Below are 55,685 nucleotides of genomic sequence, written 5' to 3' on the forward strand. Positions count from 1 at the left end.
GGCGGGTCGGTCACGTACCAGCCTGTAAGCGTTACGACCGCCACGCCCCGCGCCATATGCCCGAGCCGGACCGAACGCAGCCACCCTGCCCCCACCATGATGGCGGCAAACGCAGCGCTCAGGCCCAGCCGCAACGCATCAGGCACGATGGTGGAATAGTACAGCGCCGCCGTGCCCAGCACTGTTGCCACGCCCAGAACAGACCGCAGGCCAATCACGCGCCATCGGCGCAGCCCAGGCAGGCTCATGGCTTTGCTGCAATGCGCGTGCCCCGGGGGCTGGGCGCATACCGGGCAAGCTGTTCAAGCAGGATGCGCTGCACCTCGGCTATGGTGAAGGGGTTTGACTGCGTGGAATGTTCCGAATGGCGCACGATCAGTTCTGATTCCACGTCAGGGATATGCGCGCTGGCATAGGAGACCACGCCATCATCGGCATGGGCCAGGTCCCGCCCTGCCCCGCATACGGGAATGATGGAGTGCACATGCACATCGGGCATGATGGGGATTGTGGGCAGCGTGCGCATGAAGGCGCTGTGCGGCGACATAGCGTACACGCTGCCCAGCCGCGGAATGCGGTTATCGACATGCGTGCTGTCACCCGCTCCGGTCACGATTTCACGCGCCGTTTCTGTAACCCGCAGCGGCAGGCTGGCCATGCCGCCCACCAGCTGGGCGATCGACTTGCCTGCAAGGTAGCTGCCATGCTGCGGGGTGGAGATGAACACCACCCGGTCGATCTCGGGCATGGGGGTGGGAAACATGGTCTGCCGGATCAGCGCCATGGTGTCGGCATTGAGATGGAAGGTGGAAAGTGGCCGCCCTGCCGTGCCATCCCACAGCCTGTTACTGGGGTTGATGACCAGCATCCGCGCCAGAAGGCCGCCCTGGCTGTGGCCAATCAGCGTGATGTGCCCCAGCGCCGGGTCGGCCTGCACGCCGCCCAGGCTGTTCACGGCCTCGGTAATGGCATGGCGTAGCTGCCACGCCGAATACGGGATGGGATTGGCCGTGGCATAGGAGAAGAACCAGAAATCGAAATGATCGCGGATGCGCTTGTCCTCCAGCAGGTCATTGACCATGCTGGCCCAGCGGTAAGGGCTGGAGGCCGTGCCGTGTATGAACACCACCGGCATGCTGCCATGGTGGTGCGGGTTCATGGCGATCAGGCGCGGGCGGGTGCCGTCATAGGTCGTGCCGTCAAAGAACCCCCGATATTCCTTGGTGCCCAACGCGGTATCCACCAGGCTCAGGGCGCGGGCGGTGGTCTGGTCATAGGCGGCGGGCACATGGGCGTGCGCGATGGGGGTGTCGGGGCTTTCATCCATTATGCGCAGCACCAGCCGCCCGCTGGGGTGGTCACCAAGCACCTGCGTGCGCGGGTTGTCCATTTCCAGCACCATGCTTGCGGGCAGGCGCAGCTTTTCCGATATGACGAAGCTGCCATCAGGCGTGCCTTCAGGCTCTGGCTGGTTCTGGGGCACGGCGCGGTTGCGTGTTGCATCATCCTGCGCAGGGGCCGCGATGTCGGCTACGGCGGAAGGCGCGCGATCGCCCGCGTGCTGCAGCGTCTGGCCGCTGCTGGCCGGGCGGGCGGGTGCGGCAGGCGTGGCGCGGGCCAGCACGGTCAGGGCCTCGCCAAGGCCGGGGGTATGATAGACGTTATTGATACCCCCCACACCAAGGGTTGCGGTGGGGCGGATATTTTCCAGCACGCGGCCATGCCAGCGCAACTGGGCGGGGTCGGCGCTCAGCGCCAGCGTGCCAAATGGCAGGGCGCGGCTCTGGCTGGCAATATTGACCGGGGCGGGAAAGGCTGCGGTGAGGCCCAGATTGTACAGATCGCAGGCCTGTCGAAAACGCGCATCATACGGGCTGGGACCATTCACCTGCCCCGGCTGCAGATAGGCATAGGCATAGAGGCTGGCAGCCAGAAAATCCTGTGCATGGTGGTGGCGCAGGCCCTGCCTGTAGCTCAGTTCCGCCAGGGCAAACAGCACATCGGCCTCATCATCGCGGCCCGCCGCCTGCGTGCGCAGGGTGGCAATGGCGCGGTCGGGCCTATTGCGCCATAGCGGCAGCAGGCCATGGCGACGCAGCACGATCAACGTGGTATTGCTTGCCTCACGCCCCGCCAGCGCCGTGCGCGTGGCGGCGCGGTAGCTATGCACCAGCGAGACCTGCCGCACGCTTACCGGCCCCGCGCAGCCTGCAAGGAGGGCTGCGGCCAGCAGGCTGGCGCAACGCAGGCGGCGTTTGATGCGGGTGGGGGCAGCAGGCTGCATGCCGGGGGCAATCGGTTTCATCCCCTCAGGTTAAGCACCCCTGTGGCTTGCAGGGAACAGGCAATCGTCCTGCATGGCGTTGGTTTCGCCCCGGCGCAGGCAGCGGGTCATAAGGAAGGCTGGGTATCGGGGGCAATGGCGCCCTCACCCGTTCATCAGCGCCAGCCCTTCCGCCACGGATACGAACTCACCGCCCATATCCACCTTGTCGGCACCAAAGCGGCGGGTGAACAGCGCGCGCACGGCGGGCACGAATGATGTGCCGCCAGTCAGGAACACGCGGTCAATGCTGCCTGCGGGCAGGCTGGCGCGTTCCAGTGCGGCTTCCACCGCCTCATCAAACCGCGCAAGGTCGGGCGCGATCCAGCCTTCGAATTCCGCGCGGGTTATGGTGCGGTGAATGCGCACATCGCCATATTCATAATCCAGCGTAGCACTCTGCGCGCTCGACAGTTCCCGCTTGGCCTGCCCTATGGCGCGATACAGCGCCTGGCCCTGCTGGGCCTCGATGATGTCGATCAGCGCCTGTATCTTTTCTGGCGCGGCGGCGGTGCGGGCCACGTCGCCCATGTCGCGCAGTGTCTGGGGCGTGCGCATCAGCGCCAGCCGGTGCCACCGCCCCAGCGCTGCATACCATTCGGCTGGCACCGGCAGCGGCTGGCCACCCATCACGCGATAGGTGGTGTTGCGGCCAAGTTCGGGCGCGATCACGTTATCGATAATGCGGTAGTCAAGCTGGTCGCCTGCAATGCCCACGCCCGCATAGCCCAGCGGGGCAGCACCCTGCCCGCTTGACGGGTCGAAACGCAGGATGGAAAAATCGCTCGTGCCGCCGCCAAAATCACCGACCAGAACGGTGGCGGGAGTCGTGAGGCGCTGGGCAAAGTGCCAGCCTGCCGCTTCAGGCTCGAGAGCCACGTCAACATGATGGAAGCCCGCCTGCGCAAACCCTGCCCGCAGGCGGTCCTCGCCAAACGCATCATCGGCGCGGGCACCGGCAAAATGCACCGGCCGCCCCACGGTGGCGCTGACCTGGGCGGGGTCGATATCGAGCATGCGCATCAGGCACGACAGAAAGCGCGCCACCAGTGATTCCAGCGTCATCACCTGGCCCAGCAGCCGCGTCTGCCGAAAGGACGACTGCGCCAGATACGACTTCATGGACATGATGAGGCGGCTTTCCGCCGGGTCTTCAAGGTAGGCATCGACCGCCGCCGCCCCTATGGCTTCGTGCAGGGAGGCGCTGCGGGACTGCATCTCGTCATGCCACAGACACAGCAGGGTGCGGCATGTCTCGGTAGGCGGATGATGGGGGAAAGTGAAGCGCGCGGGCTGTGGCCGGCCCTTGGCGTCCAGCACCACCACAACGGTATTGGTCGTGCCGAAATCTATGCCAAGCCGCACGCCATGGGGGGGCTTTATGGAAGACATGCGGCCTCCCATACGCGCCGATGCTGGCCGTGTCCATCGGGGTCATTCACATTTTGCGTGGGGTGGCGTAGGGGGTGGTATCATGACCTTGCCGTTCACCTGCGCCAATGCCCGCTATCGCACCGATACCCGACACGGCCACCCCCATGGCCCGGGGCAGGCCCATGGCAGCGTGCTGGAAGCACCATTGGTCACACAGGCCGATACGGGCGATACGCTGTGGCTGGAATATGTCATCGGGCCAGAAGGCGCGCGGTTCTGGCTCATGTGGTATGATGCCCGTGGCCTGCCGCGCCTGACCAACAGCGCGATCATGGACCATGCCAACCTGGCCATCATGCTGCGTGCGTTGGGCTACGGCGCGGCACTTGCTGCGGTGCAGGCATCCCTGCTCCCGGCCCCTCACGCACCCTGATCCGGCTACCCGGTTTTGCCGATGGGCGGCTGGCCTGTTATCAGAATCCCTGCACCCCTTTTTGCCGCATGTGGCACGAGACGATATGATGAACCCATTCCCCACTCCGGCCCGCCGTGGCCTGATGCAACTTGCAGCCCTTGGCGCCATCGTTCTGCTTGGTGCCTGTACTGCCCGTCATGGCCCGGCACGGGCGGCGCGGATCGGCATGCCCAACCCGGCTTCCGCCTATTGCCAGCATCTTGGCGGCAGGCTTGAACTGCGCACGTCCCCACAGGGCACGAGTGGCTGGTGCCACCTGCCTGATGGTAGCGTGATGGAGGAATGGGCCCTGTTCCGCCGCGACCATTCCGCCGGGCGGCCGTGAAGTCAAGCCGCACGCCCCGGCTCGCCCTGCTGGGCCTGCTCGGGCTTGCGGGGTGCGGCGATGCCCTGATGGCGCGCAGCCTGCCCCCAGAACAGGACTGCAGGCAGCGCGGCGGAACATGGCGCGTAATGCCCGATGGCCATACCGGGCTATGCACCCTGCCACCGGGCGCAAGCGTGGCAGGTGCCCGCATCATGCCGCGCCACCCACGCCCTGAAAAGCGTCTGTAATATTTGTAATACGTTGTTTTTTAACATTCTTCAGACCCCCACCGTCCGGCATGTCGCGCCACATCATCAAGGCGCTCCGTAACCGTCGGGGGCAGGCCGCATGCAACTGTGCCGCACGTTACCCGTTCTGGGTCAGGCAGGCTGTTTCACAAAGTCCCCTGCCGGTCGGTCATTGTCCACAATGGCCCTGAGCCGTCCTTTACCCGGCATGGTGTTTTCTGAAACAGCCTCCTGACGCAACAAGGAGGAACCCGTGCCCGTAGCCGAGACCACCACCCCGCACCGCTTCACGCCCATTGGGGTCATGGCCCGTTCATGCGCCCTTGTGGTGGGGATGGCGCTTATCCTGCCCCTCATGGCCTGTAGCGGTCGCATTGGGGAGGACGCCTGCATTTCCTGCTCGGCGGAAAAAGCGGACAAAACGGACACGCCCCCGCCCCCACATGACCCCGCAGCCCCTTCCGGCAATGCCGTGGGCGAAGGTGTGGGTGGGCCCACCGGCTCGCCCCAGCAGGCGGGACAGGATCAAAGCCCTGGCGCCGCCAGCGCGCCGGGCATGTAAAGCGTGGCAGGGGCCGCACGATCATTCACAGCAACGTGTTTTTCATGCCTGCCAGGCGGGGTGAACCCCCCAAAGCCAGGCGCGTTCGACCCTTGCCACCCTATTGAACAGAACCAAGGAGGATACAGGATGCGGTTTACCGTTATCCCCACCCTCCCCATCGCATTAGGGTTGGGGATCGGGCTGGCAGCAGATGCATATGCCGATGACCCGGCAACACCGCAGCAGGTCGCGGCCTGCAAGGCCGACGCCCTGCGGCTGTGCCCGCTGGACATACCGGATACAAGACAGGTTGCAGCCTGCATGCAACGCAAAGTCACCCGTCTGTCGCCTGCATGCCGGGACACCGTGCAGGGTAAATAATACCGTCCCGTGACCGGGGCACGTCAGGGCGCGGCCAGGGCATGTCCCGCTACCGCTTCTCGGAGGCTCACATGACGATTTCGCGTAATGTAACCGACATGACCACCCGCATCGGTGATTTCCTGACAGGGGCGCAGGGCGACCGCTCCGGCGCATTGTCGGTTCTCAACGACATTCTTGGTCCCCTGCCCGCGCCAGACGAACCCAGCATGCTCGAACACCGCGCGGAGGAAGCGGGCATGCTGCCGCTGATCCGCACATGGCAGGAGCACGACAAGGCCCCGCATGCCGATGAAAGCACGATCCATGCCCTGTTCCGCCCGACGGAACTCGAGCATTTTTCCACCCAGACGGGACTTTCCGAACAGGCTGCGATGAAGATCCTGCGCGAGATGCTCCCTTCGGCCATCCGTCACCGCGCACTCAATGCCCGCGCGGGCTGGCAGCCGGAAACCACGGCCGACCCCAACCTGCACTGACACACAACAACCAGGGTTAGGGTTACTTTTTTTCAGCCTGCCACACCGGGGCGCTTTCCGCCCGGTGGGGCAGGCTTTTTTTGTAGGCAGGTCGCTTCTTTATTCCTTACTCACGTCCTGACTGCATGGTGGCTGACGGACGAACCGGCTGCCCGATTTCGCGCAAGGGGTAGCCCGCCTTGACCCGCTGCTCGATATCTTCAAGCGAGCAGCCCCGCGTTTCAGGCACAAGGAAGTAACTGATCAGGAAGAAAACCGCATTGAAACCGGCCAGAAGCCAGAAGATGCCGTAATCCCCGATAAGACTCATAATGGACAGGAAAACATTGCTGATCAGCCAGTTGGTTATCCAGTTGGCGAAGGTGGAACATGCGATGGCCAGCCCGCGCCCCTGCAGGGGCTGGATCTCGGTGCACATGGTCCACGGCACTGGCCCCTCGCCCAGGGCATAGCCCAGCGTGAACAGCACCAGCAGCGCGATGATGGCAATACTGCCCATGCTGCCCCCCACATGCGCAAACAGCACAAACCCGAATGCACACAGGCTGAAAGAGGCCATGAGCGTGCTGATCAGCAGCAGCGGGCGACGGCCCCAGCGGTCAATCAGCATGATGGCCGCACCAGTCGCCACCATGTTGGCAAGGCCGAGCAGTGTCGTGCACCACACCGCCGACTGCACCGAAAAACCAAGATGTTCAAGCAGATGCGGGGCATAATACAGCAGGATATTGATGCCCGCGAGTTGCTGGAAGATCTGAAGCGCCATGCCCAGGGCCAGTGTCTTGCGAAACCCGGCGGAGGTTTTGAGGAGTGCAAGGCCGTTTCCCCTGGTTTTCCTCAGGTTCTGCTCGATCCGGTCGAGTTCATTATTGGCGCGCTCCCGCGATCCACGCACTTTTTGCAACACGCCACGCGCCTCGCGCCTGCGCCCCCGCATGGCCAGCCAGCGCGGTGAATAAGGCACCTGTGTCGTGGCCAGAATGAAAATTACCGTCGGCACGGCCAGAATGCCCAGCATCCACCGCCAGTGCCCGCCATAGGAGAGCAGGCTGTCTGACAGCAGGGCAAGGAGCATCCCGGCCGTGATGACAAGCTGGTAGAGCGAAATCATCGTGCCGCGCTGGCTCTTTTCCGTAATTTCGGCAATGTAGAGCGGCGCTGAAAAAGATGCGAAACCCACCCCGATGCCAAGGCAGACGCGGCCTGCAATCATGATGGGAATGGACGGGGCAAGCGAACACAGCGCAGTGCCAAGCAGGAACAGCAGCCCGGCATAGAACATCGCCCCCCGCCGCCCCCGATAATGCGAAACCGGGATGGCCAGAAGCGACCCCCCTGCCGCGCCAAGCATGAGCGAGGAGACAATCCATTCCTGTGCGCGCTCATTGGCCCCAAGGTCGAGCCCCATGAACTTGAGCGCCCCGGCAATCACCCCGGTGTCGAGGCCAAACATAAGCCCGGCAAGCCCGGCCGCCCCGGCAAAGAGAAAAGCGTTCCGACGTCCTTGCTGCACGCTGTCCCGATAGGACAGGTCATCATGCTTCAGAGTATCGTCATTCACGATGAAAAGCCTTTTTATCGTTATAGTTACAATATAAAACGCCCCTCCTGAAAAATAGTTCTATGAAATGTGGTCACCCATCCATGATCAGTAAGGCGCGGGACGATATGTGATGAACCGACTTCAATATAGTATTATAAAAATGCCAGAAAACAATAATTCCTGCAGGCTTATACGCCCCCTCGGTTTCATCACGGCACGATAGTGGTTTTTTATTGCCATCTGACTGAATATGGCAATTACCGTTCAGCCCGCTATCCTCTTTTCAGGAATTAACTTGTTTAAAGGCGATGCTGATTGTACGATTCGGGCAGAAATTTTAAAAATGTAATGATTTTACTAGAAATAATTTATTGTGGTGATTGCATTATTTATGAAAAAGTATTATATACTGTCGCCGTTGGTTTTTTCATCTTTTCTTACGGGCTGCTCCCATTACTGGACACCAGACCCCATGCGCCCGACCCATCTGGCGACAGTGGTGGATTCAGACGCCACGCTGTGCCTCTCTGTCAAACATTCGCGGCATGCATCAAAACTGGTCAGGCATACCCTGAAGCAGGTCATAACAGATAGCCCTCCTTACAGGCAGGCGCATCACCTGCCGCCCGTGATCCCGCATCCTGCGCACAATGAAGGCAGGGTGGAAAAGGATGCATTCTGTCCCCTTTCCCCCGTTTTCAGGCATGAAAAATGGAAGATCGTCTATATTCTAAAAAAAGTTGCCCATGAACCCAGACCAGGCTGGGTCAGCTATAGCTACAAGGAAAACGTGGACATAAGCGCCGCGATATTTGATAAATATGGTTACAATCAGGAACCCGCTCGACCGCATAAAAAATCCATGCCGGCACCGCCTGTAATCAAACGCCCCACCCCAATTGATTTATGGATCCAGAGGCATCTGTCTTACCCCCAAGCCGCAAGCAGTGCAGGGATTGAAGGCTATACAACCGTAAGAGTGTGGATCATGCCACAGGGTAAAGTCAGGTCGGTGCGTTTTATAAAATCTTCGGGCAATATTCTTCTTGATAACGCAACCATGAATATGTTTACAGGAGAGAGGTTGCCAGTTAATCGACATGGTAAGATGGTTAATCATATTGATTTTACAGTTCATTACGCTGCATCAAGCCAAAATAAATATTTTTGAATTATTTTTAGGACATTTTTTCAATATGGCCACAACATTAGAAAAGAAAATATATCATAATTCATCTATACTTTTATTATTATATTTTCTGGCAGGATGCTCCCATTACCGGACGCCAGACCCCATGCGCCCTGCCCATCTGGCTACGGTTCTAAGATCTGACAGCCTCTGCCGCTCCATCGAACATTCCCGGCATGCATCTGAACTGCTGGCTGCTTCCATTAATAAGGGCATTACCAAGAGCCCCACTTACATGCACGACCATAATCTGCCGCCCGGCACTTATAACAGACCATCCGTTACAGCCAATGTTCAGAAAGAAAAACGCTGTAAGTTGGTCGTTACGTTCAAGAACGAAGATATCAAAGTTCAGTACAGCCTGCAGAAGGTTGCGCACACAAACGAAAATGGTTCGCTGACTTACAGCTATCCTGAAACAATTCTGTTCCATGATGATTTCATGAAGAAATATGGCTATGACCATGCCGTGATGGAGCCAGACCAGCAGGCTGGGGCACCTGACCGACCAACATCTGAAAATGGCGACAGGATCAGTCTGTGGATCCGTCAGCACATGGTCTATCCGCCTGAGGCGCGTCAGGCCGGGATTGAGGGTTATACAGCCGTAAAATTCTGGTTGTCGCGGCAAGGCGACATCCGGTCTCTGCGGTTTATAAAATCTTCGGGCAACATTTTGCTCGATAACGCCACCATGAACATGTTTATGGGAAAAAAGATTCCGGTTGACCCGCGACAGAAAATACCATCGCCTTTAAATATAAAAATAAACTATTACCTTGCTCCATCACATTAATCCTGCCCCCTTGCGCATGAAACCGGGCCGGACCATCGGGCGTTTAAATGTTCTCCCTGACCACAGGTGACCCATGCAGCCTGATCGCCCCCTTGTTGCGGCCATTCCCGTGCGGAACGAGGCCGAGCGCATCGGTCCCTGCCTGCTCGCCCTCGGTCGCCAGCATGCAGCACGCCTGACCCATGTGGTGGTGCTGCTCAACAACTGCACCGATGCGACATTACACACCGTACAGGCCATAAGCGGCAGGCTCCCTTTTGCCCTTCACGTGGTTGAACGCACCTATCCGCCCCTGATTGCCCATGCCGGCACTGCACGGCGCGCAGCCATGACGCATGCGGCTGAACTCGCGGGGCCAGAAGGCATCATGCTCACCACCGATGCCGATGCCGTGGTGGCGCCGGACTGGCTGGACCAGACGCTCGCCGCTTTTGCCAAGGGAGCCGATGCCGTATGTGGGCGCGCGTTGATCGACCCGGTGGAGGCCGCGTGCCTGCCCGCCTGCCTGCATGATGATGACCGGGCGGAAACTGCCTATGCCACCATGCTCGACCGTATCCATGACCTAGCCGACCCTGATTTGCATGATCCGTGGCCACGGCATGTCGAGCATTCGGGAGCCAGTATTGCGGTGCGGGCTGGCCCGTACCACCGCGCAGGCGGCATTCCCGCCGTGCCACTTGGCGAGGACCGGAGGTTTCTGGCCGCCCTGCGCCGCGTGGATGCCGCCATCCGCCACGCGCCTGATGTGTGGGTGAGTGTATCAGGCCGGGTCGCGGGGCGCGCGCGCGGCGGCATGGCCGATACCATGGCCCGCCGCCTGATCCGGCAGGATGAAATGCTCGATGAAAACCTGGAGCCCGCCATGGCCTGCCTGCACCGCGCCCAGGCCCGCGCGGCCTTGCGCCCGCTATGGGGCCACCCCATGCGCCATGGCCCCTGGCGGGCGCGGGGCGAAAAACTCGCGCGTCAGTTGATGCTGCCCGCCACCGCCCTGATCGAGGTCTGCGCGGAACCGTTTTTTGGACTGGCATGGGACAGGCTGGTGGCTGCAAGCCCCCTTCTGCGCCGCCATCCTGTCCGGCGCGCGGGCCTTGTAGTCGAGCACCAGCACGCTGCCCGGATTGTGCGACGCCTGTTGCACGCGCAGGCACCGGTTCAGCCTGCGCTTGGTGAGTAAGACGGGGTTCTTTGCTGCTGTTTATAAAAAATTTCCGTTTTATTGAGTGTTTTGTTGTGCAACAGCGCCCAGCATGTCCAGCCGGTAATGGGGGTGGTGCTGGGTATGTGTGACCTGCATCCCGGCGGCAAGGCACGTGGCTATAAAACAGCGGGCGGCCTCGTTGCCATTGCATGGCGTGTCGGTCGGGCCGGTCCAGTTGACCAGTAAGATGGGGGCTTGTGGCTGCCGCACGCGCAGGCAATGGGTGGCAAGCCGCGTAATATCGGCACGCGAGAGAAAATACAGCAGTTCCGAAATAATGATGAGGTCACACGACGCCGCTGGCAGGCCAGGAAAACCATCAGGCAACTGTCCCCGGCAAAACGTCACTCCATCCAGCCCCGCACACCGGCGTCGTGCCTGCGCAAGGGCGGCTTCGGCCACATCTACGGCCAGCAGGTGGTCGCATTGCCGTGCCAGAAGGGCGGTCATGGCCCCAATGGAACACCCGAGTTCCAGCGCATGATGGAACCGCTGCCCCGCCAGCAGCGCAAGGGTGTGGCGGTATTTGTCGCGCTCATACGGGCGGCTTCCCACCCCCCACGGGTCGGAACTGGCTGCATGAATGCGCTCGAACACGGCGCGTGGCCAGCTTGCCCCGCTCATGGTGCAAGAAAAACCTCAAAATCCGTTATCAGCGCCGCCAGCAGGCTGGCAGGCAGGCTGAAGCCGGTGGGATCATCGGTAATCAGGCCGCCATACTGGCTTTCATGCGCGCTGACGGCACGCGCCTTGAGGGCGCGGTAAGGCGCGATGTCAAGCCGCAGCCCCACGGGTGGCGCATGGTCAAGCTCTGTCTCCGCCGCCAACAGCCAGCCCCAGACCGGATAGGCCAGCAGCCTCAGGGCATGATGGTGGTGCAGGGCAAGACCCATTTTCCATACGGCTTCATGATCGCAATGCGGATCAAGCCGTGAGGGCGCGAAAACCGTGGCGCAGCCATGCTGCATAGCCAGACTGGCCAGATCGCGCACGAGATGATCAAAAACCGGCCCCTCATGCGCAGTCGCTGCATCCGGCTGGTTCAGGAACACCACGCGCTCCGCCTCCAGCCCCAGACAGGCCAGCGCGCGCAGGGCCTCCTGCCGCCGCTGTTCCCGCAGGCGCGGGGCAGGCCACTGGCGCGAACGGGGGTGCGAGGCCGCGCCATCGGTTACGATCACGACAATTGGCGGCCGCCCGGCCTGGCAACACGCGGCAATCAGGCCACCACAGCCCAGGCTTTCATCATCAGCATGCGGGGCCAGGATCAGGGCCGTGCCGGGCGCAATAATGGGCAGGGGGGCCAATGGCAGGCTGCGCCACGCTGCGTGCAGGCTGGCCGCCTTCATGGAAAAGCCTCCGTGGGCGGCAGGTCGCGGTGCGTGAACCATGCAGCCGCCTCGCATAATGCTTCATCCGGGGCGGGCTGGCGCAGATAGGTGGCCAGATCGCGGGTCAGCCGTTCTGCCACGTTTGTCTTGATGAAGGCCGAAAGCCCCAGCCCGCGCTGGAGCAGTTCAATCACCTCCAGCCCTGCCCGCTCCACCGCAATCCGCGCCAGATTGACGGTGGCGGTGATATCACCCGCCTCGTAACGGTCCTGCACCGTAGCCACCAGGGCGGCCCTGCGGGTCCAGTCCAGGGCGGTCTGGGCCGCGATGAGTGCCCGACCGATGCGCGCCTGCTGGGCCGGAGCCTGCGCCCGCCCGCGCGCGGCAAGCTGTTCGCGCAGCACGGTGGTGAGCCGCTCGATCCCGCCAAGGGCCACGGCGATAGTCCGCCATGCCCCGGCTGAAAATTCCGGCTGGCGCAGATAGTCACCCGCCTGCCCGATCAGGCTGTCTGGCGCAACCGACAGGCCCGCGAAATCGCACTGCCCCGTGCCTGCCCCCCGCATGCCGCTCAGTCCGCCGATGGAGGGATGGATGACGCAGTCCTGCCCCACAGCAACGAGCAGCATGACCGTCGTGCCCGCCTGCGTGCGGGCCGTAACCAGCGCCCGCGTTACATGCCCCGCGCCTGAGGCAAAGGCCTTCTGCCCGCGCAGGATCAGGCCCTGAGCGGTCTGTTCCAGCTGCAGGGGATGCGCGCCATCGGTCACCCATACGCCAAGCAGCGCGCCCTCGCGCACATCGGCGGCGATGGCGGCACATTGGGCCGGAGAGCCATAACGGCTGACAAGGCGCAGGGCGTTGACATGCCCTTCCACCACACGGCCAAGCGCCAGGCTGCCCTGCCCCACCAGCCGTAACAGACGCAGCAGGCCCGTGGCGGCCTCGGGCGCTGCATCGGGCCAGCAGCCGCCAAACGCCAGTGGCAACGCTGCGGAAAAGACGCCCAGCGCCCGCAGGCGCATCAGGCCATGGGTGGGGAAAACCGCCTGCGCGTCGTTCGCGCTGGCCTCCGCCTCAAGTTCGGCACGACAGGCTGCCAGGGCTTCAAAGGGAAAACTCATGCAGGCAGGCTCCGTATTCCCGGAAAACAGGAAAACGCCGCAACCGGGTCAACCCGCCAGCACCCCTTCCCTGCCTGCACAAACAGCACCGGAGCGCAATTGGTTCCCCTCAGATCATGCGCTACGACCCGGAGCCGATCGACTTCCCGGCCCTGTCCGCCTTGCCTCACTCATGATCTGGCTGCCGATCGGTCCTAGCGCCGGCCCACAATATCGGCCACCTTCACGGCATAGCGATCGGTCATGCCCGATACGAAATCGGTCAGTGCATGCAGGGCGTCATAGGCATTGGTGACATGGGCGACCGGCAGCCGCAGGGCGCGCACCACCTGTGCATGATAGGCGCTCAGCCGGGTGCTGTCCCATTCCACGGCCCGGAGTTCATTGAGTAATGGCAGGAGGCCATCAAGAATGCGGTAGACGACATTGCGCCCGTAAACCTCAAGTTCCGTCTTGCGCGCCGCGTTGAAGATCTCGGTCCGCGCTACCTGCCTTATGGCCTGAAATTCGTCGCCAAGCCGTGAGGCCTCGACAAGCGAACGCGGGAAGTCTCCTGCCATGATGGCCGCGTAATTGTCACGAAACGCCTCCACGCACGCACCAATCGCGCCGCTTATGGCCTTGGCGCGATAGATGGAGACGACATCGGCACGGCTGCGTTCGGGGTAATCCCTGCGCGAGTGGGCCGTGAGTGCGCCAAGCAGATCGGTTGCCACCTCGAAGCTGATATCTTCCGCAAGGTAGGCATCTTCGAGGTCCATGATATTGTAGCAGATATCATCCGCCGCCTCCATCAGGAAGGCCAGCGGGTGCCGCCGCCACCATGAGCCGACAACCTGCCCACTGCCGTCGCGCACATCGGTGCGCCGCAGCCCGAGTTCGGCTGCGACATGGGCGAACGTGGGCACATCATTCTCGAAAAACCCATATTTCTTGAGGCCGATATAAGGCGCACCCTCAACCACGCCCTCAGCCCCCGCAAGCAGCCGGACAGGCGCTGAAACCGGGTATTTGGTAAAAGCCCCGAGCGAACCCAGCGCAAGCCGCATGCCGCCCTGGTTCCTGTACATTTCGGTACGGGTGAGAATGCGAAAACCCTGCGCATTCCCCTCAAAGGCATTGAACTCGACCCGCTGCGCGGGCGTGATCTCGTCCATGATATCGTGGTCGGTGGCAAATTTTTCCTTGAACCACGATCCGATGGCCTCTTCCCCGGAATGACCGAAAGGCGGGTTGCCGATATCGTGCGCCATGCATGCCGTCTGCACCAGGCCCGCCACCACCTTGACCTGGTCGGCGGTCAGTTCCTTGAGGTCATCGGCCAGCCATGACCCCACTTCGGTGCCCAGCGAATGCCCCACCGTTGCGGCCTCAAGGCTGTGAATCAGGCGGTGATGCACATGGTCATTATCATAAAGCGGGTGAACCTGGGTCTTGTTCGCCAGCCTGCGGAAGGGCGGCGAGAACAGAATCCGGTCCATGTCCTGCATATAGGCGGGGCGGTGCTCTTCCTGCCTGTAATCGGGGTCGTTCAGGCGTTCGGTGTTAAGAAGCGTGTTCCAGTGCATGCCCGCTCAGTCCCTGATGGCAATATGTGCGCCATCATCCGTGCTGCTTCTGCCCCGGTCAAGCCGCGGGCGCTCGCCATTAATCCTCGCCGCCCGACCCGCACAGGAATTCGATTGCCCACATAGCCAGCCGCATCACCGCCCATGTTAAAAAACACAGCAGGATGCCGTTACGGATTACTATGGAAATCTGATAAATCATATTCCATTGGGTCACGCGTCATTGTTCCTTCCAGCCAGGAATTCTGGCTTTATGATATGCGTTTGCACCTTCACGCCTTGATTTACCAGCATTTCCTACCTGATATTCCCTTGATCTGCATGGTCAGGGGCAAATAAATACCAGAGTACCGTGTTGTCATCCGTCATCTGCTGCCCTGCCTTTCCGCCTCACCCGCATTGATTGGTGTTCATGCAAGGCTCCGCGGGTGGAAGCCTTGCCCTTCAGGCCTTCGTTCAGCTTACAGGCTGCGTTTGCAAAAGTATATGTTTCGTTATCGAAACACATAAGCATTGCACGAAGCGGATGCGCTTTTCCAACAGTGCCTTAGCCGATGCTCGGGCTACATTTTTTTCATACGACACTGCGTCATAATAACACTGGATTTGCTGGCATGTGTTAGCCGACACATCCGTAATGAAGAAAGATCAGGCAGAAGGGGTTTCGGCTCCTGCCGTTTCTGTTTTCGCGTGCGCTGGTGGTTTTCCTTGCCACCCGTTCGTGGCAGGCTGGGCAGCATGAAACCAAACCTGCTGATCAGTGGCTGTCTTGCAGGCCTGCCGGTGCGCTATGATGGCTCGGCCCGCCCCCTTCTGGAGCACAGCCTGGCACGATGGAAGGCGGAAGGACGCGTGATGGTCTGCTGCCCCGAAACGCAGGCTGGCCTCATGACCCCCCGCCCTCCGGCTGAAATTGCGCAGGGACGCGATGGCGCGGCCGTGCTTGACGGGCTGGGTCATGTTCATGAAGCGACAGGGCAGGATGTATCGGCCCCGTTCGTGGCGGGTGCTCATCTTGCACTAGCCATGGTCCGGCAGCATCACTGCACACTGGCGCTGCTTATGGATGGCAGCCCCTCCTGTGGCAGCAGCTTTATTTATGATGGCACGTTTAGCGGCACGCGCCATGCCGGAATGGGGGTAACCGCAGCACTCCTGCGCCGCTACGGGGTGAGCGTGTATGCACCGGCGCAGTTTGCGCTTGTCGCAGCCAGAATGGATTGAGCCTTGCCGCACGGATGCAACGTATCATGATGCAGCCGGTAGCCACCGTAGCGCAATCGCGCCCGCCCGGCCCGCAGCGTGATGGCATGCATGCTACCATGCGTCTGGTCCTGCGCTTTTTCATGCTTCTTGTCTGTGTCGCATCACTGGCCGCCTGCGCCGACGATAATCCGCGCCTGGATAACAATGCGCGCGCGGCATCGGATCATGGCAATGGCGGCCCTCAGGGCGAATGGGGCAGTCTGGGCGGCGGCTGGAGCGGGCCAGGCAATATGGGCTGGTAGAGACCGGTTTTTATTTATGCGATATAAATAATATATAATCCATCTGACCGGCAGTAACGATACGGCCACGACCATCGGGATCAGTCAGGCCTCGCACCATGACTTCTTTGCAAAATGCATGACACAGGCAGGCGCATGGCAATAAAGACCCATGTAATAGAACCTGCCTGTTCACGCCTCAGGTAACGCGCTACCACACACCACCGTTACAGGCATAAAGGCAGATATGATGGATGAAGCTTTCTGGCAGGCGAAGTGGGAACGCGGCGAGATCGGCTTTCATGAATCCCGCCCCAATGCCCTGCTCACCCGCTACCTGCCCACCCTGCGCCTGCCTGCGGGGGCGCGGGTTTTCGTGCCCCTGTGCGGCATGAGCCTCGATATTCACTGGCTGCTGGCACAGGGCTACGCGGTGGTGGGCTGCGAACTCAGCCGCATTGCCGTAACACGCCTATTTGCAGCGCTCGGCCTTGTGCCGCATGTCACGCCCCTCGGCGCGCTTGATCGTTTCGAGGCGGGAAAACTCTGCGTTTTTGTTGGCAATATCCTCGACCTTACCCCCACGCAGCTTGGAGCGGTGGATGGCGTCTATGATCGCGCGGCGCTGATTGCCCTGCCCGCTCCCCTGCGGGTGGCCTATGCCAGCCACCTCGTTGCGCTGACCCATGCTGCGCCGCAACTGCTCATCTGCCTGGAATATGACCCGTCATGCCGGGCAGGCCCGCCCTTTCCGGTGGATGAAACGATGGTGCGCGCGTATTACGCCCCGACATTCACGATTACCCGCGTGGCACGACACGCCGTGCCCGGTGGCCTGAAGGGTGTCTGCCCGGCATGGGAAAGCGTATGGACCCTGACGCCCCCGCCGCACGCCACCGTGCCCTGAGGCCGCAAGCGCGTGCCCCATCCATCGTCATTTGCCCGACGGGTTGCCCGTTGCAATCCACAACACGAGTGCTGGAATAAAGAAATACAGCGCCGTGGCCGCCAGCATCCAGGGCATGATGAAAGACATGTCGGTATGCAGCACGTAGTGGCAGATCAGATTGGCAAGCCCCAGCATGACCACAACGCACAGGCAGGCGCACAGATTCATCACCGGTGTGCGCTCCGCGTTGATCTGCCGGATGTGTTCTATAATCGATCGCATGATTCCGCCTGTATCCGTATGGGTGCCGGGGCCGTATCCAGTCGGGCCAGATGGCGGCCCGAAACCTTCAGGGTGTATGCCACCCCTGCCCGGCCTCGTGTTGCCCCTTCTATAAAGCCCGCGGAACAGGAAGTCACTTCCATGAACGGGCGCGTGACACAGGCCATTTCGCGGGCTGCGTGCCTTCCGCCGCCGGTTTTTTTGCTGTAGCGTGCGGGGATGTTGACACGCGCTTCGCTTACGGCCACGGATCTCGCTCGCGTTCTTGAGCAGAGCACGGATTGCGTCAAACTGCTTGACTGCAATGGCAACCTGATCTGGATGAACGCCAACGGCCTGTGCGCCATGGAGATTGACTCCTTTACGCAGGTCGCGGGCGCGCGGTGGGCCGGGTTATGGCCCGATACGCTTCAGGTCGATATAGAAAGCGCCTTCCAGTCCGCCCGCGCGGGTGAAACCGCCCGTTTTCGCGGGGCGTGCCCCACGGCCAAAAACGACCCGCGCTGGTGGGAAGTCAGCATAACGCAGGTATGCGATGATGGCGGCAGGCCCATCGGCTTTCTGAGCATATCGCGCGATGTGACCCAGGCCGAGAACGATCGCGAAGCCCTGCGGGTCATGATTGGCGAGATGCGTCACCGCCTGCGCAACAGCTACACCATCGTGTGCAGCCTTCTGCGCCGCTTTGCCGCTCATAGCCCCCAGCTTGGTGAATTCGTGGCGGATATGGAACCGCGCATCATGGCGCTGGCCCGCGCGCAGTCGCTGTTTGATGATGACACGACGGCAGCCGACCTGCGCGAACTGATCGAGGTGCTGGTCACCCCCTTCTGCGGCGCGGCGGAGGCGTGTTTTACGCTTGATATTCCCCCTGGCCTTACCCTTGACCGGCGCACGGCCGATGCCGTGGCGCTGGTGATCGGGGAATTATGCGTCAATTCAGCCAAGTATGGCGCGGTCAGCCAGGGCGGTCGCATTGGCCTGTGCTGGCAGGGCGAACCGGGTGCATTACGGCTGGAATGGGTGGAACATGCATCCCAGCCCGCCTCGGCCCTGTCTGGCGGGCGCGGACAGGGCCTGCGCCTGATCAGCCGCATCGTCAAGGCCTGCATGGGCACGTTCGACATGCAGTGGCGTGCAGACGGGGTCACTGCCACCATGTTCCTGCCCCTGCCGTCATAAGGACGTTTTCAGGCAGCCTTCAAGCGCCGGAAACGAAGCGTTTCCAATTTTGGCGTATCGGCAGGCCTATTGAGCCGTATTGTTAAGGCGTCTGCCGGGCAGACCCGGTAGCGTAGCACGCAATATAGCGGAAGGTCATGAATATGCCCAAGGTTCTCGTCCTGTATTACTCATCCTACGGTCATGTGGAAACGATGGCCCATGCCGTGGCCGAAGGCGTGCGCGAGGCCGGGCTGGAGGCCGTGGTCAAGCGCGTGCCGGAACTCGTGCCTGAGGATGTCGCCAAAAACCATCATTTCAAAACCGAGCAGGCCGCCCCGCTCGCCACCACGGCGGAACTGCCAGAATATGATGCGATCATCGTGGGCGCACCCACCCGCTTTGGCCGCCTGCCTTCGCAGATGGCCAATTTCTGGGACCAGACCGGCGGCCTGTGGCTCAAGGGCGCGCTCGTTGGCAAGGTGGGTGCGGTGTTCACCTCTACTGCAACACAGCATGGCGGGCAGGAAACCACGCTGTTCTCGCTTATGACGAACCTGCTGCACCATGGCATGGTCATTACCGGCCTGCCCTACAGCTTTCAGGGCCAGTTGCGGGTGGATGAAGTGACCGGCGGCGCGCCTTATGGTGCGACCACCATCGCGGCAGGCGACGGCTCGCGCCAGCCCAGCCCCACCGAGCTTGATGGCGCGCATTATCTTGGCCAGCACGTGGCCGGGCTTGCACGCAAGCTTACCGCCTGACCCGCCCTCCCCCGGCCCGTTTGCCGGGGGAGTCCCCGCTGCCTAAGCGCAGTCCCCATCCTGTGCCCAGGGCGGGTGGCCAAACGCGCCTACCAGATAATCAATAAACGCATTGACCCGTATGGGCCGCAGCCCGCTTGCGGGCGTGATGAGGTACAGGCCCACCGGCGGGACTTCCCATCCGGGCAGCATGCGCACGAAGCGACCCGCCTTCAGCCCCTCCCACACCATGAATTCGGGGAACAGCCCGAACCCCAGCCCCGCCTCGAGCGCGGGCAGGAAGCCCGCCGCGTTATCCGCCCGCAGCCGCGCCGTTTGCGAGAGCACGAATTCCCGCCCATCGCCTTCATGGTGCAGGCGGATCATGCCGGGGGCGGCGGTATTGGTATAGACAAAGCTCTTGTGCCCCGCGAGCGCGCGCGGATGCTCTGGCGCGCCAATCTGCGCCAGATAGGCGGGCGTGCACACCAGCGCCAGCCGCACGCTGCACAGCCGCCGGGCACGCAGCGATGAATCGGCCAGCGCCGCGATCCGTAACGCCAGATCGTAGCCGCCCGCCACCAGATCAACCAGCGCATCGCTATAATCGATGGTGAGGTCGATTTCGGGGTAGCGCCGCAGGAATTCGGGCAGCACCGGGGCAAGGTGCTGTGTGCCAAATGTCATGGGGGCGGCCATGCGGATCAGCCCCGAAGGCGCGCGCGTGCCGCCACGGGCCTGTGTCTCGGCGGCTTCGGCTTCGGCCACGATCGTGTTGGCATGGCCAAGCAGCAGCCGCCCGGTCTCGGTCAGCGACATCTGGCGCGAATTGCGGTTGAACAGCGCCACGCCCAGCGACTGCTCAAGCCGGCTGATGGCCTTTGATACGGTGGGCTTGGAGAGCTGTATCTCCTCCGCCGCGCGGGCAAACGAGCCACGTTCCGCCACTTTGGCAAAAATGGCCCAGGCCTCGAAATCCGGCAGTCTCACCGGCAAACTCGGGAAAGGGTGCGTGCCATATGTTTCCCTAACTGATCTGCGTGCCCCTGTCTTTACCCCGCCTGATCACACGCAGAAGATGCAAAATTTGGAAATGAAACATTTCATTCATTTCCATATAAACACCAGCCCCGGTTCGATACCATGGGGGCAACAGAAAGGAAGAAACCCGATGATCGAAGTCCGACCCTTTGGCCTGCTGGGCCACGCCGACCATGGCTGGCTCGATGCAAGGCATCACTTCTCGTTTGCGGGGTACCATGACCCCGCCCGCATGCACTGGGGTGCGCTGCGGGTATGGAATGACGACATGATCGCGCCGGGCACCGGCTTTGGCACCCATCCGCACCGGGATATGGAAATCATCACCTTCGTGCGTGAAGGGGCCATCACCCATACCGACAGCCTGGGCAATACCGGCCGCACCGAGGCGGGCGACGTGCAGGTGATGTCGGCTGGTACCGGCATCCGCCACAGCGAATACAACCGCGATGCGGTGGCCACGCGCCTGTTCCAGATCTGGATCATGCCCGACCGTGCGGGCCATGCGCCCTCATGGGGCACGCGGGCCTTCCCGCGCAATGAGCGTGCCGGGCAGTTCGTGGTGCTGGCTTCGGGGCGGGCTGGTGATGACGACGCCCTGCCCATCAATGCCGATGCCCGCGTGCTTGGCGCGACCCTGGCCAGGGGGCAGACAGCCACCTACAGGCTGGGTGCACAGCGGCTGGGCTACCTGGTGCCCGCGCGTGGCGCGGTGGAAATAGACGGCGTGCGCGTGGGCGAGCGCGATGGCGCGGCGCTGTCCGACATCGAGACCGTGCACGTGCGCGCGCTGGAGGATGCCGAGATCATTCTGGTCGATACCATCGCCTGAACCGCCGGGAGCGTGTATCATGCAGGCCGGGGCACAACACCGTGCCCCGGCCTTGATCCACGCCATGACCGGGACCGATTGATCCGTGACCTTTTCCGCCTACCACGCCACATGGTCGCCTGAGGGCGCACCTGCCGCCGCTCCGCCTTATGGCGAAACCTATCCGGTGCAGCTGCCTGATGGCTCCACCCTGACCCTGCCACTGCGCGCCCTGCCCGGCGGCGAGCAGGCCATTGCCCTGCTCATGGCCAACCAGACCGGCTTTGCCGTCGAGCGCGAACTTGTTCGCCTGTTGACTGAAATGGTCGGCCCGTTGGCGCCTGAGGCGGTTGTTGGCGTGCCCACCATGGGGCTGGCCTATGCCCGGCCCGTGGCGGAAAAGCTGGGCATGGGTGACTACGTGGCGCTGGGGCACTCACGCAAATTCTGGTATGATGACAGCCTTGCCATCCCGCTTACGTCATCCACCAGCCCTGACCAGACCAAGCATCTTTACCTTGACCCCGCCCTGATGGAACGCGTGCGGGGCAGGCGCGTGGTGGTGATTGACGATGTGCTCAACACCGGGCGCACCGCTGTTGCCGCCGTGCGCCTGCTCGAGCGCGCGGGGGCATGCGTCGTGGCCATTGCAGCCGTGCTGACCGAAGGCTGGGCCTGGCGCGCGGCGCTGGAGGCGGCCACCCCTGGCGCCGTGCCGCCGGTGCACGCGCTGGGCCATATTCCGCTCTTTGGCGGGCAGGCAGGCAACTGGCGCCCCCTGCCCGGCACCTGAAACTGCCCATTGTCTTGCCGGGGTCTTTGCGGCATGACGGCACTATCAAATTCACTTTTGCCCGCAGCAGGTCGCCTTATGCCAGAACATACCCCCATCGGTCTTGAAAACCCCGCCGCTCCCGTCAGCGCGGTGACGCATTCAGGTAATTTCCACCTTGATGAGACGCTGGGCTATGTGATCCTGCATTACGCGCTCGCACCCGATGGCGACCTGCGCGGGCGTGTGATGGGCACCGGACCGGACGGGCGGCTGACCTTCACGCGCACCCGCTCGCCCGAGCGCATTGCCGCAGCCGACATTGTCTTTGACGTGGGCGGCAGATACGACCCCGTCACGGGCCGCTACGACCACCACATGAAGGAAAAGCCCCTGCGCGAGGACGGCACGCCCTATAGCGCGGCCGGGCTGTTGTGGAAGGATTACGGCATGGCCGCGATCCGCAGCATCCTCAAAAACCCCGCGCCGGAACCCGAGGTCGCCGCCATCTGGCAGTCCCTTGACCGCTCGCTCGTACTGCCCATCGATCTTGATGATAATGGCATGACCAAGATGGGCAAGCTGTCGCTGGCCGATATCGTCTCCGCCTGCCGCCCCACATGGGATACGGTTGAACTGTATGGCCCCGATGCCGCAAAAACCCGCGAGACCGAAGGCTTTGCCAATGCGGCGGTGGCGGTTGCCGGGCATCTCGTCAACATGATCGACCGCGTGCGCGCCAGCCTCAAGGCGGAAAGCCGCGTGCTTGCCGCCTATGCGCAGGCGGAGGACAAGCGCATCCTGCTCATGGAAACCGGCATGCCGACCGAGAAGGTCATTTTCGACCACGACCTGCCGGTGGTCTATGTCGTCTCCCCCGCCGCCCCCGATCGCTGGAACGTCAAGGCCATTCCGCCCGTGCGCGGTGATTTTGGCCAGCGCGTCTCCCTGCCCGAGGCCTGGCGTGGCCTTGATGGCGCAACGCTGGCCAGCGTATCCGGCGTTGCCGATGCGGTCTTTGCCCACCCGGCCCGCTTCATCTGCGGGGCAGCCAGCCGCGCGGGTGCGTTGAAAATGGCGCAGCTCGCCCTCGAGATCGACGCCGCACAGGCGAAGGGCTGAACGACACGCGCCCCTGAACCACGGGGCGCGGTCCTTACGGCTTCACGCGCTGCCCTGCTGAAAAAACGGGCACCTGAAAATGTCGTGCTGATCTGGGCAATGGTTCACGCGCAGGTGCGCATGAACCATTTGCCTGATGATGCCATAAACGTGATGGGGCAGGCTCTCTATCCGGCCATTCCCCCTCTTTCCAGCACGCCTGGCGCATCCCACGTCACCTCCATCGGGCGGGACATGTCCCCCCGCAAGGGAGGTTGCCATGAATATGGGAACACGCTACCGCACAAACCCCGGTGTCATGGATATGGTCGGCCTGGGCATGGTCCTGCTGACACTGGCGTTATGGCTATCCTTAATCTTCATATGAACCCGCAGCCCGACAGATACATCTGATCGGCCGCATGCCCCGCATACAGGAGGCGTCAATGAAGTTTCATCTCCGTCGTGCCTTTCATACCGGCACGGATAACGCCGGTTATACCAGCCGGTGGGACATCATGGGTCCAGCCCTGCTGGCCATCGCCTTTGCGCTTTCAACCGCGATGATCTTCTTCCTTTAGGCGGAAGGATCGTGACACCGGGCCTGCCGGGACAGGAATGGCCACGCAGGCCCGGGTCCATGCCCCCCAAACCATCTTCCTGCGCGCATCACGATGGCGTGGATGAAGCGTTTTCACGCCACAAGCTCATTGCGCGGTTACCTGCAAGGGCAGACAGCGCGGTGTAATCAGATATTCCCTCATGCCTGCCCAAACCTTCAGCCTCCTGCCACGTTGCCAATCGGCAGTCACAGGAGATCCTCATGAGCCGGACCCTACAGATCCTCGCGATCCTTTCCCTTACCCTGTCCATGACCAGTTGCGCCGATGGCCGACACCACCACCGCCACCATCGGGACTGGCAGGACGGACATTATGATGATGGTTATGGCCCCCATGGCGCGCGCATGCGCGGCGGCCCCGGCGGGCGCTGGTAACACCGCACCTTCCAAGGCAGGCAGATGGCAGGCAACATCCCGCGCGGTGCGTGCGTTAGGTGGAGGCAGGGCATGACCCTGCCCTTCCTCCACCATGACGGAGCGCCTGCATGACCACCACCATTCCCCCCCAGAGCCAGCCCCACCAGCCCGGCGTCGAACGGCTGATGGACCCACAGGCCGAGCACATCCGCGAGAGCTATCGCGGCAGCGGCAAGCTGAAGGGGCGCCGCGCCCTGGTCAGCGGCGGTGACAGTGGCATCGGGCGGGCCGCCGTGCTGCATTTTGCCCGCGAGGGTGCCGATGTCGCCATTCTCTACCTTGAAGAAGATGAAGATGCGCACGAGACGGTCCGGCTGGCCAAAGCCGAGGGCGTGAAGGCGCTTGCCATACGCGGCAACGTGGCCAACAGCGCCATATGTGATGATGCGGTCAAACAGACCGTCGACACGCTGGGTGGCCTCGACATTGTGGTGAACAACGCGGGCGTGCAGTATGTCAGCGAGGACCTGACTGATATTACCGATGACATGTGGCAACACCACATGGACGTCAATATCAACGGTTATTTCTACCTCACCCGCGCCGCCCTGCCGCATCTGGGGCGTGACAGCGTCATCATCAATACCTCCTCCGTCAATGCCTTTGCGGGCAATGCCTCGCTCGTGGCCTACACCACCACCAAGGCGGCGGAAATGGGCTTTACCCGTGCGCTGGCCCTACAGCTTGCGCCCAAGGGCATAAGGGTGAACGCCGTGGCCCCCGGCCCGGTCTGGACCCCGCTGCAACCCGCAAGCTGGGGGCCGATTGACCCCGAGGCCGTTGCCCATCTGGGTGACAAGACCCCCCTTGGCCGCGTTGGCCAGCCCAGCGAACTCGGGCCGGCCTATGTGTATCTGGCAGCACAGGATTCATCGTTCGTGACCGGGCAGACCCTGCACGTCAATGGCGGCATGATCGTCAATGGCTGAGCCGCTGCCTGCCCTGATGCTGCCCGCCGCATTATGGCTGCGCCTTTCGCCCCATCGCCGCTGGCTCGACATGCAGGGCCAGCGCCTGCTTGATTTCTCCAAGCCCTCACGCGTGGCGGAGGGGTTCGCCGCGCTTGATGATGATGGCAACCTGCCGCCGCCAGCCACGGCGGATAGCACGCTCAGCGCGCGCATGACCCATGTCTATGCCGTGGCTTCAGGGCGCGGCCTGCCGGGCTGTGGCCCGCTAGCCGCCCATGGCGTGGCGTGCCTGCTCGGCCCCCTGCGCGACCATGTGCATGATGGATGGTTTCTTACGCCCCCCACCGATGGCGCACAGCCAGAGGATGCCCGCAAGCAGGCCTATCTGCACGCCTTCGTAGCCCTTGCCGCCTCATCCGCCACGGTTGCGGGTGTGCCGGAGGGCCGCAGCCTGCTCGATGCAGCGCTCAGGGTATGGGAAGAGCATTTCTGGAGCGAGGAAGAAGGCGTCTTTCGCGAAAGCTTTGCCGCTGACTGGTCGGATGAGGAAAACTATCGTGGCGCCAACGCCAACATGCATTCGGTCGAGGCCTGCATGGCGGTGGCGGACGTAACCGGCAACCCCGTGTGGCGGCAGCGCGCGCTGCGCGTGGTGGAGCGCTTCATCCACACATTGGCCCGCGAGGCCGATTATGTCCTGCCCGAACATTACGACCGCAACTGGACACGCCTGCCCGACTACCACCGCGACACTCCCGCTGACGCCCTGCGCCCCTATGGCATGACGCCGGGGCATTTTGTGGAGTGGTCGCACCTGCTGCTCAAGCTGGAGGCCGCCCTGCTGCGCACGCAGGGCAATGCGCCATCGTGGCTGCTGGACGATGCCGTGGCCCTGTTCCACCGTGGCATGGAAACCGGCTGGGCGCGCGATGGGGCGCCGGGGCTGGTCTATACCATCGACTGGAACCTTCAACCCGTGGTGCACAATCGCCCCCACTGGTGCCAGGCCGAGGCCATGACTGCCGCCGCCGCCCTGCTCAAGCGCACGGGGCATGCGCAATATGAACAGTGGTACCGCACGATATGGGACTATATCGACCTTTACATGATCGACCGCAAACGGGGTGGCTGGATACAGGAACTTGACCGCAACAACCGGCCATCCGCCGTGGTCTATGCAGGCAAGGCCGACCTGTACCACGCCTGGCAGGCCACCATTACGCCGCTATTGCCACTAGCGCCAAGCTTTGCGACTGCCATATCGTTACTGGAAAATTAGAGGCAGGAACTGATTACGTTTTTATGTTTCAATAGTTATTTATAGAAACAGGACGTCTGTAATCATAAAATTATGATTTACAGCAGCAGCACGATAGCTGTCCTATCATTATCTGTTCCAACCATTCATTCCATCGACCGCGCGGAAAATCGTTTTGTCGCCAGAAACGCCTTCATGATAGCAGAATATTTTCTGCAAGGCTTTTTCAGGCAAGATTATAAGGCTGAACGATGTTTGATATTTTTTACCGGCGAAAACCGTCTTTATGGTGAAACAGGCTATAACGACACCATAAAAATTGGCGGTTTTTCTGCAAATTTATTTTCAAACAATACATTTTCAACACACGCCAATATCAGGAACAGTGGCTTGAAGCGTCTGAAAGGCTGTTCAATGTTCATAACCCAGACACGACCAATTTTTTTATGCCCTGGCCCTATTATGTAATTGATGGCACGGTTTATTTTCAAAATAGCATTCTTTTCGCCGATCAGTATTGCCTGAATAAAATTCTCTCCTTTCAGACAGATCTGGAAATATTGAATTTATTGACGAAGATGGTCAAAATATTTCCACATGGCAAACCGACCTGCACGCCATGCAGGCATTCAACATGAAAATGCACCGTCTTCTGGCCCGAAGCATCGCGTTCATGCCGCGCACGCTTTTCCATCTGGTTGCAATGCCGTTGCAGGTGCGTGACATAAAATCGTGGCAGGCCCTCCCGCATGGGGACAAGGCCGGGTTATAGTGGCAGGACCAGTCCTGCAAGCATCCGGGTGCGCCGCCAACCATGCCTTCGTCTTCCCCCTCCCTTCCATCAGGCCCGTGGCGGCAGGCCGCGCGTGCGTTCGGGCGCAACAGGTCGGCCATGGGCGCGCTGGGCGTGCTGGCGCTCATCACATGTGCCTGCCTTCTGGCCCCGCTCTATGCCCATGACGTGGCCCACAGCGATCCGTTCGCCTCAAACGTGGCGGGCAGCATTGTGCTGGGCGGGCAGGAAGTGGACATCATGCAGCCCAATGACAACCCGCTGCATCTTGGCCTCAGCCCCATCGGGCCGACGGGACATGCCGCCTACCTGCTCGGCGCTGACAGCCAGGGCCGCGACCTTGCCGCCCGCCTGCTGTATGGCGGGCGCAACTCCCTGCTCATTTCGGCCTGCGCCGCCGTGCTGTGCCTTGTGGCGGCAACACTTGCGGGCATCGTGGCCGGTTTCTGCGGTGGCGTGATCGATACCGTCCTCTCCCGCATCATGGACATCATGTGGGCGGTGCCGGTCTATCTGTTTGCCATCTCTCTCTCCATCGTCATGGTCAGCCAGAACATCCATCTTGGCCCGTTCGTGCTGGGGGCGGACAGCCTGCTCATTCCCATCTTCATCATAGCGCTGGTCTATATACCCTATGCCGCCCGCCCCATACGCGGGCGAGTGCTGGCGCTACGGCAAGCGGAGTTTGTCACCGCCGCCCGCAGCCTTGGCGTGCCGGGGTGGCGGATCATGCTGCTTGATATCGTGCCCAACATCACCACCACGCTGGCAACGCTTGGCCCGCTGCTCATGGCGCTGGCCCTGCTGGCGGAGAGCGCGCTGTCCTTCCTCTCGCTGGGCGTGCAGGCGCCACAGGCCTCATGGGGCACCATCATTCAGGATGGCGAGGGCCTGATCTATACCCGTCCGCTCGTGGCGGTCGCACCGGGTCTGGCCATCGTGGCGGTGGTGCTGGCGCTCAATATCGTGGCCGATGGCCTGCGCGATGCGCTTGACGGGCGCGGGGGCGCACGATGATCCCCGCCCTGCTCCGCCGTCTGGGCCAGACGCTGCTCGTGCTGTTTGGCGTGTCGGTGCTGGTATTCACGGTGTTTTTTGCCACGCCGGGAGCCGACCCGACCGCGCGCATCGCAGGCCGCAACGCCTCGCCACAGATCATGGAAAAAGTGCGCCGTGAATACGGCTTCGACCGCGCCCTGCCCGTGCAGTACGCCACCATGATGAAAAAGCTGTTCATCACCCGCGATCTCGCCTCCTACGCCGACCGGGGCGAGCTTGTGGTGCCGCAGATCGAGCAGGCCGCCCCGGTCACGGCCTGCCTGGTGTGCGGGGCCGCGTTCATCTGGGTGAGTGTGTCCATCCTCATGGGCACGCTGGCCGCAGCCTTCAAGGATACGTGGGTGGACCGTACGCTCATGCTGGCCGGGCTGGTGGGCATTTCCATCCCCGTTTTCTGGCTGGGGCAGGTCACCAACCTGATTACGCAGAGCCGCTATCATGACACATGGCTGTTCTCGTGGGTGCCGGGGCTGGGCTATGTACCGTTCAGCGAGGATCCGGGCGGCTGGTTCCGTTCGCTGGTCATTCCGTGGGTTGTGCTGGCGGTCATGTTCATCGGCATTTACAGCCGGGTGCTGCGCGCCGACCTCGTAGCACTTGCGGGCGAGGATTTCATGCGCACGGCCCGCGCCAAGGGGCTTTCCCCCACACGGGTCATGCTGCGCCACGGGCTGCGCACCGCGCTGGTTACGTTCGTCTCGCTGTTCGGGCTGGATTTCGCGCAGCTTGTGGGCGGCGGCGCACTGCTGACCGAGGTGGTGTTCGGCCTGCCCGGCGTTGGGCGGCTGACCTATCGGGCGCTCACCAATCTCGACCTGCCGGTCATCATGGCCACGGTCATGTATTCCGCCATTTTCGTGGTGGTCGCCAATGCGATGGTAGATATGGTGTATCTACTCCTTGACCCGAGGGTGCGTGATGCCCGCTGATCCCGTGCCCCTGCTCGATGTACGTGACCTGTGCGTGAGTGTGCCCGCGAATGGCGGCATGGTCCCGCTGGTCGAGAACGTGTCCTTCAGCGTGAACGAAGCCGAAATCGTGGGGCTGGTGGGGGAATCCGGTTCGGGCAAGTCGGTCACGGCCATGACCCTGATGGGGCTGATCGACAGCCCTGGCGTGCAGGTCAGCGGCTCGGCGCGTTTTCGCGGCCGGGAACTCGTGGGCATGGCCCCGCGTGCCCTGCGCGCCTTGCGCGGGCGCGATATCGCCATGATCTTTCAGGACCCGATGACGGCGTTCACCCCGGTCTATACCATTGGCTGGCAGATCGATGAGCAGATCCGCGTGCATGAACGCCTCTCGCGCCGCGCCGCGCGGGCCCGCACGGTGCAATTGCTGGCCGAGATGGGCGTGCCCGACCCCGCCCGCACGGCGCAGCGCTACCCCCATCAGCTCTCGGGCGGGTTGCGCCAGCGTGCCATGATCGCCATGGCGCTTTCATGCAATCCCACCCTGCTGATTGCCGATGAACCAACCACCGCCCTTGATGTAACCGTACAGGCCCAGATCCTTGACCTGCTGCGCGGCCTACGCCACAGCCATGGCTCCTCCGTGCTGCTCATTACGCATGATATGGGCGTGGTGGCCCAGACCTGCGCGCGCACGCTCGTGCTCTATTCCGGCCGCATGGCGGAAAGCGGGCCGACCGCCACGCTGTTCGCCCGGCCTGCCCACCCCTATACCGCCGCATTGCTGGACTCCATCCCCCCGCTGTATGGCACGCGGCCCCACCGCCTGCCCGCCATTGCGGGCGTGCCACCGACGCCGCAGGAGCGCCCTGCTGGCTGTGCCTTTGGCCCACGCTGCACGTATGTGCACGCCACCTGCCTGCCTGCCCCGCCAGCGCTTGTCAGCACCGGGGCGGAGCAGCAGGCCGCCTGCGTGCTGCCCACCGAGGGCACGCCCCTGCCACCCCGCGCTACCGCACAGGCCACGCCATCATGACCCTACTCATCCCCGTGCTGGAACTGCGCGACGTGCGCAAGACCTACCGCCTGCCGCGTGGGCAGAGGCTGAAGGCGGTTGATGGCATATCGCTCCGCGTCATGCCCGGTGAGATGCTGGGACTGGTGGGGGAATCCGGCTGTGGCAAATCCACGCTGGGGCGGTGCATGCTGCGGCTCGATGATGTCTCATCAGGACAGGTATTGTTTGAAGGGCGCGACATCACCACCCTGAGCGAACGGAAGTTGCGCCCGCTGCGCCCGGGCATGCAGATGGTGTTCCAGAACTCCACCGCCGCCCTCAACCCGCGCCGCAGCATTGGCGACCTGCTGGCCGAGCCGCTGCGCGTGCATCCCGCGCCCGATGGGCGCAAACGCACGCCAGCCACGATTGCAGCCCGCCTGCACGAACTCATGGCGCTGGTTGGCCTGCCTGCCTCCGCCCTTGCGCGTTATCCGCATGCCTTCTCGGGCGGGCAGCGCCAGCGCATCAATATTGCCCGCGCCCTTGCGCTGTCGCCCCGGCTGGTGGTGGCGGATGAACCGGTCTCGGCGCTCGATGTTTCGGTGCAGGCCCAGATCGTCAATCTGTTTGCCGACCTGCGCGAAAGGCTGGGGCTGACCTATATATTCGTGGCGCATGACCTGGCGGTGGTGCGGCAGATTTCCACGCGCGTCGCGGTCATGTATCTGGGCGCGATTGTTGAATGTGGCGGCACGGATGACGTGCTGCACACCCCCGCCCACCCCTACACTGCCGCCCTGACCGCCGCCGTGCCGCGCCCTGTGGTGGGGGCGCCCCCGGCCATGCTGCTACGCGGCGACGTGCCCAGCCCGGTCAACCGGCCTGCGGGCTGCCGCTTTCACACGCGCTGCCCCCAGGCGCAGGCGCGGTGTGGCGTGGAGGAACCGGACCTGCGCACCATCCAGCCCGGCCATGAAGTTGCCTGCCACTACCCGCTCCCGCCCGCGTAGGACCGGAAACATAACAGAGGTTTTTCAGGTTTCAGTGGGTTCCACGGCCTGCCCCAGCGTGTGCATCAGCCGGTTGGCCCAGCCAAAAATGGCGCTGGCCAGCACAAGGTCAAGCGCCTGAAGCGCGTTAAAGCCCAGATCGCGCACATGGTTCATATCGGCCGGAGTGGCCGCGATAGGCGTTTTGGAAAGCGCGACCGCAAAATCGAACAGGCCTTGTGAATACTCATCGATTTCAGCCGCAACGCCATCGGTAAAGATCGCATCCATCACCTCGGGTCGCCTGGTCAGTTCGATATAACGCGCGGCGTGGACCGAGCCGCAGTAAATGCAGTGGTTCACCACCGATGTCGCCACCGCCGCGAGTTCACGCTCCGCGCGTGGCAGGCCGTCCTTGCCGTACATGATCTGGTTGAACAGCGGCGAGCGGTATTTCAGGCTCTCGGGGTCGTGCGCCAGCGTGAGCGTATATTTCGAGATCTTGCGGTGCGAAGGCGTTTCCTGCAGCGCCTCGCGCTGGGCGGGGGTTGCCGTGTCATAATCCACCGGGGTGACGTAAGGCTCCCAGTCGAGCGTGTCGGTGGTAAAGCGGGTGACGGGCTTCATGCGAATGTCTCCTCAACCAGACGGACCCCTGCAAGCACGCGGACCTGGAAATTGATGCACGCCACAAGCTCGGCCAGGCTGACAACATCGCTATCGGTCAGGCCCGCGCCAAGCAGGGCATCAACATGCGCGCGGCTGGCCCTGGCGGGCGTGAGCGTAACCGTATCGACATAGGACAGGATGGCGGCCTCACGCGCATCCGCCGCCCCGGCGCCATCTGCAATGACCGTGACCTGCGGGCCCGCCCCCATCGTGGCCAGCAGGGTGGCGTAGGTCGTGGCCAGTTCCTCACAGCCATTGGCGCGCGCGATGCGGATGGCGATGGCGCAGCGCTGGGCATGGGGCAGACTGCCGCAGGCGGCAGGGGTAACGACGGCCTGCCCGCTGGCATCGCACAACTGCATGATCTTCGCACGGTCGGCCAGCGCTGCCTTCCCCTCGGCTGAGCGGGACTGCGCCGATAGGGAACTGAATGTCGAGAACGGGTTGGGCATTACGTTCCACTTTCTGGTGGGCCGGTTCCGCAGAAACCGGCAGTGGGGTCGGGGTGGCAGGCTACCATGCACTTACTGCATCGCAATACACCAAATGCCCGCATGACGCATTTTATTATCAAGACCCATGATGCAGATTTTACAACACAAATACGGATATCGAGACACCTGGCATCACGCAGCGCAAGACATTCACAATCATCATAATCCACCAAAAACAGCGCATATGCGGCCTGATTTGCAGGCACAAACCCGGCCTGCCCCGCCTGAGGCATGATGGGAGGGGACATATGGCCTTGCGCGGGGTGATATGCCACCATGCGGGATACAGTCATAAACGACGCCCCGGAAAAGAGACCCCATGCCCATTTCTGCCCCGACCAGTCTGGCCGACCTGTTCCTTGCGGTAAGGCAGCAGAAAACCGATCCTCTCGCCAGCGTGCACGAGGCGCTGACCCCGCGCACCCTGGCCGATGCCTATGCGGTGCAGGATGCGGTGGGGCTGCATCTCGGGCCGATACGGGGGTGGAAGGTGGGCGCAGAAACCCCGCAGTCCGAGCCGTTTGCCGCCCCCATCCATGCGGCCACGATCTTTGAGGATGGCGAGACCGTGCCCGCCTATGTCTGCCGCCATCTGGGCGTGGAGGCTGAAATCGGCTACCGCTTTGCCAAAGCCCTCCCCCCACGCGCAGCGGCATGGACGGCTGATGAAGTCATGGCCGCCATCGGCACCATTCACCCCATGATCGAGATTGTGGATACGCGGTTTGAAAAACCCGGCTCGCAGCACAAGCTGCTTCACACTGCCGATCACCAGAGCCATGGGGCGCTGATCGTAGGCCCCGGCATGGCGGACTGGCGGGCCATTACCCCCACGGGCGAGCCGGTCAGCCTGACCATAAACGGGCGCACGGTGGTCGAGCATGTGGGCGGCAATAGCGCGGGCGACCCGCTGCGCCTGCTGGTCTGGCTGGCCAACCATGCTGCGCGCCGTGGGCTGGGCATTGAGGCGGGATGCCTGGTCACCACCGGCTCGACAACCGGCACGATATTCGTGGTGCATGATACCGATGTGCGCGCAAGCTTTCCTTCCATCGGCACGGTGCAGACCCATCTGGCCTGACCCTGTGGGAGACATGACCATGCAGCCTGAAATCCTGCAGCTTGAACCCATGATGGACGCCATCGATAAATAGCTCGAGGCCACTTATGTGGTACACCGCCCCGGCCCCACGGGCGTGCCTGTCAATGTGGCGGGGCGCATACGCGGCATTGCCACCGGGGGCGGCTCGGGGCTCAATGTGTTTGCACATGAACCCGACGTGCCCGAGGCCCTGCGCACATCGCCGCGCACCGTGCTGCAACCCCACCGCGCCAGCGCCACGGTAGAAACCCGGCTGGCCATGGGCAAACTGGTGGTGGCCAACCTTGCCGCCCATTTTGCCCGCAGGCCCCCGCCCACGCCTGTCGTATAAGCCTTGGCCACGGGTGCGGGCAGACCGTTCAGGCGGAACCATCCACAAGGGGCCACGTTGGGTCAGCAGGCATTTTGCGGAGTACATCCCATGCTGACTCTTCTCATCATCGCACTCATCATCTTCGCCATTGGCGGGGGTGGGTATGGCTATCGCTCCGGCTGGTACGGCGGCTCCCGAAGTACGGGGTTCAACGGGCTGGGGCTGTTGCCTGTCATCCTGCTTATCATCGCGCTGTTCCTGCTGTTTCACACGCCAAACACGGCGCCCATGCCCTGACCACCCGGCACGGACGGGGCATGCGTTGTGGCATGCCTCGCCCTGTCGCGGGCAGGACCGGATGCGTTATTCTGGCTGATCCCCATCACGGGGCGGCCGTCCGGCCCACAGGGCCGCCAGCGCCGAGCCCGATATGTTGTGCCAAACCGAAAAAACTGCGCCGGGCAGCGCTGCCAGCGGCGAGAAATAGACCCGCCCCAGCGTTGCGGCCAGACCCGAGTTCTGCATGCCCACCTCCAGCGCCAGCGTGCGGCATACGGATTCATCAAAACCCAGCAGCCTGCCCCCCCAGTAACCACCGGCAAGCCCGATGGCGTTATGCACGATCACGCCCAGCAGCACGATCGGGCCGACACTGGCCAGAGCAGGCCGCACGCCTGCCACGATGCTGCCAATAATGATCATGATCGACACCATGGCCACCAGCGGCAGCGCGGGCGAGATGCGGCGGATGACGCGCGGGCACAGCGTATTGACCGCAACACCGCCACAGACCGGCAGGGCCACCATCTCCATGATGCTGCGAAACAGGCCCCAGCTATCCACGCTCACGCCCGCCGAAACATAAAGCCGGGTCAGCAGCGGGGTGGCGATGATGCCGACCAGCGTGGACAGCGTGCTGATGCTGACCGAAAGCGCCACATCGCCGCGCGAGAGATAGATCATGACATTCGACGCCGTGCCACTCGAAACGCAGCCCACCAGCACCATGCCCGTCGTAATCATGGGCGGCATGCGCAGCATGTGCGCGATCCCCCATGCCGCAAGCGGCATGACAAGGTAATGCAGCCCCACGCCAGCCAGCACCGGCGCGGGCCTGCGCGCAATGCGCCCGAAATCAGCCAGCGTGAGGGTCACCCCCATGGTGAACATGATGAAGGCCAGCAGCGGCGTAATGGCCGGGGTCACGCGCAGGAAGGGGCCGGGCATCAGCACGGCCGCAAGCGAAACCAGAACCGCCCATACGGGAAAAAGCCGCGTCAGCATGCGCCCGCCCTGCACATCCGCCCTGCCCTGACATCCATTGCCATCATGCTCCTGCCCCACGCCAATCGGCCACGGGCGTGTGCATAGCGGGCCACCTTGTGCATGAACAGCCTGTATTGCGCCTGCGCTGACGTTACGGTGTTGCCACGCCACATGGGCGGGTGGTTTACGCCAGCAGCGCAGCGTGCAACCCTGCGTCCGGCTGGTGGTTGAAACAGGGGCATGGCCCGGGGCACGACGCCATCAATACGCCGCAATACTGCCTCGTCATGCTGTTGTTTGCCTCTCTTCCCCCTGGAGACCTGCGTGCCCGATACCATCTACCGCAATGCGCTGTTTTTCGATGGCACGGGCGCAAGCCCCACCCGAACCGACATCGCCGTATCAGCGGGCAGGATCTCCGCCATAGGCCACCTGCTCGTGGCCAGCAGCCACACGACCGAGATCGACTGCGACGGGATGTGGCTCATGCCCGGGCTGCTTGACATCCACACCCATCTTGACCTCGAGCTTGAACTCGACCCCGCCCTGCCCGAGGTGGTGCGCCACGGCACCACGACGGTGGTGATCGGCAACTGCTCCATTGGCGTGACCTACGGCAACCAGCGCCGCGAGGGCGAAGACCCGATCGTGGACTGCTTCGCCCGCGTCGAGAACATGCCCAAGAGCGTGCTGGCCCGGGTGGCCGATGCGTGTGACTGGACGGATTCTCAAAGCTATCTCGATCACCTTTCCGCCCTGAAGCTTGGCCCCAACGTGGTGCCGCTCATTCCGCATTCCATGCTGCGCATCGAGGTGATGGGCCTGCATGATTCCATCTCGCGCCGCCCCACAAGGCGCGAGCGCGCGCGCATGGAGCGCCTGGTCGATGCGGGCATGGCGCAGGGTTATGCCGGTTTTTCAACCGATGCCCTGCCCTTTCACTTCCTGGCCAACGACCCGCACAAAAAGCGCAAGATCCCCACGCAATATGCCAGCTTCCACGAACTGCGGCAGTTGACCGGGGTCGTGCGCCGCTACGGGCGCGTGTGGCAGGCGACACCGCCCAAGGATGACATTGTCGATGCCGTGCGCAGCTTCCTGCTCACAAGCGGGCGACTGTTCGGGCGCCCGCTCAAGACCACGGTGCTCGCCGCGATCGATTTGCAGACCAACCGCGCCGCCGTCTCGATGTGCCTCATGCTTTCGGCCATGCTTAATTCCCGGCTGCTTGGTGGCATGTTCCGCTTTCAGGTGCTGGCCGCCTCGTTCCGGATCTGGAGCGATGGGGCGATCAATCCCATTGCCGATGAAATACCGCAACTGCGCGCCCTGAACGAACTCGAACTTGATGACCGCGCGGGGCGGGCGCGCATTCTCAACGACCCGGAATGGATCGCGGGCTTTCGCGAGATGTGGCTCAAGGGCAAATCCGGCTGGACATTCGACCGCCTGCGCCGCCTGATGCGACAGGAAGAAACCGTGCTGACCCGCAGCCTGGCCGACATGAAGGTGGCCGAATGCCCGCTGGCCAACTGGCAGGGCGAGACCCTGCTCGCCCCCTATAACCGCCTGCTGCGCTGGCAGCACACCAAGGGCCGCCAGGGTGCCGCCAATACGGCGGAGGCTGCGTTCTTCGCCACTTTCCCCGACCCCGTGCGCGATGATGCCACCTTCCTCCTGCACCTGCTGCGGCAGTGGGATACGGACCTGAGGTGGGAGACAACCTTCGCCAACCGCGACCCCACACGGCTGAAAAAACTGCTGTTCAACTCCCAGACCCTGCCCGGCTTCAACGATAGCGGGGCGCATCTGGCCAATATCGCCTTTTATGACGGCAATCTGCGCTTCCTCAAGATCGCCGAGCCCGACGGGCCCGAAAAGGTGGCGCTCGCCATCCATCGCCTGACCGGCTTGCCTGCTGATTTCTTCAACCTCAACGCAGGCAGGCTGCGGGTGGGCGCGCAGGCCGATCTGTGCGTGATCGACCCCGAGGCCCTGCGGCGGTGGAACCCGGAGGCAAGCTATGAATTCGTACACCGCTCCGAATTCGGCTGCCGACAGGTCATCAACCGCCCCCCTGGCGTGGTGCGCCATGTCATGATCGCAGGCCAGCGCGTCTGGACCGAAGGCCGCTATGCGCCCGATTTTGGCGCAAGCGCTCATGGTCGCGTCATCCGCGCCAGTGATCACCCGCTCGAACACGAGCAGGCCTGCGCCCTTGATGAGCGCGTGGTCCATGACAGGGCGGCCATCACGTAATCTTCACGCACGCACAGGCGGTTCGTGCAATTTTTTGATAGATACCCCGCCCTGCCCGTCATGCTATCCCGCCACATCATTTATGGCTGGAGAAAGCACGTACCCTTGGCATGGCGGCTGCAAACTCGATACATTGTGTCCCTCTCGGTGGCGATGGTGGCTGCGGCTGCGCCGGTGGCGAGCCTGCACGCCCAGAGCGTGCCCGTGGTCAGGCTGCATGGCGTCACCATCCGGCCTTATGCCACCGACCAGCTTGATACGGGGGGCTTTGTCTCGGCAGGCCCCGCCCATCCCGGCACGGGCGCGCGCGGGGCGCGGCTGCGCAATGGCGTGCGCGTCAATATCCATGACCAGGTGGAAATTGGCGCGATATGGGATTTCGGGCCTGCCCCCAATGGCCCCATGCGGCTGTTTGAGGGGCAGGTCTCCTATATCGGGCTGAAGCACTTCGTCTTTACCGCCGGTATCTTCAAGCCCAGCTTCGGCCTTGAATCCATGCAGGCGCAGGGCGATACGGTTTTTGTCGAGCGCTCCAGCATTTCCACCATTACCCGCAACCTCGCCACCGGCATCGAGCGGCAGGCCGTGCAGGCGGAGGCCTATGGCAGGCGCTACCATTTTGCCCTTTCCGCCACGGCTGGCACCGCAGGCCCCGGCGAGAATGGCAACCAGCGCGCCATGGCCTTCCGCCTCGTGGGGCTGCCGGTGCGCAGCCATGACGTGCTGGTGCATGCCGGCATTTCGGGGGAATGGGTGTTCCGTCCCGCCGCCATGACACGGAGCAGCCCGGCCATTGCACTATCCGACAACCCTGAACTCAACACCGGCACGGTCGCGAAATACCTCAATACCGGCCGCCTTGCCGCCACATCCGCCGGGGCTTTTGGCGTGGAGGCCGCCGTGGCGTGGAAAAGGCTGCTGTTTCAGGGCGAGGGCTATGACATCATGCTCGACACCAGCCCCGCCGCAGGCAGCCAGAACCTGAACTTTCATGGTTGGTACGGCATGCTGGGCTACACCATCAACGGCACGCCGCGACAGTGGAAGGGGCGCACCGCCGCCTTTTCTTCCCCCACATGCGCGCGGGGGCAGGATGTGCTGTGCAACGGCTATGGCGTGCTGGAAGTCGCGGCCCGCTATTCCGAGGTCAATCTTGACTCCGCCACCGTGCATGGCGGCAGCCAGCAGACCGGCTCGCTGGCCCTGAACTGGTGGCCGACCGCCATCATCCGCACCACCGTGCAGTATGAATACGGGCAGGTGAACGCCAGCAGGGCGCCTGAGCATTTTCATGCCATCATGTCGCTTTTCCAGATTAAATTCTGAGCGGTAGCGGGCCGCTCCCTATCCTGAATATGGGGTTTTGTAACTTTTTGTTGCCAAACACTCGCCACATTTACCGGCGCACACTGACCGGGTCGATGCATCGGCGATAACAGGCACATAGAGGAATACAGAACATGATGATCCGATCTGCTTCCATTCTCGCTACCGTCGCGGCAATCGCGCTGGCCACCCCGGCCTTCGCACAGGGCCATCCCGATTACTGCAAGTCCGTGTCCAAGGAACCTTCGGGCGAGTGGAAAATCAATTCCGACACCACTGTTACGGTTGGTGGCGCGCGCGTGGACCTCAAGCCCCAGTCGGTCTATCGCGGAGAAATCAAGATAAACGAGCAGGACGTTCATAACGAGTTCGAAAAGAGCTGCGGAAAGTAAAACCCCGTAACAGGGCCGGCATTGCGCATCCGGCCCTGTCTGCCTGCCACGACATGCGCTCTGAACAGCCTGCCGTTGAAAGAACCTGCATATTATAAAGACGTTTGGGGTAAACAGGGGTGGCGCCTGAACACTTTTGCCTTACGCTTTATGAACAGGTTATTTTCAGACAGCGGGAGAACGCCCTCATGGAACCATCCCCATCCCGCCAGCCGGTGCTGTTCCTGCCGCATGGCGGCGGCCCCTGCTTTTTCATGGACTGGCCCGATACGTGGGACCACATGGCCGCCTATCTGCGCGGTATCGCCGCCACCCTGCCGCGCAGGCCTGACGGCATCGTGGTCATGTCCGGTCATTGGGAAACAGGGGTGCCTACGGTCACCGCATCAGCGCATCCGCCGCTGATCTATGATTATTACGGTTTTCCACCCCATACCTACCACCTGCAATACCCCGCCCCCGGCGCGCCCGCGCTGGCAGCCGAGGTGCTCGACCTGCTGGCCCACGCAGGCATGCCCGGTGAGGCCGATGCCGGGCGCGGGTTTGACCATGGGGTGTTCATTCCCTTCATGCTGGCCTTCCCGCAGGCGGATATTCCCGTGGTGGAACTCTCGCTCCCGCGCGACCTCAATGCCGCGCACACCCTGCACATGGGGGCTGCCCTGCAGGGATTGCGGGCACGCAATATCCTGATCGTGGGCACCGGCATGACCTATCACAACGTGCGCCACCTGATGGGGCGCGACCCGCAATCCGATGAGCCGTCACGCGCATTCGACACATGGCTGACGCGGGCGGTGGAAGCACAACCGCCCATCCGCGCCGAGGCCCTGACCCACTGGGCGCAGGCCCCCGGCGCGCGTATCTGCCACCCCACGCCAGAGCACCTGCTGCCGCTGGTCTTTGCTGCGGGTGCTGCGGGAAATGACCTTGGCAGGCGGGATTACAGTGATACGGTCATGGGCAAGGCACTGTCCGGCTTCCGCTTTGGCTGAGGGCGTGCCGCCGCCCCCTTTCGCCTGCAAGGACAGGATGCCCATGACCCTGAAGTTCACCACCTGCATGCTTGCGGCGCTGGCCATTACCCTGCCCCTCGCCCCGCTTGCCGCCGCAACACCCGCAACACCCGCAACCGATGTGCGCCCCGGCCAGTACAGGGTCGAGCCCGGACACACGCAGATCACGTTCTCGCTGCTGCATATGGGCTTTACCCCTTATTCGGGCCTGTTTTCCGGCATTTCGGGCACGCTGCGGCTTGACCCCGGTCAGCCTGCCGCCTCACGCCTGAACGTAACCGTGCCGGTAAACAGCATCATCACCACCAGCCCGGTGCTGACCACCGAACTCAAGGGGCAGGACTGGTTCGATACCGCCCGCTACCCCAACGCCACCTTTGTTTCGAGCCGTGTCGTGCCGGTGGGGGCTGAGCATGCCAGCGTTACAGGCGACCTGACGCTGCATGGCGTCACCCGCCCCGTGGTGTTGCAGGTGCAGTATGTGGGCGCGGGCCTCAACCCGCTTGACAAGGCCTATACGGTTGGCTTTCAGGCCACCACAACCATCCGGCGCAGCGCATTTGGCATGAAGACCTACCTGCCCATGGTGGGCGACGAGGTTGCGCTTTCCATCGCTGGCGCATTTGAAAAACAGGACTGATCACGCCCCTGCCCGCACGCCCAGACCGTGCAGGAAAAACCGCCACGTTTCATCAACATAAGCTGCGCTGGCGGCGGCATCTGGCAGCGGGTCGCGCCCGAGCAGGCGCTGCTGTATGGCCCAGCCGGTCATGAGGCCGGTAAGCAGGCGGGCCGTGTGTTCATTGTCATGGCCGGGCGGGATCTGCCCCGCCTCACCCGCCGCGCGCAGCAGGTTGATGATGCGGCAGTGAAAGGGCGCCACGATTTCATCCATCGCATGGTCGATCAGGGCGGGGTAGCGGTAGCCATCGGCAATCATCATGCGGTAGGTCGCGATCACGTCCTCCTGCATGATGAAGTCGAGCAGCATGCGGCAGACCGCGTGCAGGGCCTGAAGCGGATCACGCAGCGAAACCTGCGTGTCGTGCTCGAGAAGCTGCGCGCATAAATGGGTAATGACCGCCTTGAACAGCGCCTCCTTCGAGGCATAGCGATGATACAGCGTCTGCTTGCTGGCCCCCGCCGCGCGCGCGATCTGCCCCATCGAGGTGCCCGCATAGCCGTGCGCGATGAACAGGTCGCCCGCCACCTCAAGCAGGTAGCGGTCGAGCTGGGCTGAATCCGCGGGCGTGGGGCGGCCTGAGCGGCGCGGTTTGGCCATGGCGTTCGACATCTTGCAATTCCCGGTCCGGCGGCAGTCAGGGCATGAACTTACGTGCTTATGTGGCTTGACCGAGGCATATTGTCCATCCTACTGAAACCGTACCGACCCGTTCCATAAATGGTGGCGCATGCCTGACACCCCCCCGACCGACCCTTCCCCCGCAGACCAGCCTGCCGCGCAAAAAAAACCGGCAGACCCGCGCAAGGCAGCCATCCGCAAGATGGTGCTGGCCTGTATTGGCGGCATGGCACTCATAGCCTTTGCCGTATGGCTGGTGCATTGGTGGACGCACGGGCGCTTCATCGAGTCCACCAATGATGCCTATCTGCAAGCCGATCAGGTCACGGTTTCAACCCGTGTCGCGGGATTTGTCGATGACGTGCTGGTGACCGAGAACCAGAAGGTGAGCAAGGGCCAGGTCCTGCTGCGCCTTGATGAGCGCGACCCGCGCGCCCGCTTCGAGCAGGCCCGCGCGCTGGCCGATCAGGGACAGGCCGCCATTACCCAGACCAAGGCCCAGATCGATGCGCAGGATGCCCAGATCGCGCAGGCGCAGGCCCGCGTGCAGGCAGCACAGGCGCAGGCCGATTTTGCTGACCGGGAAGTGGCCCGCTACCGCGCCCTTGCCGCCACCGGCGCCGAAACCAGCGAGCATTACGACCAGTTGCGCAACAGCAGCGCGCAGGCCCATGCCCAGCTTGCCCAGGCCACCGCGGGCCTGCAATCCGCCCAGCGCCAGCTTGCCACCTACAGCGCCGAGATCCTTCAGGCGCAGGCCCGTATCGAGCAGGCCATTGCCCAGCAGCGCACGGCCCAGGTTGATCTTGACGCCACCACCATCCGCGCCGCCATTGATGGCCGCGTGGGCGACAAGACCGCCCGCGTGGGGCAGTACGCCACCGTGGGCACGCGCATGATGACCATCGTGCCGGTGCAGGATCTGTATCTCGTGGCCAACTTCAAGGAAACGCAGATCCGCCGCATGCGGCCCGGCCAGCCGGTTGAAATCTCGATCGATGCGCTGGGCGGCGCCAGGATCAAGGGCACGGTCGAGAGTTTCGCGCCGGGCACTGGCGCGCAGTTTGCGCTGCTGCCGCCTGATAACGCCACCGGCAACTTTACCAAGGTGGTGCAGCGCGTGCCGGTGCGCATCCGCATCCAGCCCGAAGGCAGTGAGCGCGCGGTGCTGGTGCCCGGCCTGTCGGTTACGGCTGCGGTCGATACACTGGTCGAACCCGCGGCGGATGGTGGGTCGTGAACCCCGCTGCCCCGGCTGAAGAACAGGCCCCGCCCGAAAAGGCGGATGCCGCCGCCTGGCTGGCCGTGGCGGCGGGCACCATCGGCGCGCTCATGGCAACGCTTGACACCTCCATCGTCAACTCAGCCCTGCCCACCATCCAGGGTGAGATCGGGGCCAGCAGCAGCGAGGGCACATGGGTCACCACCGCCTATCTGGTGGCCGAGATTGTCATGATTCCGCTGGCGGGCTGGTTCGAGCGCATCTTCAAGCTGCGCAACTTCCTGCTCATCGCCGCCGTGCTGTTCACCATCTTTTCCATGTGGTGCGGGCTGTCGCCCAACCTGCTGCACATGATCATCGGCCGCGTGGGCCAGGGGTTTACGGGTGGGGCGATGATCCCCACCGCCATGACCATCGTGGCCACCCGCCTGCCGCCCGCCCAGCGCCCGGTGGGCATTGCGCTGTTTGGCATGACCGCCGTGCTCGGCCCCGTGATCGGGCCGGTAATTGGCGGCTGGCTGACCGAAAACCTGAGCTGGCATTACGCCTTCTTCCTCAACCTGCCCATCAGCATCGGGCTTGGGGTGCTGCTGTTCGTGGGGCTGCCTGCGGGCAAGATCGACTGGGGCGCGTTTCGTGAGACGGATTATTACGGGCTGGCGGGCCTGATCATGGGGCTCGGCGGCCTGACCGTGGTGCTGGAGGAAGGGCAGCGCGAACGCTGGTTTGAATCCGACATGATCCGTGAACTCAGCATCATGTGCGTGATTGGCATGGCGCTGCTGGTTATTGGGCAGTTCCGCTCGCCCCGGCCGGTCATTCACCTTAAAATACTGCTGCAAAAGAGCTTTTTTGGCGTGTTCATCCTCAGCCTGGGGGTGGGCGGCGCGCTTTATGGCATCCTGTATCTCATACCGCAGTTCCTTGCCGCCGTGCCGGACTACAATTCCGAGCAGTCGGGCCTGGTCGCGGCCATAAGCGGCGTGCCCACGCTGCTCATGCTGGCGGTGTTCCCCATTCTGGTGCGCAAGCTCGACATCCGCTTCGCCATTGGCTTTGGCATGTTCCTGTATGTGGTGAGCTGCTTCATGAACGCCCACCTCTCGCCCGATAGTACGGGCGAGCACTTCTTCTGGTCGCAGGTGGTGCGTGGGTTTGCGCAGTTCTTCTCGCTCCTGTTCCTCAACCAGGCTGCGACCAGCGCCGTGCCCATGCAGTATGCCGAGGATGCATCCGGCCTGTTCAACGCCGCGCGTAACCTTGGCGGCTCGTTCGGGCTGGCGGCGGTGGCCACCCTGCATGACCGCAGGCTGGACCTGCACACCGCCCGCCTGGAGGAAACGGTCACCGCCAACTCCCTGGCCGGGCAGGACTTCGTGCAGCATTTTGGCCTCGCCCGCCTGAGCGCGCTCATTACCCGGCAGGCCACGGTCATGACCTATAGCGACCTGTTCTGGATATTTGGCATAGCATTGCTGGCCATGCTGCCGCTGGTCATGCTCATCAAACCCCTACCCAAAGACGCCGGCATGACGGTGGGATGACAGATATGATGCGCCTTTTCCCCTCCCTGTGCCGCACGCCACGCCGCCTTGCGCTAGGTGTTGCAGCCAGCTTTCCCCTTGCCGCCTGCTCGGTCGGGCCGGACTACAAGGGCCCACCCCATGTCGCCCCGGTGGCGGAGCACACGCAGGCCTTCAACCGCGCGGACCCCACGCGCACCCCGGCGCAGGAGCCGCTGGCGCAGTGGTGGACCGGACTCAATGACCCGATCCTGACCGCCCTCATCACCACCGCGCTGCAAAACAGCCCTGACGTAAAGCAGGCCGCCGCCCGCCTGCACACGGCCCGCGCCACCCAGCGTGAACGCTTCGCGGGCTTCTTCCCCGGTGGTGGGGCAGCCGCCTTCTGGGACCGCACGCGCATCCCCACGGGCGATATTACATCCGTGCTTGGCGGCAGCGGGGCCGAGCAGGCCATGACGCTGCCACCGGCCATCAAGTCCGATTCCTACGGCGCGGGTTTTGACGCCAGCTGGGAAATCGACCCCTTTGGCGGCAACCGGCGCGGCTATGAGGGCGCGCGCGCGCAAAGCGAGGCCCAGCTGGCCCAGCTGGCCGATACACGCCTGCGCCTCGTGGCCGATGTGGCCCGCAACTATGTCAGCCTGCGTGATGTGCAGAACCGCCTGGCGCTGATGGAACGCACGATCACCATCGAGCGCCAGATGCTGGACCTGACCCGCCAGCGCCGTGCCCAAGGCACCGTATCGCAAGAAGACGTAGCCCGCTTTGCAGGCCAGCTTGCACAGGTCGAGGGCGCCATTGCCCCGATGAAGGCCCAGCAGGCCAGCTATATGGATGCGCTTGCCACCCTTGTGGGCCGCGAGCCCGGCCAGCTTGACGCCATGCTGGCCACCCCCGCCCCCGTGCCCGTGCCGCCTGCGGTCGTGCCCGTGGGCAACCCTGCCGACATGATCCGCCGGCGGCCCGACATCCGCGTGGCCGAGCGTGACATCGCGGCCAATAATGCCCAGATCGGGCAGGCTATCGGGCAATATTTCCCCAAGATCAGCCTGTTTGGCACGGTGGGCTTTACCGGGGCGAACGGGCAGCGGTTCTTCTCGGGTGACAGTTTTTCCTACATGGGCGGGCCAACGCTGGAATGGAGCATCCTGAACTTTGCCCGCACCAACTCACGCGTGGGGCAGGCCAAGGGCGGGCGTGACGCGGCACTGGCTCATTACCAGACCGTGGTGCTCGCGGCCCTGCAGGATGCGGAAGGCAGCCTGTCGCGCTTTGGCCACCAGCGTGAATACGTGCTCAAGCTCGATGAGGCCCGCGCCGCCTCCGACCAGTCATGGGCACTGGCCCAGCAGCGCCAGCGCGCCGGCACGCTCTCGGTCATCGACGCGCTCGATGTGGAACGCCAGCGCATCCAGATCGAACAGCAGCAGGCGCAGGCGCGCGCCAGCATGACCACGGATTACATCGCCGTGCAGAAGGCGCTCGGCCTGGGCTGGCAGGCAGCGCCCGCCGCGCAGGCCATGCCGGCGCAAACCCCGGCGCATTGACGCGATGCGACCTGCCTGCCCATTGCCGCCGGATCATTGCGTTGTCGCAGGCCGCCATGTCGGGACAGACATGAAAGACATGGCGGAGATGTTACAATTTGCAATGCAACTCCCGCGCCCAAAGCAGTGCCCGGATCTTGCCATCATGCCTGATCTGAATTCATAACGGTATGCAATAGCACCAGGCAGGAGACCGGGCTTTGCGATTTACCCACACGCGGGGCTATGCCGGCATAGTCCTCTCGGCAGTGCTGTGCTGCACGTCCGCTCCGCCCGTATCGGCCACAACACCTGCGGCACCGGCACAGACCGCAGCCCCCACACCCGTCAGCACCAGCACGCCCGACACCATCATGGTCAATGACCTTGAACGGCGCACCTTCCAGTGGTTCTGGGATGCAGGCGACCCGCACACCGGCCTCATACCCGACCGCTACCCCTCACCCCAGACCCTGAGCAGCGTTGCATCCGTGGGTTTTGGGCTGACGGCGTATGGCATCGGGGCCGAGCGTGGCTATATCACCCGCGCGCAGGCGGTGCAGCGCACGCTCGCAACCCTGCGCTACCTGATGCAGAGCCCGCAGAATGACAGCCCGGACAAGGCTGCCGGTTATCACGGCTTTTATTACCATTTTCTCGATAAAACGACCGGCTTGCGCTTCAACCGCGATATCGAACTCTCCAGCATCGATACCTCGCTGCTCATGCAGGGGGTACTGTTCGCGCAGGCCTATTACACCCGCGACACGGCCGCCGAACGCGAAATCCGCACCCTGGCTGACAAGCTTTACACGCGCGTGGACTGGCAGTGGATGCGCAGGCCCGATAACCGGCTGAGCATGGGCTGGAGCCCCGAGCACCAGTTCATTCCCAATTACTGGGAAGGCTACAGCGAGGGGATGATGGCCTATATCCTTGGCCTTGGCGCCCCCACCCACGGGCTGGAACCCGCCTCGTGGCAGGCCTGGCTTGCCACCAACAGCCAGCGCTGGGGCGATTATTACGGCCAGACCTTTCTCAACTTCGCTCCGCTGTTTGGCCACCAGTACACCCATGCATGGATCGACTTTCGCGGGTTGCATGATGCCTGGGCGCGCGAGAAGCAGATCGATTACTTCGAGAACAGCCGCCGCGCGGTCTATGCCCAGCAGGCCTATGCCATTGCCAACCCCGGAAAATGGCAGGGCTACAGTGCCACGACATGGGGCCTGACCGCGTGTGACGGCCCTGGTGACACCATGCAGCAGATTGATGGGCAGGCGCGGCATTTCCTGTCCTATTCCGCCCGTGGCGCGGGGCGTGACTACACGCTCGATGATGGCACCATTGCGCCGACCGCCGCTGCCGGTTCAATAGCCTTCGCGCCCGAAATCGTGCTGCCCACGCTGCGCGACATGAAAGCCCGGTACGGCCAGCAGATTTATGGGCAATACGGCTTTGTGGATGCGTTCAACCCCAGTTTCCACGATGGCAAGGCATTCTGGACCGACCATGAATACCTGGGCATCGATCAGGGGCCGATCCTGCTCATGATTGAAAACTGGCGCAGCGGGCTGGTGTGGAACGTGATGAAGCGCAACCCCTACATCCGCGCAGGACTTGAACGCGCGGGCTTCGAGGGGGGCTGGCTGCCTGCGGCACCCCGCACCGCAACCGCCCCGCAACCCACGACACAGCCTGCGGCGATGGACGGCGCGCATGCCAGCGCCGTGTTACCCGCAGCACCCCATCCCTCATGAAAGCGGGTTTCGGGTAACGCCGCCCTTTATAAAAAAAGGCGGCACCCGAAAACTTTATGGGGCCGCATCAATGGGCACCACGTCGATCAGCTTCTTGTTGACGAATTCCTGAATGCCGAGCGAGGATAGTTCCCGCCCGAACCCCGAGCGCTTGACCCCGCCAAACGGCAGGTCGCAGGTGGTCCATGTGGGGTGGTTGATATAGACCATGCCGGTCTCGATCTGCTCGGCCACGCGCACCCCGCGCGCGGTATCGCTGGTAAAGACCGAGCCGCCCAGCCCGTACGGGTTGTCATTGGCAAGTTGTATGGCTTCCTCATCATCACGCACGCGAAAGAACATGGCCACGGGGCCGAACAGTTCCTGATGAAAGATCGGGTTCTCCGGCGTGACGCCGGTCAGGATGGTTGTTTGTACAAACGCACCGGTCTCGGGCGGAGCCTCGCCCACGCGGATGGCGATCGCGCCATGCTTGACCGCAAGGGCGACCTGATCGTTCAGCTGGTCCGCCGCACCCTGCGATGACAGGGGCGGCACGCCACTTTTCTCGTCCATCGGGTCACCGGGCACAAGTCTGGCCAGGGCGGTCTCGAAGCGGTCGAGGAATTCATCGGCAATCGCATCCGCCACGATGATGCGCTTGGAGGCGACACAGCACTGGCCACCATTGTTCATGCGCCCCCACACCGCCCATTTGACGGCTTTTTCCATATCGGCATCATCCAGCACGATAAAGGCGTCGCTGCCGCCGAGTTCCATGGTGGTCTTCTTGAGCGCCTTGCCCGCCTGCGCCGCCACAATGGCCCCTGCCCCCTCGCTGCCGGTCAGCGCCACGCCAATCACCCGGTCATCGGCAATGATCTCGCCTAGCTGGTCACGCGTGGCGTAAAGGTTGGTGTACAGCCCCTCCGGCGCGCCAGCGTCCCGGAACAGCTGCTCGAAGGCGGCAGCCGATTGCGGCACGTTGGAGGCATGCTTGACCACCACCACGTTGCCCGCCATGAACTGCGGGCCAACCACGCGGGCAAGCTGGTAATAGGGGAAGTTCCACGGCTCGATGGCAAACACGATGCCCAGCGGCTGGCTGATCAGCATGGCGTTGTCGCCCCGGCCGCTCTTTTCGGTCAGTTTCTGGGGAGCGAGGAATTCTTCGGCGTTATCAGCGTAATATTGCAGGATATCGGCCGAGAGTTCGACTTCCGCCAGGCTCTCACGGTACAGCTTGCCCATCTCGAGGGTGAGCAGGCGGGCGTAATGGTCGTTGTTCTGGCGCAGGAGCTGAGCCGCGCGCCCCACAATGGCCGCCCGTGCGCTGAAAGGCTGTTTTGACCACTGCCTGTAGGTTGCCTGGGCGCAATCAAGCTTCTGCGCCAGTTCCGCATCTGTCAGGTCAGGGAATGTCGCGAGGGTCTCGTTGGTAAACGGATTGACGGTCCTGTAGGCCATTGCTCTGCCTCCGTACGAAATGATGCAGGCTTTCGTGCAGCAGCGCCCCGATTGACCGATGAGAGGGCACGGGATGGCCCCTGCATGCTGCCTGTTCTGGCCCAACGGCAGGCAGCAGCACGGGTTGCCTGCATATGACAGGCAACGGAAACTTCTTTAGGGCCAGCCCTGTTCAGGCTGGCACCTTCTTCTCCACCGGCGCAGGCACGCGGATGAGGTAGTCAAATGCCGAGAGCGCCGCCTTCGCGCCATCGCCTATGGCAATGACAATCTGCTTGTAGGGCGTGGTGGTGGCATCGCCTGCGGCAAACACGCCCGGCACCGAGGTCGCGCCATGGTCATTGACCACGATCTCGCCAAACGCGTTGCGCTCCACCGTGTCCTTCAGCCAGTCCGTATTGGGCAGCAGGCCGATCTGCACGAACACGCCTTCCAGATCAACATGATGGTCCGCCCCGTCGCCACCGCGATAGGTCAGGCCGGTCACGTTGCGGCCATTTCCCTCGATGCGGGTGGTCAGCGCCTCGGTCAGCACGGTAACGTTGGGCAGGGTGGCCAGCTTGTCGCACAGCACCTTGTCGGCCTTGAGGTGCGAGCCACGCTGCAGCAGCGTTACGTGCGCCACGATACCGGCAAGGTCGATGGCCGCTTCCACCCCGCTATTGCCGCCGCCTGCCACCGCCACGCGCTTGCCCTTGTAGAACGGGCCATCGCAATGCGGGCAGTAGGCCACGCCCCTGTTGCGGTATTCCTCCTCGCCCGGCACGCCAAGGTGGCGCCAGTGCGCGCCAGTGGCCACGATAATGGTGCGGGCGTGCAGGATCGCGCCACTTTCCAGCGCCACGCCATGCAGCCCGCCGGGGTGGGCTGCGGGAAAGAGTTCGGTGGCAACTTCGCCCGGTATGACGTCCACATCATAGGCGCGGACATGGGCTTCAAGTGCTGCGGAAAGCCTGGGGCCGGTTGTTTCGGGCACCGAGATGAAGTTCTCGATGCCTTCGGTATCCATCATCTGGCCGCCAAAACGCTCGGCCACCAGCCCGGTGCGCACGCCCTTGCGCGCGGCATAGACCGCAGCCGAAGCCCCCGCAGGCCCGCTGCCGATAATCAGCACATCAAAGGGCGCGATGTTCTTCAGCTTCTCCGCCGCGCGTTTTGGCGCGTCCGCATCGAGCTTCGCCAGAATCTGGCCTGCATCGGTGCGGCCGGTCTCGAACAGCTTGCCGTTGAGGTAGACCTGCGGCACCGACATGATGTTGCGCGCCGCCACCTCATCGGGAAACAGCGCGCCATCGATCGTGACGTTGCGGATATTGGGATTGATGACACTCATGGCGTTGAGCGCCTGCACCACGTCGGGGCAGTTCTGGCATGACAGCGCCACATAGGTCTCAAAGTCATAATGCCCCGGCAGGGCGCGGATCTGGGCCACCATCTCATCAGAGAATTTGGGCGCGTGCCCCCCCACCTGCAGCATGGCCAGCACGAAGGAGGTGAATTCATGACCCATGGGGATGGCGGCAAAGCTCACGCCCCCCGCCTTCGCCCCGGCTGACTTGATGACAAAGGAGGGCCTGCGCGTGGCCTCGCCCTGCTCGCTGACCTGCACCCTGTCGGAAAGGGCGGCGACCTCGTGCAGCAGTTCATGCATCTCACGCGAGGGCGGGGTGTCATCTAGCGAGGCTTCGAGCACGATGGGGTGCGCGAGACTGGCGAGGTAACCCTTGAGCTGCGTCTTGATGGCATCTTGCAACATGGCACGTCTCTCCACTTTTTCAGGCAGGGTGTGCGGGTTCTGGCCCGGCCCGCGCAGTGCGGGGCCGGGCCAGAGGCGAAATCAGATCTTGCCCACGAGGTCGAGCGAGGGGGTCAGCGTTTCACTGCCTTCCTTCCACTTCGCGGGGCAGACTTCACCGGGGTGGGAGGCGACATACTGCGCCGCCTCGATCTTGGAGAGGAGTTCGGCGGCGCTGCGGCCAACGCTGCCTGCCGTGATCTCGATGTACTGGATCTTGCCTTCGGGATCGAGCAGGAACGCGCCACGGTCGGCCACGCCGGCTTCCTCGATATACACATCAAAATTACGTGCGATATGGCCCGTCGGGTCGCCAAGCATGACATACTTGATCTTGCTGATGGCAGGCGACGTATCGTGCCAGGCCTTGTGGGTGAAATGCTTGTCGGTCGAGACCGAATAGATTTCCACGCCAAGCTTCTGGAAGGCGGCATAATTATCCGCAAGGTCTTCGAGTTCCGTCGGGCAGACAAAGGTGAAATCCGCCGGATAGAAGAAGAATACGGACCATTTGCCCTTCACGTCGGCATCGGTCACCTTGATGAACTGGCCGTTATGGAAGGCGTCGGTCGTAAACGGTTTCAGCGAGTCATTGATGCGTGCCATTGGAATGCTCCTTGGTTTCGCGTGTCAGTTATCGACGGGTTCTTATCCCACGCCCACGAAATGCGCAGAAACAGTTTCTGTCAATGTCTGTGATAGGAGAAACCTTTTTACAAATGTTCCGAAATAGGTTCTATCTATACGCATGACCTACATTCCTCTCTCTGGCCTCTCCCTGCGTGATATTGAATATGTTGTGGCGGTAGACGACCTGCGCAACTTTTCACGCGCAGCCGAGCGGTGCGGCGTGAGCCAGGGCGGCCTGTCGGAGCAGGTACGCAAACTCGAGGCGCTGCTGGGCGTGGTCCTGTTCGAGCGTTCGCGCCGCCATGTTGCCCCCACGCCTGATGGCGCGCGGCTGATCGGCATGGGGCGCGAGGTGCTGGCTGCCGCCCGCGCCATGATCGAGGCCGCGCGCGTGCGCACCGGCTCGCTTGAAGGGCTGCTGCGCATTGGCGTGATTGCAACGCTCGGCCCCTATTACGTGCCCAACCTGCTGCCGCTGCTGCGCCGCAACTACCCGCAGCTGCAACTGCGCCTGACCGACAGCCTGACCGACATCATGCTGCGCATGCTGCGCCATGATGAACTCGATATCGTGCTTGCGGCGCTGCCGGTCAGCGGCGAAGGCTTTCATAGCGTGCCGCTGTTCAGCGAGCCGTTCCTGGCCGCCTTCCCCGCCGAGCATGCGCTGGCCGAGCGCAAGAACCTGACCATGCTCGACCTGAAGGGCCCGGACCTGCTTCTGCTCGAAGACGGGCACTGCCTGCGCGACCAGGCCCTGGCCCTGTGCGGCATGTCATCAAGCCACGCACCCGAACGCCTGGCCGCGAGCCTCGAGATGTTGTGGCACATGATTGGCGCGGGCGAAGGCTATTCGCTCATTCCCCGCCTTGCCCTGCGCAATCGTGGCGAATGGGACGGGCTGATTACGGTCCAGCCCATTCCCGCCGCAAGCCGCACGATCGGACTGGTCTGGCGCGCCTCCGACCCGCGCGGGGCAGCCTTTGCCGAATTCGCCACATGCCTGCGCAACAACACGCCCGAAGGCTGCACCCCGCTGCCGCACTTCCCTGCAAAAACCAGCCTTACCCTTGAGCCGGACATGCCACAGAAAGACTGATGGCTTCAGTTCACCATCAAATCGGGCATGAAAACCGCCCAATACCGCGTTGGACAATCAGGGAATTCGGTCTAGGATAGATTTTTCCGCATGAATGAACGCTGCCTGGCGGTGTTCAGTTCTCCCTGTTTTCTTTCAGCACAAGCACGGAACCTGATATGCGCCGCACTGTTGTCTCATGGGGCAATATCTCTGCTTCCTCTTTGGTCATTGCTCTTTCCGTCCTCTGCGGTTTTTCAGGCCCAAGCCATGCCAGCGGCGATAATGACACCAGTCTGGTTATTAAATATTCCGCGCCAAATTATACAACTACCGTAGATGATGGATCAGACATTACACTCAAGGGGACAATAGAGTTTATTGAAACCAGGGATAAAGAGTCAGGATCTTATTATAAATACGCCGTATTAAAAACGGATAAACCTTACCGGCTCACGGAAATTGAAAATACGGGGGAAGGTGACTTCATTGACGACAGCAACGTAACGCCCACGACGTTCCTCCCGATCACGGAACATGACCCGAAGAATACAATCAGCGAGTTCACGTCCTATCTGGGGCAGTATGTCACGCTGACGGGCAAGATAAAATCAACCAGTCACAATGGCCCGGTGCTGGAGTATCAATCCATCACCTTGCCCCAGAAAGATAACTGACGCCTGATCCGGGCCACCGCCGTGGGCTGGCCCGCTACCCGTTCAGGCGGGTCACAAGAAGCTGGTTGATGCGGAAACCTTCCACGTCAACGACTTCAAAGCGGAAGCCCATCGTGTCCACCCGGTCCGCCTTGCGCGCCATGCGGCGCAGGCGGTGCATGATGAAGCCACCGATCGTATCGAACGGGCCTGCTTCATCAAGATCGACTGCGTCGAGTTCACGCCGCACATCCCCGATCGAGGCGGCGCCGTCAATCAGCCACGAATTGGCATCACGCCGCACGATCAGCTGCTCCTCGAACGGGTTGGCCACGCCCCCCATCAGCGCCCCCATGATATCCTTGAAGGTAATCAGCCCCACCACCAGCCCGTATTCATTCACCACCAGCGCAAAGCCTACGCCGTGGATGTCGAACTGGGCCAGCGTATCCCACAGATTGATGGTCTCGGGCACCGAAAGCACGTCGCGGCGCACCTGAAAGATCGGGCTCTCGGCCGAAGGGCCACCCTTGCGCACGGGCGGTGGACTGGCGGGGTCGCGATCCACCACGGCAGCCAGCACGTCTTCCGCGCGGATGGAACCCACCACGTTGTCCAGGCCGCCATTGCACAGAGGGTAGCGGGAATAGGGCTTGGCGCGTACCTTGACCTTCTGCATCTCGGTGGTTTCCTGCAGGTCGAGGAACACGATCTCGTCACGCGGGGTCATGGCGGAGGTAATCGAGCGGTCCTGCAGCCCCAGCACGTTCTGGATCATCTGGTGCTCCTGCTCGAGCAGCACGCCCGAGGCCGTGCCGGCGGCAAGGATGGCCCGCAGGTCCTCAGGCGTTACGGGCTCCACCGCCGAGGCGGCGGGAATGCGCAGCGCGCGCAGGATCGCATCCGACATCTTGGAAAATACCCACACGATGGGAAAGAGCAGCCGCAATGCCAGGGCGGGGAACCACCCCACGGCCAGCGCGATCTTGTCAGGCGCGTTCATGGCGATGCGCTTGGGCAGCAGGTCGGCAAACAGCACGAACAGGCCGGTGACGAGCATGAACCCCAGCACGGAGGCCAGCGTCTCGGCCGTGGCCTCGCTCAGGCCCCACTGCGTAAAGCCATGCGTGAGCGAGGGCGAGAGCATCTGCGAACTGATCATGCCGCCCAGCACGCCCACGCCGTTGAGGCAGATCTGGAGCACGGTCATGACCTGCCCGCTGTTGCGCCGCAATTTCAGGAAGGCGACGGCCCGTTCATCCCCCGCTTCGGCACGCGAGCGCAGACGGGCATCACGGGCGGCGGCAAATGATATTTCCGATAGCGAAATAAATATATTGAGTGCGACCAGAAGCACAAGCGCAATCAGGCCAGAAAAAAACAGGACCACCAGAACACCCACAAAATAAATGTAGCACTGTATAACACGCACCCTGCCCCCATCGGCAGGAATATATGCACGCAACGGATATTTTTTTACTTGCTCCATCATGCCGGAACAAAAAAAATCATGGACCCGCTGCCGCTTCGGACCTGACGATCCGCCAGGCGCAAAAGCGACCGGAACATAAGCGTTTTCGGGCCTCTCTCGTTTTGGGCGTAAAATCTTTTTCCACTTTGCTGGTCACCAGCCTGCCCGCATACTTGCCGTATCATCAGAAGCGCTGTTGCGTTGGCTCTGGCCCGGAGGGGCAGGAGGGATCCATGCATGGAACCATTAATTATGGTGAAACCATAAAATCACTATTGATAGAGTTATAATTCTGCCTTATCTGTAAAATAAGATACATGACGCGCGTACGTCGCGCTTTTTCTCCCCGATATAAGGGGTAATTGTGGTCCCGCCTGCGTGCTTTCCCCGCACGCGGGTAGGCATTAACAGCCGTAGCAAGGAAACAGGTGATCCATGAACGCAACGCCCTCCCCCGCCCCGGCACAGACAAAGGCCGTCCTGGCAGACCTGGCAACCCGTTTTGCGCAGCGCGCGGCGGCCTATGACCGATCGGGGGAGATTGCGACCGATAACCTTGATGATGTGCGCGCGGCGGGCCTGCTGGGCCTGACCATAGCCCGCGCGGATGGTGGCCTGGGGGGCGGCCTGCGGCAGATTGTGGAGGTGATCGGCACGCTGGCCAAAGGCGACCCCACCACGGCGCTCATTGTTGGCATGCATTACCTGCAGCACGCCGTCATTGCCAAAGCCACCAACTGGCCTCAGGCCGCGCGCAGGCAGGTGATCGAGACCGCCCTGCACGAAGGTGCGCTGATCAACGCGCTGCGGGTCGAGCCTGAATTGGGCACCCCCTCCCGCGGGGGGCTGCCCGGCACGCGCATCACATGGGTTGACGGCAAGCCCCGGCTGAACGGGCGCAAGATCTACTCCACTGGCTCCACCGCCCTGCGCTGGGGCACGGTCTGGGCCGCAACCGATGAGGCCACGCCACGCGTGGGGCAGGTGCTGGTGGACCTGACCCTGCCCGGCGTGAGCATAGAACGCAGCTGGAACCAGATGGGCATGCGCGCCACGGGCAGCCATACCGTTGTGTTCGATAATGTGGAACTGCCTGACACCGCGCTGGTGGACCTGCGCGCACCCGAAGAATGGCACACCCGCGATGGCTCGCTGGTGGTGGGACATGTGCTGGCCATTGCCTGCCTGTATGATGGCGTGGCGCGCGCGGCGCGAGACTGGCTGATTACCTTCCTGCATGAACGCGTTCCGACCGCGCTGGGCAAGCCGCTGGCCACGCTGCCGCGTTTCCAGACCCTGCTGGGTGAA

58 protein-coding genes and 1 pseudogene (2 of these 59 running past the window's edge) are annotated in these 55,685 nt (G+C 62.7%); 40 read left to right on the plus strand and 19 right to left on the minus strand.

The genetic code is table 11. The features are described 5' to 3' along the window. The 3 genes from R5N89_RS07385 to R5N89_RS07395 all read right to left on the minus strand — a co-directional run. Positions 1-248: the start of a DUF4105 domain-containing protein gene (locus R5N89_RS07385; RefSeq protein WP_110569370.1), read on the minus strand. 763 nt of this gene lie to the left of the window's left edge; the window shows 248 of its 1,011 coding nt (coding positions 1-248); its start codon is at positions 246-248; its stop codon lies off the left edge, out of view. Continuing rightward, positions 245-2,305: a triacylglycerol lipase gene (locus R5N89_RS07390; protein ID WP_110569369.1), complete on the minus strand. Its 2,061-nt coding sequence runs from the start codon at positions 2,303-2,305 to the stop codon at positions 245-247. Before R5N89_RS07390 ends, R5N89_RS07385 begins: the two co-directional genes overlap by 4 nt. A gap of 123 nt (positions 2,306-2,428) precedes the next feature. Continuing rightward, entirely contained in the window at positions 2,429-3,715 is a 1,287-nt protein-coding gene (locus R5N89_RS07395; protein ID WP_110569407.1) for an Hsp70 family protein, read from the minus strand. 82 nt (positions 3,716-3,797) lie between these two features. Between R5N89_RS07395 and R5N89_RS07400 the strand changes: the two genes are divergently transcribed. From R5N89_RS07400 to R5N89_RS07420, 5 genes are all read left to right on the plus strand, one after another. After that, entirely contained in the window at positions 3,798-4,130 is a 333-nt protein-coding gene (locus R5N89_RS07400; RefSeq protein ID WP_110569368.1) for a hypothetical protein, read from the plus strand. 85 nt (positions 4,131-4,215) lie between these two features. Continuing rightward, complete coding sequence (locus R5N89_RS07405; RefSeq protein ID WP_244192201.1) at positions 4,216-4,497, plus strand: DUF333 domain-containing protein; 282 nt, start codon at positions 4,216-4,218, stop codon at positions 4,495-4,497. Continuing rightward, positions 4,494-4,727: a hypothetical protein gene (locus R5N89_RS07410; RefSeq protein ID WP_110569367.1), complete on the plus strand. Its 234-nt coding sequence runs from the start codon at positions 4,494-4,496 to the stop codon at positions 4,725-4,727. Before R5N89_RS07405 ends, R5N89_RS07410 begins: the two co-directional genes overlap by 4 nt. Positions 4,728-4,980: 253 nt before the next feature. After that, positions 4,981-5,289 (plus strand): hypothetical protein, encoded by a 309-nt coding sequence (locus tag R5N89_RS07415; RefSeq protein ID WP_110569366.1) that lies wholly within the window; start codon positions 4,981-4,983, stop codon positions 5,287-5,289. A 434-nt stretch (positions 5,290-5,723) separates the two neighbouring features. Continuing rightward, the gene (locus tag R5N89_RS07420; RefSeq protein WP_110569404.1) at positions 5,724-6,131 is read left to right on the plus strand and encodes a hypothetical protein; all 408 of its coding nucleotides are present in this window, start codon (positions 5,724-5,726) and stop codon (positions 6,129-6,131) included. A gap of 106 nt (positions 6,132-6,237) precedes the next feature. Here R5N89_RS07420 and R5N89_RS07425 read toward each other — a convergent pair whose 3' ends face one another. Beyond that, positions 6,238-7,692 carry a sugar porter family MFS transporter gene (locus R5N89_RS07425; RefSeq protein WP_244192200.1) on the minus strand — a complete coding sequence of 485 codons (1,455 nt, stop codon included), beginning with the start codon at positions 7,690-7,692 and terminating at the stop codon, positions 6,238-6,240. Positions 7,693-8,146: 454 nt separating this feature from the next. Here R5N89_RS07425 and R5N89_RS07430 point away from each other — a divergent pair, with 454 nt between their 5' ends. The 3 genes from R5N89_RS07430 (at position 8,147) to R5N89_RS07440 (ending at position 10,839) form a co-directional block, all read left to right on the plus strand. Beyond that, complete coding sequence (locus R5N89_RS07430) at positions 8,147-8,845, plus strand: energy transducer TonB (RefSeq protein ID WP_167400879.1); 699 nt, start codon at positions 8,147-8,149, stop codon at positions 8,843-8,845. Next, complete coding sequence (locus R5N89_RS07435; RefSeq protein ID WP_167400878.1) at positions 8,796-9,659, plus strand: energy transducer TonB; 864 nt, start codon at positions 8,796-8,798, stop codon at positions 9,657-9,659. The genes R5N89_RS07430 and R5N89_RS07435 overlap by 50 nt, the downstream gene beginning before the upstream one ends. A gap of 73 nt (positions 9,660-9,732) precedes the next feature. Beyond that, entirely contained in the window at positions 9,733-10,839 is a 1,107-nt protein-coding gene (locus tag R5N89_RS07440; RefSeq protein WP_110569363.1) for a glycosyltransferase family 2 protein, read from the plus strand. Between the two features lie 39 nt (positions 10,840-10,878). Here the strand turns inward: R5N89_RS07440 and R5N89_RS07445 are convergent, their stop codons facing one another. From R5N89_RS07445 to dgt, 4 genes are all read right to left on the minus strand, one after another. Then, positions 10,879-11,487, minus strand: coding sequence for a class I SAM-dependent methyltransferase (locus R5N89_RS07445; protein WP_110569362.1), 609 nt, complete (start codon positions 11,485-11,487; stop codon positions 10,879-10,881). Then, a complete protein-coding gene (locus tag R5N89_RS07450) occupies positions 11,484-12,212 on the minus strand; it encodes a PIG-L deacetylase family protein (protein ID WP_110569361.1) in 729 nt (242 codons plus the stop codon). Before R5N89_RS07450 ends, R5N89_RS07445 begins: the two co-directional genes overlap by 4 nt. After that, a complete protein-coding gene (locus R5N89_RS07455; protein WP_110569360.1) occupies positions 12,209-13,318 on the minus strand; it encodes an acyl-CoA dehydrogenase family protein in 1,110 nt (369 codons plus the stop codon). The genes R5N89_RS07450 and R5N89_RS07455 overlap by 4 nt, the downstream gene beginning before the upstream one ends. Before the next feature lie 194 nt (positions 13,319-13,512). Next, positions 13,513-14,886, minus strand: a complete 1,374-nt coding sequence (gene dgt / locus R5N89_RS07460; protein ID WP_110569359.1) for a dGTP triphosphohydrolase — start codon at positions 14,884-14,886, stop codon at positions 13,513-13,515. Positions 14,887-15,624: 738 nt separating this feature from the next. On the opposite strand from dgt, the gene R5N89_RS07465 reads away from it, so the two are divergent. The 3 genes from R5N89_RS07465 (at position 15,625) to tmpT (ending at position 17,280) form a co-directional block, all read left to right on the plus strand. Continuing rightward, the gene (locus R5N89_RS07465) at positions 15,625-16,110 is read left to right on the plus strand and encodes a DUF523 domain-containing protein (protein ID WP_110569358.1); all 486 of its coding nucleotides are present in this window, start codon (positions 15,625-15,627) and stop codon (positions 16,108-16,110) included. Positions 16,111-16,136: 26 nt separating this feature from the next. Beyond that, positions 16,137-16,394, plus strand: coding sequence for a hypothetical protein (locus R5N89_RS07470; protein ID WP_244192199.1), 258 nt, complete (start codon positions 16,137-16,139; stop codon positions 16,392-16,394). A gap of 229 nt (positions 16,395-16,623) precedes the next feature. After that, positions 16,624-17,280 carry a thiopurine S-methyltransferase gene (tmpT, locus tag R5N89_RS07475; RefSeq protein ID WP_110569401.1) on the plus strand — a complete coding sequence of 219 codons (657 nt, stop codon included), beginning with the start codon at positions 16,624-16,626 and terminating at the stop codon, positions 17,278-17,280. 27 nt (positions 17,281-17,307) lie between these two features. On the opposite strand, the gene R5N89_RS07480 is transcribed toward tmpT, so the two are convergent. Beyond that, positions 17,308-17,544 (minus strand): hypothetical protein, encoded by a 237-nt coding sequence (locus R5N89_RS07480; RefSeq protein ID WP_110569357.1) that lies wholly within the window; start codon positions 17,542-17,544, stop codon positions 17,308-17,310. Positions 17,545-17,763: 219 nt separating this feature from the next. On the opposite strand from R5N89_RS07480, the gene R5N89_RS07485 reads away from it, so the two are divergent. Both R5N89_RS07485 and wrbA read left to right on the plus strand, forming a co-directional pair. Then, a complete protein-coding gene (locus tag R5N89_RS07485) occupies positions 17,764-18,726 on the plus strand; it encodes a sensor histidine kinase (RefSeq protein ID WP_110569356.1) in 963 nt (320 codons plus the stop codon). 143 nt (positions 18,727-18,869) lie between these two features. Continuing rightward, positions 18,870-19,469, plus strand: a complete 600-nt coding sequence (gene wrbA, locus R5N89_RS07490) for an NAD(P)H:quinone oxidoreductase (RefSeq protein ID WP_110569355.1) — start codon at positions 18,870-18,872, stop codon at positions 19,467-19,469. A 42-nt stretch (positions 19,470-19,511) separates the two neighbouring features. On the opposite strand, the gene R5N89_RS07495 is transcribed toward wrbA, so the two are convergent. Next, a complete protein-coding gene (locus R5N89_RS07495; protein WP_110569354.1) occupies positions 19,512-20,438 on the minus strand; it encodes a LysR family transcriptional regulator in 927 nt (308 codons plus the stop codon). Between the two features lie 181 nt (positions 20,439-20,619). Between R5N89_RS07495 and R5N89_RS07500 the strand changes: the two genes are divergently transcribed. The 8 genes from R5N89_RS07500 (at position 20,620) to R5N89_RS07535 (ending at position 26,849) form a co-directional block, all read left to right on the plus strand. Continuing rightward, positions 20,620-21,321 carry a pirin family protein gene (locus tag R5N89_RS07500; RefSeq protein WP_110569353.1) on the plus strand — a complete coding sequence of 234 codons (702 nt, stop codon included), beginning with the start codon at positions 20,620-20,622 and terminating at the stop codon, positions 21,319-21,321. Between the two features lie 85 nt (positions 21,322-21,406). Continuing rightward, positions 21,407-22,093 carry a phosphoribosyltransferase gene (locus R5N89_RS07505; protein ID WP_110569352.1) on the plus strand — a complete coding sequence of 229 codons (687 nt, stop codon included), beginning with the start codon at positions 21,407-21,409 and terminating at the stop codon, positions 22,091-22,093. Positions 22,094-22,171: 78 nt separating this feature from the next. After that, entirely contained in the window at positions 22,172-23,194 is a 1,023-nt protein-coding gene (locus R5N89_RS07510; RefSeq protein ID WP_110569351.1) for an MYG1 family protein, read from the plus strand. 425 nt (positions 23,195-23,619) lie between these two features. Further along, on the plus strand, positions 23,620-23,754 hold the full coding sequence (locus R5N89_RS07515) for a hypothetical protein (RefSeq protein ID WP_265001351.1): 135 nt from the start codon (positions 23,620-23,622) through the stop codon (positions 23,752-23,754). A 242-nt stretch (positions 23,755-23,996) separates the two neighbouring features. Next, positions 23,997-24,170: a hypothetical protein gene (locus tag R5N89_RS07520; protein ID WP_167400876.1), complete on the plus strand. Its 174-nt coding sequence runs from the start codon at positions 23,997-23,999 to the stop codon at positions 24,168-24,170. Positions 24,171-24,280: 110 nt separating this feature from the next. Continuing rightward, on the plus strand, positions 24,281-25,141 hold the full coding sequence (locus tag R5N89_RS07525; protein ID WP_110569349.1) for a glucose 1-dehydrogenase: 861 nt from the start codon (positions 24,281-24,283) through the stop codon (positions 25,139-25,141). Continuing rightward, the gene (locus R5N89_RS07530) at positions 25,134-26,402 is read left to right on the plus strand and encodes an AGE family epimerase/isomerase (RefSeq protein ID WP_110569348.1); all 1,269 of its coding nucleotides are present in this window, start codon (positions 25,134-25,136) and stop codon (positions 26,400-26,402) included. The genes R5N89_RS07525 and R5N89_RS07530 overlap by 8 nt, the downstream gene beginning before the upstream one ends. Before the next feature lie 72 nt (positions 26,403-26,474). Beyond that, the gene (locus R5N89_RS07535; RefSeq protein ID WP_146220212.1) at positions 26,475-26,849 is read left to right on the plus strand and encodes a hypothetical protein; all 375 of its coding nucleotides are present in this window, start codon (positions 26,475-26,477) and stop codon (positions 26,847-26,849) included. 73 nt (positions 26,850-26,922) lie between these two features. On the opposite strand, the gene R5N89_RS07540 is transcribed toward R5N89_RS07535, so the two are convergent. Then, positions 26,923-27,132 (minus strand): hypothetical protein, encoded by a 210-nt coding sequence (locus tag R5N89_RS07540; protein WP_110569347.1) that lies wholly within the window; start codon positions 27,130-27,132, stop codon positions 26,923-26,925. 63 nt (positions 27,133-27,195) lie between these two features. On the opposite strand from R5N89_RS07540, the gene R5N89_RS07545 reads away from it, so the two are divergent. The 4 genes from R5N89_RS07545 to R5N89_RS07560 are packed head-to-tail and all read left to right on the plus strand — an operon-like array spanning position 27,196 to position 31,151. Further along, the gene (locus R5N89_RS07545) at positions 27,196-28,191 is read left to right on the plus strand and encodes an ABC transporter permease (RefSeq protein ID WP_110569346.1); all 996 of its coding nucleotides are present in this window, start codon (positions 27,196-27,198) and stop codon (positions 28,189-28,191) included. Continuing rightward, complete coding sequence (locus R5N89_RS07550) at positions 28,188-29,162, plus strand: ABC transporter permease (protein ID WP_110569345.1); 975 nt, start codon at positions 28,188-28,190, stop codon at positions 29,160-29,162. Before R5N89_RS07545 ends, R5N89_RS07550 begins: the two co-directional genes overlap by 4 nt. Further along, positions 29,152-30,177: an ABC transporter ATP-binding protein gene (locus R5N89_RS07555; RefSeq protein WP_110569344.1), complete on the plus strand. Its 1,026-nt coding sequence runs from the start codon at positions 29,152-29,154 to the stop codon at positions 30,175-30,177. Before R5N89_RS07550 ends, R5N89_RS07555 begins: the two co-directional genes overlap by 11 nt. Continuing rightward, positions 30,174-31,151, plus strand: a complete 978-nt coding sequence (locus R5N89_RS07560) for an ABC transporter ATP-binding protein (RefSeq protein ID WP_110569343.1) — start codon at positions 30,174-30,176, stop codon at positions 31,149-31,151. The genes R5N89_RS07555 and R5N89_RS07560 overlap by 4 nt, the downstream gene beginning before the upstream one ends. A gap of 24 nt (positions 31,152-31,175) precedes the next feature. Here the strand turns inward: R5N89_RS07560 and R5N89_RS07565 are convergent, their stop codons facing one another. Together R5N89_RS07565 and R5N89_RS07570 are read right to left on the minus strand one after the other, a co-directional pair. Continuing rightward, the gene (locus R5N89_RS07565; protein WP_110569342.1) at positions 31,176-31,757 is read right to left on the minus strand and encodes a peroxidase-related enzyme; all 582 of its coding nucleotides are present in this window, start codon (positions 31,755-31,757) and stop codon (positions 31,176-31,178) included. Next, positions 31,754-32,251 (minus strand): hypothetical protein, encoded by a 498-nt coding sequence (locus R5N89_RS07570; RefSeq protein WP_110569341.1) that lies wholly within the window; start codon positions 32,249-32,251, stop codon positions 31,754-31,756. Before R5N89_RS07570 ends, R5N89_RS07565 begins: the two co-directional genes overlap by 4 nt. Positions 32,252-32,612: 361 nt before the next feature. Here R5N89_RS07570 and R5N89_RS07575 point away from each other — a divergent pair, with 361 nt between their 5' ends. The 3 genes and pseudogenes from R5N89_RS07575 (at position 32,613) to R5N89_RS07585 (ending at position 34,005) form a co-directional block, all read left to right on the plus strand. After that, positions 32,613-33,374 carry a 2-keto-4-pentenoate hydratase gene (locus R5N89_RS07575; protein WP_110569340.1) on the plus strand — a complete coding sequence of 254 codons (762 nt, stop codon included), beginning with the start codon at positions 32,613-32,615 and terminating at the stop codon, positions 33,372-33,374. Between the two features lie 103 nt (positions 33,375-33,477). Further along, positions 33,478-33,726 (plus strand): annotated as a pseudogene (locus R5N89_RS07580) (2-hydroxyacid dehydrogenase); the annotation flags it as partial. Between the two features lie 90 nt (positions 33,727-33,816). Then, complete coding sequence (locus R5N89_RS07585) at positions 33,817-34,005, plus strand: hypothetical protein (RefSeq protein ID WP_110569339.1); 189 nt, start codon at positions 33,817-33,819, stop codon at positions 34,003-34,005. Between the two features lie 66 nt (positions 34,006-34,071). Here R5N89_RS07585 and R5N89_RS07590 read toward each other — a convergent pair whose 3' ends face one another. Continuing rightward, positions 34,072-34,992 (minus strand): bile acid:sodium symporter family protein, encoded by a 921-nt coding sequence (locus R5N89_RS07590; RefSeq protein WP_110569400.1) that lies wholly within the window; start codon positions 34,990-34,992, stop codon positions 34,072-34,074. Between the two features lie 306 nt (positions 34,993-35,298). Here R5N89_RS07590 and R5N89_RS07595 point away from each other — a divergent pair, with 306 nt between their 5' ends. The 5 genes from R5N89_RS07595 to R5N89_RS07615 all read left to right on the plus strand — a co-directional run bounded on the left by R5N89_RS07595 (position 35,299) and on the right by R5N89_RS07615 (position 40,607). Next, a complete protein-coding gene (locus R5N89_RS07595; protein WP_110569338.1) occupies positions 35,299-37,233 on the plus strand; it encodes an amidohydrolase family protein in 1,935 nt (644 codons plus the stop codon). 153 nt (positions 37,234-37,386) lie between these two features. After that, positions 37,387-38,559, plus strand: coding sequence for an OprO/OprP family phosphate-selective porin (locus tag R5N89_RS07600; RefSeq protein ID WP_110569399.1), 1,173 nt, complete (start codon positions 37,387-37,389; stop codon positions 38,557-38,559). 134 nt (positions 38,560-38,693) lie between these two features. Beyond that, positions 38,694-38,951 carry a hypothetical protein gene (locus tag R5N89_RS07605; RefSeq protein ID WP_240906385.1) on the plus strand — a complete coding sequence of 86 codons (258 nt, stop codon included), beginning with the start codon at positions 38,694-38,696 and terminating at the stop codon, positions 38,949-38,951. A gap of 188 nt (positions 38,952-39,139) precedes the next feature. Next, complete coding sequence (locus tag R5N89_RS07610; protein WP_110569337.1) at positions 39,140-39,946, plus strand: class III extradiol ring-cleavage dioxygenase; 807 nt, start codon at positions 39,140-39,142, stop codon at positions 39,944-39,946. Positions 39,947-39,989: 43 nt separating this feature from the next. Continuing rightward, positions 39,990-40,607 (plus strand): YceI family protein, encoded by a 618-nt coding sequence (locus R5N89_RS07615; RefSeq protein ID WP_110569336.1) that lies wholly within the window; start codon positions 39,990-39,992, stop codon positions 40,605-40,607. On the opposite strand, the gene R5N89_RS07620 is transcribed toward R5N89_RS07615, so the two are convergent. Next, positions 40,608-41,261 (minus strand): TetR/AcrR family transcriptional regulator, encoded by a 654-nt coding sequence (locus R5N89_RS07620; protein WP_110569335.1) that lies wholly within the window; start codon positions 41,259-41,261, stop codon positions 40,608-40,610. It lies immediately after the preceding gene. Positions 41,262-41,379: 118 nt separating this feature from the next. On the opposite strand from R5N89_RS07620, the gene R5N89_RS07625 reads away from it, so the two are divergent. The 4 genes from R5N89_RS07625 to R5N89_RS07640 all read left to right on the plus strand — a co-directional run bounded on the left by R5N89_RS07625 (position 41,380) and on the right by R5N89_RS07640 (position 47,304). Then, positions 41,380-42,510 carry an HlyD family secretion protein gene (locus R5N89_RS07625; RefSeq protein WP_110569334.1) on the plus strand — a complete coding sequence of 377 codons (1,131 nt, stop codon included), beginning with the start codon at positions 41,380-41,382 and terminating at the stop codon, positions 42,508-42,510. Positions 42,511-42,602: 92 nt separating this feature from the next. After that, positions 42,603-44,036, plus strand: coding sequence for a DHA2 family efflux MFS transporter permease subunit (locus R5N89_RS07630; RefSeq protein WP_354680713.1), 1,434 nt, complete (start codon positions 42,603-42,605; stop codon positions 44,034-44,036). Positions 44,037-44,041: 5 nt separating this feature from the next. Beyond that, positions 44,042-45,565 carry an efflux transporter outer membrane subunit gene (locus R5N89_RS07635; protein WP_244192198.1) on the plus strand — a complete coding sequence of 508 codons (1,524 nt, stop codon included), beginning with the start codon at positions 44,042-44,044 and terminating at the stop codon, positions 45,563-45,565. 353 nt (positions 45,566-45,918) lie between these two features. Then, positions 45,919-47,304, plus strand: coding sequence for a glucoamylase family protein (locus tag R5N89_RS07640; protein ID WP_110569331.1), 1,386 nt, complete (start codon positions 45,919-45,921; stop codon positions 47,302-47,304). Positions 47,305-47,358: 54 nt separating this feature from the next. Here the strand turns inward: R5N89_RS07640 and R5N89_RS07645 are convergent, their stop codons facing one another. The 3 genes from R5N89_RS07645 to ahpC form a co-directional block, all read right to left on the minus strand. Then, positions 47,359-48,750 (minus strand): NAD-dependent succinate-semialdehyde dehydrogenase, encoded by a 1,392-nt coding sequence (locus R5N89_RS07645; RefSeq protein ID WP_110569330.1) that lies wholly within the window; start codon positions 48,748-48,750, stop codon positions 47,359-47,361. A 172-nt stretch (positions 48,751-48,922) separates the two neighbouring features. Further along, entirely contained in the window at positions 48,923-50,506 is a 1,584-nt protein-coding gene (ahpF, locus tag R5N89_RS07650) for an alkyl hydroperoxide reductase subunit F (RefSeq protein ID WP_110569329.1), read from the minus strand. Between the two features lie 81 nt (positions 50,507-50,587). Beyond that, positions 50,588-51,151: an alkyl hydroperoxide reductase subunit C gene (gene ahpC / locus R5N89_RS07655; protein WP_110569328.1), complete on the minus strand. Its 564-nt coding sequence runs from the start codon at positions 51,149-51,151 to the stop codon at positions 50,588-50,590. Positions 51,152-51,293: 142 nt separating this feature from the next. Here ahpC and R5N89_RS07660 point away from each other — a divergent pair, with 142 nt between their 5' ends. Next, entirely contained in the window at positions 51,294-52,271 is a 978-nt protein-coding gene (locus tag R5N89_RS07660; RefSeq protein WP_110569327.1) for a hydrogen peroxide-inducible genes activator, read from the plus strand. Positions 52,272-52,429: 158 nt separating this feature from the next. Next, entirely contained in the window at positions 52,430-52,927 is a 498-nt protein-coding gene (locus R5N89_RS07665) for a hypothetical protein (RefSeq protein WP_110569326.1), read from the plus strand. 34 nt (positions 52,928-52,961) lie between these two features. Here the strand turns inward: R5N89_RS07665 and R5N89_RS07670 are convergent, their stop codons facing one another. Beyond that, positions 52,962-54,296, minus strand: coding sequence for a hemolysin family protein (locus tag R5N89_RS07670; RefSeq protein WP_208624694.1), 1,335 nt, complete (start codon positions 54,294-54,296; stop codon positions 52,962-52,964). Positions 54,297-54,812: 516 nt separating this feature from the next. Between R5N89_RS07670 and R5N89_RS07675 the strand changes: the two genes are divergently transcribed. Next, on the plus strand, positions 54,813-55,685 hold the 5' portion of the coding sequence (locus R5N89_RS07675) for an acyl-CoA dehydrogenase family protein (RefSeq protein ID WP_110569325.1). 288 nt of this gene lie beyond the right edge of the window; the window shows 873 of its 1,161 coding nt (coding positions 1-873); it begins with the start codon at positions 54,813-54,815; its stop codon lies off the right edge, out of view.

The sequence above is a fragment of the Komagataeibacter sucrofermentans DSM 15973 genome (assembly GCF_040581405.1).
GTDB classification, from domain to species: Bacteria; Pseudomonadota; Alphaproteobacteria; order Acetobacterales; family Acetobacteraceae; genus Komagataeibacter; species Komagataeibacter sucrofermentans.

Coding starts and splice junctions, on each gene's coding strand:
- R5N89_RS07390 (WP_110569369.1), bottom strand. CDS start 2,305: ATGAAACCGATTGCCCCCGGCATGCAGCCTGCTGCCCCCACCCGCATC.
- R5N89_RS07395 (WP_110569407.1), bottom strand. CDS start 3,715: ATGTCTTCCATAAAGCCCCCCCATGGCGTGCGGCTTGGCATAGATTTC.
- R5N89_RS07400 (WP_110569368.1), top strand. CDS start 3,798: ATGACCTTGCCGTTCACCTGCGCCAATGCCCGCTATCGCACCGATACC.
- R5N89_RS07405 (WP_244192201.1), top strand. CDS start 4,216: ATGATGAACCCATTCCCCACTCCGGCCCGCCGTGGCCTGATGCAACTT.
- R5N89_RS07420 (WP_110569404.1), top strand. CDS start 5,724: ATGACGATTTCGCGTAATGTAACCGACATGACCACCCGCATCGGTGAT.
- R5N89_RS07430 (WP_167400879.1), top strand. CDS start 8,147: ATGCGCCCGACCCATCTGGCGACAGTGGTGGATTCAGACGCCACGCTG.
- R5N89_RS07440 (WP_110569363.1), top strand. CDS start 9,733: ATGCAGCCTGATCGCCCCCTTGTTGCGGCCATTCCCGTGCGGAACGAG.
- R5N89_RS07445 (WP_110569362.1), bottom strand. CDS start 11,487: ATGAGCGGGGCAAGCTGGCCACGCGCCGTGTTCGAGCGCATTCATGCA.
- R5N89_RS07450 (WP_110569361.1), bottom strand. CDS start 12,212: ATGAAGGCGGCCAGCCTGCACGCAGCGTGGCGCAGCCTGCCATTGGCC.
- R5N89_RS07455 (WP_110569360.1), bottom strand. CDS start 13,318: ATGAGTTTTCCCTTTGAAGCCCTGGCAGCCTGTCGTGCCGAACTTGAG.
- dgt (WP_110569359.1), bottom strand. CDS start 14,886: ATGCACTGGAACACGCTTCTTAACACCGAACGCCTGAACGACCCCGAT.
- R5N89_RS07465 (WP_110569358.1), top strand. CDS start 15,625: ATGAAACCAAACCTGCTGATCAGTGGCTGTCTTGCAGGCCTGCCGGTG.
- R5N89_RS07470 (WP_244192199.1), top strand. CDS start 16,137: ATGATGCAGCCGGTAGCCACCGTAGCGCAATCGCGCCCGCCCGGCCCG.
- tmpT (WP_110569401.1), top strand. CDS start 16,624: ATGGATGAAGCTTTCTGGCAGGCGAAGTGGGAACGCGGCGAGATCGGC.
- R5N89_RS07480 (WP_110569357.1), bottom strand. CDS start 17,544: ATGCGATCGATTATAGAACACATCCGGCAGATCAACGCGGAGCGCACA.
- R5N89_RS07485 (WP_110569356.1), top strand. CDS start 17,764: ATGTTGACACGCGCTTCGCTTACGGCCACGGATCTCGCTCGCGTTCTT.
- wrbA (WP_110569355.1), top strand. CDS start 18,870: ATGCCCAAGGTTCTCGTCCTGTATTACTCATCCTACGGTCATGTGGAA.
- R5N89_RS07500 (WP_110569353.1), top strand. CDS start 20,620: ATGATCGAAGTCCGACCCTTTGGCCTGCTGGGCCACGCCGACCATGGC.
- R5N89_RS07510 (WP_110569351.1), top strand. CDS start 22,172: ATGCCAGAACATACCCCCATCGGTCTTGAAAACCCCGCCGCTCCCGTC.
- R5N89_RS07515 (WP_265001351.1), top strand. CDS start 23,620: ATGAAGTTTCATCTCCGTCGTGCCTTTCATACCGGCACGGATAACGCC.
- R5N89_RS07520 (WP_167400876.1), top strand. CDS start 23,997: ATGAGCCGGACCCTACAGATCCTCGCGATCCTTTCCCTTACCCTGTCC.
- R5N89_RS07525 (WP_110569349.1), top strand. CDS start 24,281: ATGACCACCACCATTCCCCCCCAGAGCCAGCCCCACCAGCCCGGCGTC.
- R5N89_RS07530 (WP_110569348.1), top strand. CDS start 25,134: ATGGCTGAGCCGCTGCCTGCCCTGATGCTGCCCGCCGCATTATGGCTG.
- R5N89_RS07535 (WP_146220212.1), top strand. CDS start 26,475: ATGATTTACAGCAGCAGCACGATAGCTGTCCTATCATTATCTGTTCCA.
- R5N89_RS07540 (WP_110569347.1), bottom strand. CDS start 27,132: ATGCGGGAGGGCCTGCCACGATTTTATGTCACGCACCTGCAACGGCAT.
- R5N89_RS07545 (WP_110569346.1), top strand. CDS start 27,196: ATGCCTTCGTCTTCCCCCTCCCTTCCATCAGGCCCGTGGCGGCAGGCC.
- R5N89_RS07550 (WP_110569345.1), top strand. CDS start 28,188: ATGATCCCCGCCCTGCTCCGCCGTCTGGGCCAGACGCTGCTCGTGCTG.
- R5N89_RS07555 (WP_110569344.1), top strand. CDS start 29,152: ATGCCCGCTGATCCCGTGCCCCTGCTCGATGTACGTGACCTGTGCGTG.
- R5N89_RS07560 (WP_110569343.1), top strand. CDS start 30,174: ATGACCCTACTCATCCCCGTGCTGGAACTGCGCGACGTGCGCAAGACC.
- R5N89_RS07565 (WP_110569342.1), bottom strand. CDS start 31,757: ATGAAGCCCGTCACCCGCTTTACCACCGACACGCTCGACTGGGAGCCT.
- R5N89_RS07570 (WP_110569341.1), bottom strand. CDS start 32,251: ATGCCCAACCCGTTCTCGACATTCAGTTCCCTATCGGCGCAGTCCCGC.
- R5N89_RS07575 (WP_110569340.1), top strand. CDS start 32,613: ATGCCCATTTCTGCCCCGACCAGTCTGGCCGACCTGTTCCTTGCGGTA.
- R5N89_RS07585 (WP_110569339.1), top strand. CDS start 33,817: ATGCTGACTCTTCTCATCATCGCACTCATCATCTTCGCCATTGGCGGG.
- R5N89_RS07590 (WP_110569400.1), bottom strand. CDS start 34,992: ATGCTGACGCGGCTTTTTCCCGTATGGGCGGTTCTGGTTTCGCTTGCG.
- R5N89_RS07600 (WP_110569399.1), top strand. CDS start 37,387: ATGGTGGCTGCGGCTGCGCCGGTGGCGAGCCTGCACGCCCAGAGCGTG.
- R5N89_RS07605 (WP_240906385.1), top strand. CDS start 38,694: ATGATGATCCGATCTGCTTCCATTCTCGCTACCGTCGCGGCAATCGCG.
- R5N89_RS07610 (WP_110569337.1), top strand. CDS start 39,140: ATGGAACCATCCCCATCCCGCCAGCCGGTGCTGTTCCTGCCGCATGGC.
- R5N89_RS07615 (WP_110569336.1), top strand. CDS start 39,990: ATGACCCTGAAGTTCACCACCTGCATGCTTGCGGCGCTGGCCATTACC.
- R5N89_RS07620 (WP_110569335.1), bottom strand. CDS start 41,261: ATGTCGAACGCCATGGCCAAACCGCGCCGCTCAGGCCGCCCCACGCCC.
- R5N89_RS07625 (WP_110569334.1), top strand. CDS start 41,380: ATGCCTGACACCCCCCCGACCGACCCTTCCCCCGCAGACCAGCCTGCC.
- R5N89_RS07630 (WP_354680713.1), top strand. CDS start 42,603: ATGGCAACGCTTGACACCTCCATCGTCAACTCAGCCCTGCCCACCATC.
- R5N89_RS07635 (WP_244192198.1), top strand. CDS start 44,042: ATGATGCGCCTTTTCCCCTCCCTGTGCCGCACGCCACGCCGCCTTGCG.
- R5N89_RS07640 (WP_110569331.1), top strand. CDS start 45,919: ATGGTCAATGACCTTGAACGGCGCACCTTCCAGTGGTTCTGGGATGCA.
- R5N89_RS07645 (WP_110569330.1), bottom strand. CDS start 48,750: ATGGCCTACAGGACCGTCAATCCGTTTACCAACGAGACCCTCGCGACA.
- ahpF (WP_110569329.1), bottom strand. CDS start 50,506: ATGTTGCAAGATGCCATCAAGACGCAGCTCAAGGGTTACCTCGCCAGT.
- ahpC (WP_110569328.1), bottom strand. CDS start 51,151: ATGGCACGCATCAATGACTCGCTGAAACCGTTTACGACCGACGCCTTC.
- R5N89_RS07660 (WP_110569327.1), top strand. CDS start 51,294: ATGACCTACATTCCTCTCTCTGGCCTCTCCCTGCGTGATATTGAATAT.
- R5N89_RS07665 (WP_110569326.1), top strand. CDS start 52,430: ATGCGCCGCACTGTTGTCTCATGGGGCAATATCTCTGCTTCCTCTTTG.